The organism is Enterobacter wuhouensis, assembly GCF_035835995.1.
In the GTDB taxonomy this organism is placed as follows: Bacteria; Pseudomonadota; Gammaproteobacteria; order Enterobacterales; family Enterobacteriaceae; genus Enterobacter; species Enterobacter wuhouensis.
The window spans coordinates 2,633,356-2,688,731 of sequence record NZ_CP142124.1 but is presented as its reverse complement, the minus strand read 5'-3'; the positions used below and the strand labels follow the sequence as shown (position 1 = coordinate 2,688,731).

At 54.8% G+C, this 55,376-nt stretch carries 61 protein-coding genes, 1 pseudogene and 1 other annotated feature (2 of these 63 only partly in view); of the genes and pseudogenes, 28 read left to right on the top strand and 34 right to left on the bottom strand.

What is annotated here, in order from left to right; all coding sequences use genetic code 11:
• The 5 genes in view from oppB to VPX56_RS12945 are tightly spaced (at most 48 nt apart) and all read left to right on the top strand, a layout consistent with a single transcriptional unit that may run on beyond the window.
• Positions 1 to 62, top strand: the 3' portion of a protein-coding gene (gene oppB, locus VPX56_RS12965; protein ID WP_131632394.1) for an oligopeptide ABC transporter permease OppB. Its footprint begins 859 nt before the window's first position; 62 of the gene's 921 nt are visible here — the last part of the coding sequence; the start codon falls outside the window, past its left edge; its stop codon occupies positions 60 to 62.
• A 12-nt stretch (positions 63 to 74) separates the two neighbouring features.
• A complete protein-coding gene (oppC, locus tag VPX56_RS12960; protein ID WP_131632395.1) occupies positions 75 to 983 on the top strand; it encodes an oligopeptide ABC transporter permease OppC in 909 nt (302 codons plus the stop codon).
• Between the two features lie 11 nt (positions 984 to 994).
• Complete coding sequence (oppD, locus tag VPX56_RS12955) at positions 995 to 2,008, top strand: ABC transporter ATP-binding protein (RefSeq protein WP_131632396.1); 1,014 nt, start codon at positions 995 to 997, stop codon at positions 2,006 to 2,008.
• Positions 2,005 to 3,009, top strand: a complete 1,005-nt coding sequence (gene oppF, locus VPX56_RS12950) for a murein tripeptide/oligopeptide ABC transporter ATP-binding protein OppF (protein WP_131632397.1) — start codon at positions 2,005 to 2,007, stop codon at positions 3,007 to 3,009. Before oppD ends, oppF begins: the two co-directional genes overlap by 4 nt.
• A gap of 48 nt (positions 3,010 to 3,057) precedes the next feature.
• A complete protein-coding gene (locus tag VPX56_RS12945; RefSeq protein ID WP_326466782.1) occupies positions 3,058 to 3,894 on the top strand; it encodes an ion transporter in 837 nt (278 codons plus the stop codon).
• A 31-nt stretch (positions 3,895 to 3,925) separates the two neighbouring features.
• On the opposite strand, the gene VPX56_RS12940 is transcribed toward VPX56_RS12945, so the two are convergent.
• Both VPX56_RS12940 and cls read right to left on the bottom strand, forming a co-directional pair.
• The gene (locus VPX56_RS12940; RefSeq protein ID WP_003856748.1) at positions 3,926 to 4,255 is read right to left on the bottom strand and encodes an HI1450 family dsDNA-mimic protein; all 330 of its coding nucleotides are present in this window, start codon (positions 4,253 to 4,255) and stop codon (positions 3,926 to 3,928) included.
• Between the two features lie 33 nt (positions 4,256 to 4,288).
• Positions 4,289 to 5,749: a cardiolipin synthase gene (cls, locus tag VPX56_RS12935; protein ID WP_131632399.1), complete on the bottom strand. Its 1,461-nt coding sequence runs from the start codon at positions 5,747 to 5,749 to the stop codon at positions 4,289 to 4,291.
• Between the two features lie 144 nt (positions 5,750 to 5,893).
• Between cls and VPX56_RS12930 the strand changes: the two genes are divergently transcribed.
• From VPX56_RS12930 to leuE, 4 genes are all read left to right on the top strand, one after another.
• Complete coding sequence (locus VPX56_RS12930) at positions 5,894 to 6,067, top strand: YciY family protein (protein ID WP_017384232.1); 174 nt, start codon at positions 5,894 to 5,896, stop codon at positions 6,065 to 6,067.
• A gap of 118 nt (positions 6,068 to 6,185) precedes the next feature.
• Complete coding sequence (locus tag VPX56_RS23035; protein WP_407655043.1) at positions 6,186 to 6,314, top strand: KPN_01571 family protein; 129 nt, start codon at positions 6,186 to 6,188, stop codon at positions 6,312 to 6,314.
• Between the two features lie 20 nt (positions 6,315 to 6,334).
• On the top strand, positions 6,335 to 6,745 hold the full coding sequence (locus VPX56_RS12925; RefSeq protein ID WP_326466778.1) for an Exc2 family lipoprotein: 411 nt from the start codon (positions 6,335 to 6,337) through the stop codon (positions 6,743 to 6,745).
• A 68-nt stretch (positions 6,746 to 6,813) separates the two neighbouring features.
• Entirely contained in the window at positions 6,814 to 7,449 is a 636-nt protein-coding gene (gene leuE / locus VPX56_RS12920; protein ID WP_131632401.1) for a leucine efflux protein LeuE, read from the top strand.
• A 33-nt stretch (positions 7,450 to 7,482) separates the two neighbouring features.
• Here the strand turns inward: leuE and VPX56_RS12915 are convergent, their stop codons facing one another.
• Entirely contained in the window at positions 7,483 to 7,827 is a 345-nt protein-coding gene (locus tag VPX56_RS12915; RefSeq protein ID WP_242673375.1) for a serine acetyltransferase, read from the bottom strand.
• 361 nt (positions 7,828 to 8,188) lie between these two features.
• Here VPX56_RS12915 and VPX56_RS12910 point away from each other — a divergent pair, with 361 nt between their 5' ends.
• Positions 8,189 to 9,142: a helix-turn-helix domain-containing GNAT family N-acetyltransferase gene (locus tag VPX56_RS12910; protein WP_131632403.1), complete on the top strand. Its 954-nt coding sequence runs from the start codon at positions 8,189 to 8,191 to the stop codon at positions 9,140 to 9,142.
• A gap of 37 nt (positions 9,143 to 9,179) precedes the next feature.
• On the opposite strand, the gene VPX56_RS12905 is transcribed toward VPX56_RS12910, so the two are convergent.
• Positions 9,180 to 9,476 (bottom strand): YciI family protein, encoded by a 297-nt coding sequence (locus VPX56_RS12905; RefSeq protein ID WP_131632404.1) that lies wholly within the window; start codon positions 9,474 to 9,476, stop codon positions 9,180 to 9,182.
• Between the two features lie 221 nt (positions 9,477 to 9,697).
• Between VPX56_RS12905 and tonB the strand changes: the two genes are divergently transcribed.
• The gene (tonB, locus tag VPX56_RS12900; RefSeq protein WP_207389434.1) at positions 9,698 to 10,420 is read left to right on the top strand and encodes a TonB system transport protein TonB; all 723 of its coding nucleotides are present in this window, start codon (positions 9,698 to 9,700) and stop codon (positions 10,418 to 10,420) included.
• 36 nt (positions 10,421 to 10,456) lie between these two features.
• Here tonB and yciA read toward each other — a convergent pair whose 3' ends face one another.
• The 5 genes and pseudogenes from yciA to VPX56_RS12875 form a co-directional block, all read right to left on the bottom strand.
• Positions 10,457 to 10,852, bottom strand: a complete 396-nt coding sequence (yciA, locus tag VPX56_RS12895) for an acyl-CoA thioester hydrolase YciA (protein ID WP_326466769.1) — start codon at positions 10,850 to 10,852, stop codon at positions 10,457 to 10,459.
• A 97-nt stretch (positions 10,853 to 10,949) separates the two neighbouring features.
• The gene (locus tag VPX56_RS12890; RefSeq protein ID WP_326466767.1) at positions 10,950 to 13,136 is read right to left on the bottom strand and encodes a TonB-dependent siderophore receptor; all 2,187 of its coding nucleotides are present in this window, start codon (positions 13,134 to 13,136) and stop codon (positions 10,950 to 10,952) included.
• Between the two features lie 181 nt (positions 13,137 to 13,317).
• Complete coding sequence (locus tag VPX56_RS12885; protein ID WP_131632407.1) at positions 13,318 to 13,857, bottom strand: septation protein A; 540 nt, start codon at positions 13,855 to 13,857, stop codon at positions 13,318 to 13,320.
• A 13-nt stretch (positions 13,858 to 13,870) separates the two neighbouring features.
• A complete protein-coding gene (locus VPX56_RS12880) occupies positions 13,871 to 14,614 on the bottom strand; it encodes a YciC family protein (RefSeq protein ID WP_131632408.1) in 744 nt (247 codons plus the stop codon).
• 25 nt (positions 14,615 to 14,639) lie between these two features.
• Positions 14,640 to 14,729 (bottom strand): annotated as a pseudogene (locus tag VPX56_RS12875) (YkgJ family cysteine cluster protein); the annotation flags it as partial.
• Positions 14,730 to 14,911: 182 nt separating this feature from the next.
• On the opposite strand from VPX56_RS12875, the gene ompW reads away from it, so the two are divergent.
• Complete coding sequence (gene ompW, locus VPX56_RS12870) at positions 14,912 to 15,544, top strand: outer membrane protein OmpW (RefSeq protein WP_131632409.1); 633 nt, start codon at positions 14,912 to 14,914, stop codon at positions 15,542 to 15,544.
• Positions 15,545 to 15,582: 38 nt separating this feature from the next.
• On the opposite strand, the gene VPX56_RS12865 is transcribed toward ompW, so the two are convergent.
• The 9 genes from VPX56_RS12865 to trpL form a co-directional block, all read right to left on the bottom strand.
• Positions 15,583 to 15,813: a hypothetical protein gene (locus VPX56_RS12865; RefSeq protein ID WP_263609527.1), complete on the bottom strand. Its 231-nt coding sequence runs from the start codon at positions 15,811 to 15,813 to the stop codon at positions 15,583 to 15,585.
• Positions 15,814 to 16,340: 527 nt separating this feature from the next.
• Positions 16,341 to 16,574, bottom strand: a complete 234-nt coding sequence (gene yedF, locus VPX56_RS12860) for a sulfurtransferase-like selenium metabolism protein YedF (protein WP_003856774.1) — start codon at positions 16,572 to 16,574, stop codon at positions 16,341 to 16,343.
• Positions 16,571 to 17,782, bottom strand: coding sequence for a selenium metabolism membrane protein YedE/FdhT (gene yedE, locus VPX56_RS12855; protein WP_326466758.1), 1,212 nt, complete (start codon positions 17,780 to 17,782; stop codon positions 16,571 to 16,573). The genes yedF and yedE overlap by 4 nt, the downstream gene beginning before the upstream one ends.
• Positions 17,783 to 17,952: 170 nt before the next feature.
• A complete protein-coding gene (trpA, locus tag VPX56_RS12850; protein WP_326466756.1) occupies positions 17,953 to 18,762 on the bottom strand; it encodes a tryptophan synthase subunit alpha in 810 nt (269 codons plus the stop codon).
• Positions 18,762 to 19,955 carry a tryptophan synthase subunit beta gene (gene trpB, locus VPX56_RS12845; protein ID WP_326466754.1) on the bottom strand — a complete coding sequence of 398 codons (1,194 nt, stop codon included), beginning with the start codon at positions 19,953 to 19,955 and terminating at the stop codon, positions 18,762 to 18,764. The genes trpA and trpB overlap by 1 nt, the downstream gene beginning before the upstream one ends.
• Before the next feature lie 10 nt (positions 19,956 to 19,965).
• On the bottom strand, positions 19,966 to 21,324 hold the full coding sequence (trpCF, locus tag VPX56_RS12840) for a bifunctional indole-3-glycerol-phosphate synthase TrpC/phosphoribosylanthranilate isomerase TrpF (RefSeq protein WP_326466752.1): 1,359 nt from the start codon (positions 21,322 to 21,324) through the stop codon (positions 19,966 to 19,968).
• Positions 21,325 to 21,327: 3 nt separating this feature from the next.
• On the bottom strand, positions 21,328 to 22,923 hold the full coding sequence (gene trpD / locus VPX56_RS12835; RefSeq protein WP_131632415.1) for a bifunctional anthranilate synthase glutamate amidotransferase component TrpG/anthranilate phosphoribosyltransferase TrpD: 1,596 nt from the start codon (positions 22,921 to 22,923) through the stop codon (positions 21,328 to 21,330).
• Positions 22,923 to 24,485, bottom strand: a complete 1,563-nt coding sequence (locus VPX56_RS12830) for an anthranilate synthase component 1 (protein WP_326466748.1) — start codon at positions 24,483 to 24,485, stop codon at positions 22,923 to 22,925. Before VPX56_RS12830 ends, trpD begins: the two co-directional genes overlap by 1 nt.
• Before the next feature lie 23 nt (positions 24,486 to 24,508).
• Positions 24,509 to 24,603, bottom strand: a sequence feature (Trp leader region).
• Positions 24,580 to 24,624, bottom strand: a complete 45-nt coding sequence (trpL, locus tag VPX56_RS23030) for a trp operon leader peptide (RefSeq protein WP_106993556.1) — start codon at positions 24,622 to 24,624, stop codon at positions 24,580 to 24,582. (Overlaps the previous feature by 24 nt.)
• Positions 24,625 to 24,763: 139 nt before the next feature.
• On the opposite strand from trpL, the gene rnm reads away from it, so the two are divergent.
• The 3 genes from rnm to rluB all read left to right on the top strand — a co-directional run bounded on the left by rnm (position 24,764) and on the right by rluB (position 27,234).
• Positions 24,764 to 25,645 carry an RNase RNM gene (rnm, locus tag VPX56_RS12825; RefSeq protein ID WP_326466746.1) on the top strand — a complete coding sequence of 294 codons (882 nt, stop codon included), beginning with the start codon at positions 24,764 to 24,766 and terminating at the stop codon, positions 25,643 to 25,645.
• On the top strand, positions 25,642 to 26,262 hold the full coding sequence (locus VPX56_RS12820; RefSeq protein WP_131632418.1) for an L-threonylcarbamoyladenylate synthase: 621 nt from the start codon (positions 25,642 to 25,644) through the stop codon (positions 26,260 to 26,262). Before rnm ends, VPX56_RS12820 begins: the two co-directional genes overlap by 4 nt.
• A 96-nt stretch (positions 26,263 to 26,358) precedes the next feature.
• A complete protein-coding gene (rluB, locus tag VPX56_RS12815; RefSeq protein WP_014070506.1) occupies positions 26,359 to 27,234 on the top strand; it encodes a 23S rRNA pseudouridine(2605) synthase RluB in 876 nt (291 codons plus the stop codon).
• Between the two features lie 34 nt (positions 27,235 to 27,268).
• On the opposite strand, the gene cobO is transcribed toward rluB, so the two are convergent.
• Together cobO and VPX56_RS12805 are read right to left on the bottom strand one after the other, a co-directional pair.
• Positions 27,269 to 27,859, bottom strand: a complete 591-nt coding sequence (gene cobO, locus VPX56_RS12810; RefSeq protein ID WP_326466742.1) for a cob(I)yrinic acid a,c-diamide adenosyltransferase — start codon at positions 27,857 to 27,859, stop codon at positions 27,269 to 27,271.
• On the bottom strand, positions 27,856 to 28,617 hold the full coding sequence (locus VPX56_RS12805) for a YciK family oxidoreductase (RefSeq protein ID WP_326466740.1): 762 nt from the start codon (positions 28,615 to 28,617) through the stop codon (positions 27,856 to 27,858). The genes cobO and VPX56_RS12805 overlap by 4 nt, the downstream gene beginning before the upstream one ends.
• 252 nt (positions 28,618 to 28,869) lie before the next feature.
• Between VPX56_RS12805 and sohB the strand changes: the two genes are divergently transcribed.
• Positions 28,870 to 29,916 (top strand): protease SohB, encoded by a 1,047-nt coding sequence (gene sohB, locus VPX56_RS12800; protein WP_131632421.1) that lies wholly within the window; start codon positions 28,870 to 28,872, stop codon positions 29,914 to 29,916.
• A 34-nt stretch (positions 29,917 to 29,950) separates the two neighbouring features.
• Here sohB and VPX56_RS12795 read toward each other — a convergent pair whose 3' ends face one another.
• Complete coding sequence (locus VPX56_RS12795) at positions 29,951 to 30,202, bottom strand: YciN family protein (protein ID WP_131632422.1); 252 nt, start codon at positions 30,200 to 30,202, stop codon at positions 29,951 to 29,953.
• 399 nt (positions 30,203 to 30,601) lie between these two features.
• Here VPX56_RS12795 and topA point away from each other — a divergent pair, with 399 nt between their 5' ends.
• The 6 genes from topA to acnA all read left to right on the top strand — a co-directional run bounded on the left by topA (position 30,602) and on the right by acnA (position 38,088).
• The gene (topA, locus tag VPX56_RS12790) at positions 30,602 to 33,199 is read left to right on the top strand and encodes a type I DNA topoisomerase (protein ID WP_326466734.1); all 2,598 of its coding nucleotides are present in this window, start codon (positions 30,602 to 30,604) and stop codon (positions 33,197 to 33,199) included.
• Positions 33,200 to 33,386: 187 nt separating this feature from the next.
• Positions 33,387 to 34,361, top strand: coding sequence for an HTH-type transcriptional regulator CysB (cysB, locus tag VPX56_RS12785; protein WP_131632424.1), 975 nt, complete (start codon positions 33,387 to 33,389; stop codon positions 34,359 to 34,361).
• Positions 34,362 to 34,699: 338 nt separating this feature from the next.
• The gene (locus VPX56_RS12780) at positions 34,700 to 34,840 is read left to right on the top strand and encodes a YmiA family putative membrane protein (protein ID WP_216689425.1); all 141 of its coding nucleotides are present in this window, start codon (positions 34,700 to 34,702) and stop codon (positions 34,838 to 34,840) included.
• Between the two features lie 2 nt (positions 34,841 to 34,842).
• Positions 34,843 to 35,013 carry a hypothetical protein gene (locus VPX56_RS12775; RefSeq protein ID WP_165500670.1) on the top strand — a complete coding sequence of 57 codons (171 nt, stop codon included), beginning with the start codon at positions 34,843 to 34,845 and terminating at the stop codon, positions 35,011 to 35,013.
• Between the two features lie 138 nt (positions 35,014 to 35,151).
• Positions 35,152 to 35,250, top strand: a complete 99-nt coding sequence (ymiC, locus tag VPX56_RS12770; RefSeq protein WP_242673382.1) for a small membrane protein YmiC — start codon at positions 35,152 to 35,154, stop codon at positions 35,248 to 35,250.
• Between the two features lie 162 nt (positions 35,251 to 35,412).
• Positions 35,413 to 38,088, top strand: a complete 2,676-nt coding sequence (gene acnA, locus VPX56_RS12765; protein ID WP_131632425.1) for an aconitate hydratase AcnA — start codon at positions 35,413 to 35,415, stop codon at positions 38,086 to 38,088.
• A 37-nt stretch (positions 38,089 to 38,125) separates the two neighbouring features.
• Here acnA and ribA read toward each other — a convergent pair whose 3' ends face one another.
• On the bottom strand, positions 38,126 to 38,716 hold the full coding sequence (gene ribA / locus VPX56_RS12760) for a GTP cyclohydrolase II (RefSeq protein ID WP_003856813.1): 591 nt from the start codon (positions 38,714 to 38,716) through the stop codon (positions 38,126 to 38,128).
• Positions 38,717 to 38,910: 194 nt separating this feature from the next.
• Between ribA and pgpB the strand changes: the two genes are divergently transcribed.
• The 5 genes from pgpB to yciH all read left to right on the top strand — a co-directional run bounded on the left by pgpB (position 38,911) and on the right by yciH (position 42,559).
• Positions 38,911 to 39,678: a phosphatidylglycerophosphatase B gene (pgpB, locus tag VPX56_RS12755; protein WP_131632426.1), complete on the top strand. Its 768-nt coding sequence runs from the start codon at positions 38,911 to 38,913 to the stop codon at positions 39,676 to 39,678.
• Positions 39,679 to 39,826: 148 nt separating this feature from the next.
• The gene (locus VPX56_RS12750; protein WP_013096374.1) at positions 39,827 to 40,135 is read left to right on the top strand and encodes a LapA family protein; all 309 of its coding nucleotides are present in this window, start codon (positions 39,827 to 39,829) and stop codon (positions 40,133 to 40,135) included.
• Between the two features lie 6 nt (positions 40,136 to 40,141).
• Positions 40,142 to 41,311: a lipopolysaccharide assembly protein LapB gene (lapB, locus tag VPX56_RS12745; protein ID WP_263609537.1), complete on the top strand. Its 1,170-nt coding sequence runs from the start codon at positions 40,142 to 40,144 to the stop codon at positions 41,309 to 41,311.
• Positions 41,312 to 41,495: 184 nt separating this feature from the next.
• Positions 41,496 to 42,233, top strand: coding sequence for an orotidine-5'-phosphate decarboxylase (gene pyrF / locus VPX56_RS12740; protein WP_131632428.1), 738 nt, complete (start codon positions 41,496 to 41,498; stop codon positions 42,231 to 42,233).
• A complete protein-coding gene (gene yciH, locus VPX56_RS12735; protein WP_263609539.1) occupies positions 42,233 to 42,559 on the top strand; it encodes a stress response translation initiation inhibitor YciH in 327 nt (108 codons plus the stop codon). The genes pyrF and yciH overlap by 1 nt, the downstream gene beginning before the upstream one ends.
• Before the next feature lie 105 nt (positions 42,560 to 42,664).
• Here the strand turns inward: yciH and osmB are convergent, their stop codons facing one another.
• The 3 genes from osmB to VPX56_RS12720 all read right to left on the bottom strand — a co-directional run bounded on the left by osmB (position 42,665) and on the right by VPX56_RS12720 (position 44,129).
• Positions 42,665 to 42,883 carry an osmotically-inducible lipoprotein OsmB gene (gene osmB / locus VPX56_RS12730; RefSeq protein ID WP_008501216.1) on the bottom strand — a complete coding sequence of 73 codons (219 nt, stop codon included), beginning with the start codon at positions 42,881 to 42,883 and terminating at the stop codon, positions 42,665 to 42,667.
• 267 nt (positions 42,884 to 43,150) lie between these two features.
• Positions 43,151 to 43,903 (bottom strand): DNA-binding transcriptional regulator YciT, encoded by a 753-nt coding sequence (yciT, locus tag VPX56_RS12725; protein ID WP_326466723.1) that lies wholly within the window; start codon positions 43,901 to 43,903, stop codon positions 43,151 to 43,153.
• Positions 43,904 to 43,946: 43 nt separating this feature from the next.
• Positions 43,947 to 44,129, bottom strand: coding sequence for a YciZ family protein (locus VPX56_RS12720; RefSeq protein WP_131632431.1), 183 nt, complete (start codon positions 44,127 to 44,129; stop codon positions 43,947 to 43,949).
• A 193-nt stretch (positions 44,130 to 44,322) separates the two neighbouring features.
• Between VPX56_RS12720 and VPX56_RS12715 the strand changes: the two genes are divergently transcribed.
• Positions 44,323 to 45,189: a crotonase/enoyl-CoA hydratase family protein gene (locus VPX56_RS12715; protein ID WP_326466720.1), complete on the top strand. Its 867-nt coding sequence runs from the start codon at positions 44,323 to 44,325 to the stop codon at positions 45,187 to 45,189.
• Here the strand turns inward: VPX56_RS12715 and pdeR are convergent.
• The 9 genes from pdeR to sapA form a co-directional block, all read right to left on the bottom strand.
• Positions 45,186 to 47,177: a cyclic di-GMP phosphodiesterase gene (gene pdeR, locus VPX56_RS12710; RefSeq protein WP_131632433.1), complete on the bottom strand. Its 1,992-nt coding sequence runs from the start codon at positions 47,175 to 47,177 to the stop codon at positions 45,186 to 45,188. The two genes, VPX56_RS12715 and pdeR, sit on opposite strands and share 4 nt — an antisense overlap.
• A gap of 323 nt (positions 47,178 to 47,500) precedes the next feature.
• Positions 47,501 to 49,435 carry an exoribonuclease II gene (locus VPX56_RS12705; RefSeq protein ID WP_326466717.1) on the bottom strand — a complete coding sequence of 645 codons (1,935 nt, stop codon included), beginning with the start codon at positions 49,433 to 49,435 and terminating at the stop codon, positions 47,501 to 47,503.
• A gap of 88 nt (positions 49,436 to 49,523) precedes the next feature.
• Positions 49,524 to 50,510 carry a CMD domain-containing protein gene (locus tag VPX56_RS12700; protein WP_326466715.1) on the bottom strand — a complete coding sequence of 329 codons (987 nt, stop codon included), beginning with the start codon at positions 50,508 to 50,510 and terminating at the stop codon, positions 49,524 to 49,526.
• Positions 50,511 to 50,665: 155 nt separating this feature from the next.
• A complete protein-coding gene (gene fabI, locus VPX56_RS12695; RefSeq protein WP_131632436.1) occupies positions 50,666 to 51,454 on the bottom strand; it encodes an enoyl-ACP reductase FabI in 789 nt (262 codons plus the stop codon).
• 124 nt (positions 51,455 to 51,578) lie between these two features.
• The gene (gene sapF, locus VPX56_RS12690; protein ID WP_131632437.1) at positions 51,579 to 52,385 is read right to left on the bottom strand and encodes a putrescine export ABC transporter ATP-binding protein SapF; all 807 of its coding nucleotides are present in this window, start codon (positions 52,383 to 52,385) and stop codon (positions 51,579 to 51,581) included.
• A 1-nt stretch (position 52,386) separates the two neighbouring features.
• Entirely contained in the window at positions 52,387 to 53,379 is a 993-nt protein-coding gene (sapD, locus tag VPX56_RS12685; protein ID WP_131632438.1) for a putrescine export ABC transporter ATP-binding protein SapD, read from the bottom strand.
• Positions 53,379 to 54,269: a putrescine export ABC transporter permease SapC gene (sapC, locus tag VPX56_RS12680; RefSeq protein WP_263609542.1), complete on the bottom strand. Its 891-nt coding sequence runs from the start codon at positions 54,267 to 54,269 to the stop codon at positions 53,379 to 53,381. Before sapC ends, sapD begins: the two co-directional genes overlap by 1 nt.
• Positions 54,256 to 55,221 carry a putrescine export ABC transporter permease SapB gene (sapB, locus tag VPX56_RS12675; protein ID WP_131632440.1) on the bottom strand — a complete coding sequence of 322 codons (966 nt, stop codon included), beginning with the start codon at positions 55,219 to 55,221 and terminating at the stop codon, positions 54,256 to 54,258. Before sapB ends, sapC begins: the two co-directional genes overlap by 14 nt.
• Positions 55,218 to 55,376, bottom strand: partial view of an ABC transporter substrate-binding protein SapA gene (gene sapA / locus VPX56_RS12670; RefSeq protein ID WP_263609543.1) — the end only. It continues 1,482 nt past the right edge of the window; the window shows 159 of its 1,641 coding nt (coding positions 1,483-1,641); the start codon falls outside the window, past its right edge; it ends in the stop codon at positions 55,218 to 55,220. The genes sapB and sapA overlap by 4 nt, the downstream gene beginning before the upstream one ends.

Below are 55,376 nucleotides of genomic sequence, written 5' to 3'. Positions count from 1 at the left end.
TCCTCTTTAACGCCGTGGTTGATGTGCTGTATGCCGTTATCGACCCGAAAATCCGTTACTAACTGGAGCACGCCATGATGTTGAGTAAGAAAAACAGCGAGGCGCTGGAAAACTTCAGTGAAAAACTGGAAGTAGAAGGCCGTAGCCTCTGGCAGGACGCCCGTCGCCGCTTTATGCATAACCGTGCAGCGGTCGCCAGCCTGGTTGTGCTGGTGATCATCGCGCTGTTTGTGACTCTGGCCCCGATGCTGTCGCAGTTCACCTATTTCGATACCGACTGGGGCATGATGTCGAGCGCGCCCGACATGGAGTCCGGGCACTATTTCGGCACAGATTCATCAGGCCGTGACCTGCTGGTTCGCGTGGCGATTGGTGGCCGTATCTCCCTGATGGTCGGCATTGCCGCCGCGCTGGTGGCGGTGATCCTCGGCACCCTTTACGGTTCACTTTCTGGCTACCTGGGCGGTAAAGTCGACTCCGTGATGATGCGTATGCTGGAGATTTTAAACTCCTTCCCGTTCATGTTCTTTGTGATCCTGCTGGTGACCTTCTTTGGTCAGAACATCCTGCTGATCTTCGTCGCCATCGGGATGGTTTCCTGGCTGGATATGGCGCGTATCGTGCGCGGTCAAACCTTGAGCCTCAAACGCAAAGAGTTTATCGAAGCGGCGCAGGTTGGCGGCGTGTCGACCGGCAACATCGTTGTTCGCCATATTGTTCCAAACGTGCTGGGCGTGGTGGTGGTGTATGCCTCACTGCTGGTGCCAAGCATGATCCTGTTTGAATCTTTCCTGAGCTTCCTGGGTCTGGGTACGCAAGAGCCGCTGAGCAGCTGGGGCGCACTTCTGAGTGACGGCGCAAACTCGATGGAAGTCTCTCCGTGGCTGCTGCTGTATCCGGCGGGCTTCCTGGTGGTGACCCTGTTTTGTTTCAACTTTATCGGCGATGGCCTGCGTGATGCCCTCGATCCGAAAGACCGTTAAGGAGCGCCGTCATGACAATTATTGAAACGGCAACTGCGCCGCAGGTGCAACAGCAGGGCAACGTGCTGCTGGATGTGAAAGACCTTCGCGTCACCTTCAAAACGCCTGATGGCGATGTCACCGCCGTCAACGATCTCAACTTTAACCTGCGCGCAGGCGAAACGCTGGGGATCGTGGGGGAATCCGGTTCGGGTAAATCCCAGACGGCGTTCGCGCTGATGGGGCTGCTGGCATCAAACGGCGTGATTGGCGGTTCGGCGACATTTAACGGTCGCGAGATCCTCAATTTGCCCGAGCAGGAGCTGAACAAGCTGCGCGCCGAGCAAATTTCGATGATTTTCCAGGACCCAATGACGTCACTGAACCCGTACATGCGCGTGGGCGAGCAGCTGATGGAAGTGCTGATGCTGCATAAAGGCCTGGGGAAAGCCGAAGCCTTTGAAGAGTCCGTCAAAATGCTGGACGCGGTGAAAATGCCGGAAGCACGCAAGCGCATGCGCATGTATCCGCATGAGTTCTCAGGCGGTATGCGCCAGCGCGTGATGATCGCAATGGCGCTGCTGTGCCGGCCAAAGCTGCTGATCGCCGATGAGCCGACCACTGCTCTTGACGTCACCGTTCAGGCGCAGATCATGACCCTGCTCAACGAGCTTAAGCGCGAATTCAACACCGCCATTATCATGATCACCCATGACCTGGGCGTAGTTGCCGGTATCTGCGATAAGGTGCTGGTTATGTACGCCGGGCGCACCATGGAGTACGGCCAGGCACGCGACGTGTTCTATCAGCCAGCCCACCCGTATTCCATTGGCCTGCTGAACGCCGTTCCGCGACTGGATGCGGAAGGTGAATCTCTGCTGACGATCCCGGGCAATCCACCCAACCTGCTGCGTCTGCCGAAAGGCTGTCCGTTCCAGCCGCGCTGCCCGCACGCGATGGAAATCTGCAACAGCGCGCCGCCGCTGGAAGAGTTTGCACCAGGCCGTCTGCGCGCCTGCTTTAAGCCGCAGGAGGAGCTGGTATGAACGCATTAGACGAAAAAAGAAACGTGCTGCTTGAGATAGCCGATCTGAAAGTGCACTTTGATATTAAGGACGGCAAGCAGTGGTTCTGGCAGCCCGCCAAAACGCTGAAAGCGGTTGATGGCGTTACGCTGCGCCTGTACGAAGGGGAAACCCTGGGCGTGGTGGGCGAGTCCGGCTGCGGGAAGTCGACCTTTGCGCGCGCCATTATCGGCCTGGTTAAGGCCACCGACGGGAAGGTCGCCTGGCTGGGTAAAGACCTGCTGGGCATGAAGCCGGACGAGTGGCGCAACGTGCGCAGCGACATCCAGATGATTTTCCAGGACCCGCTGGCGTCGCTCAACCCGCGCATGACCATTGGGGAGATTATTGCCGAGCCGCTGCGCACCTATCATCCGAAGATGGCGCGTCAGGAAGTCCGTGACCGCGTGAAGGCAATGATGCTGAAAGTAGGGCTGTTGCCTAACCTCATTAACCGCTACCCGCATGAATTTTCCGGCGGTCAGTGCCAGCGTATCGGTATTGCGCGTGCGCTGATCCTCGAGCCGAAGCTGATCATCTGTGATGAACCGGTTTCGGCGCTGGACGTGTCAATTCAGGCGCAGGTGGTCAACCTGCTGCAAAAACTGCAGCGTGAGATGGGGCTGTCGCTGATCTTCATTGCGCACGATCTGGCGGTGGTGAAGCACATTTCCGACCGCGTGCTAGTGATGTATCTGGGCCATGCCGTGGAGCTGGGTACCTACGATGAGGTGTATCACAATCCGCTTCATCCTTACACCAAAGCCCTGATGTCCGCGGTGCCTATTCCAGACCCCGATCTGGAAAAAAATAAAACCATCCAGCTTCTGGAAGGGGAACTCCCGTCACCGATTAACCCGCCTTCCGGCTGCGTATTCCGCACGCGCTGCCCGATGGCCGGGCCGGAATGTGCGAAAACACGACCGGTTCTTGAGGGCAGTTTCCGACATGCGGTTTCCTGCCTGAAAGTAGACCCGTTATAATCGCAAGGGCTGACATGATGTCAGCCCTTATCTTTTGGCGAGGTTACCGTGTCGCGATTATTTACGTCGGTCCGTCAGCGGCTTTATCATCTTTTATTCGATCCTAAAACCGTTTCCGGACGCCGCTTTGAAGGGCTTTGCGGGCTGTTTGCGCTGCTCAGCGTCATTATCATTTTTATTGAATCCGGTGCCGGGACGCAGTATCACCTGACGTTTGATGAATGGCACGTTTTTGTCTGGCTGGAACTGATTGTTACCCTCGTCTTTACCCTTGAATATGTGTTGAGGACAATCACCTGGCCGAATCCGACAAAATACGTTTTCAGCTTCTGGGGATTTATTGATTTAGCCACTATCTTGCCGCTTTACGTGATGTGGCTCTGGCCGGAAATTAGCCTGAACTATGTCTTCGCCTGGCGCGCGATGCGGGCAATTCGCGTGTTGCGTATCCTCAAGCTGCTGCGATTTATGCCGTCGTTACGGGTGTTTTGGAGTGCGATAGTCAGCGCGCGCCACCAGCTGATCCTCTTCTATTCGTTTATCGCTATCGTGATGATTGTCTTTGGCTCGCTGATGTATTTAATCGAAGGGCCGAAATACGGTTTTTCCACGCTGAATGCGTCAGTTTACTGGGCTATCGTGACGGTCACGACCGTTGGCTACGGCGATATCACTCCGCATACGCCGCTTGGGCGCATCGTTGCTTCCGTGCTGATCCTGATAGGTTATTCTGTGATCGCAATCCCGACGGGGCTGATTACCACTCACATGAGCAGCGCGTTCCAGAGCCGCAAGCAGCAGCGCAGGTGTCCGAGCTGCGGCCAGGGTGAACATGAACACAGCGCACGATTTTGTAACCGCTGCGGAAGTGCGTTACCGGATTAAATAAAAAAGGCTGCCATCGCAGCCTTTTTTATCATTCGCGCCAGAGAATATGGCACAGCTTGTGGTCTTTCTCTCGACACAGCAGCACGCGCGCGAAGATGTCGTTAATTTCGCCGCCGTCTTCATCGGCCAGGCCAATCACCACTTCGGCAAAGAAATCAGGATTCAGGTCGAAATCAACGTGTTCAGCCCAGTCCTCCGCAGGGTCGAACAGCTCAGCACCGCCGCGTTCTTCAAACTGCAGATTAAAGAGGATCACGTCAGCGGGATCGAGGTTATCAACCGCCAGTTCGAGAAAAATGTCGTAGGCCTGCTCGAGCGTTTCGTCTTCGGTCAGGCGATTGTTCAGATCCATTTCCATGATGACTACCTAATTAACATCGTTGGGCACGTTTTACAGCAACGGGCTAAAGAAGTAAAACAGTCGTTCGGCAATTCGCTGCCAGAGCGGGCGTTTCACCCACAGCCGGGCATCAAGCAGGCGTGAACGGGAGATATAATCGTCCTGAACCGCGGCCAGATCGCCGCCAAAACCGGCATCGTCGATCACCAGCGTGATTTCAAAGTTCAGCCACAGGCTGCGCATATCAAGATTAACCGTGCCCACCAGGCTCAGCTCGCCGTCGACCAGTACGCTCTTGGTGTGCAGCAGCCCGCCTTCAAACTGGTAAATTTTCACGCCGGCAGCCAGCAGTTCCGTAAAGAACGCCCGGCTGGCCCAGCCGACCAGCAGGGAGTCATTTTTGCGCGGCATGATGATGCTGACGTCAACGCCGCGCTGTGCGGCGGTGCAAATGGCGTGCAGCAGATCGTCGCTCGGCACAAAGTAAGGCGTCGTCATGATCAAGTATTCACGCGCCGAGTAGGCCGCAGTGAGCAGCGCCTGATGGATCAAATCCTCCGGAAAGCCCGGCCCGGAGGCGATAGTGTGAATGGTATGACCGCTCGCTTCTTCAAACGGCATGATATTGCCGTCCGGCGGCGGCGGGAGAATACGTTTACCGGTTTCGATTTCCCAGTCGCAGGAGTAAACGATCCCCATAGACGTGGCGATGGGGCCTTCCATCCTCGCCATCAGGTCAACCCATTGCCCAACCCCCGAATCCTGCTTGAAGAAGCGCGGGTCGACCATGTTCATACTGCCGGTATAGGCAATGTAGTTATCGATCATGATCATTTTGCGGTGCTGACGAAGGTCCATTCGGCGCAGAAAGACGCGCAGCAGGTTGACCTTCAGCGCCTCGACCACCTCAATGCCGGCATTACGCATCATCCCCGCCCACGGGCTGCGGAAAAAGGCGACGCTGCCGGCGGAATCCAGCATCAGTCGGCAGTGGATGCCCCGGCGCGCGGCGGCCATCAGCGACTCGGCCACCTGATCGGCCATCCCGCCAGGCTGCCAGATATAGAACACCATCTCGATATTATGGCGAGCGAGCTGAATATCGCGGATAAGCGCCTGCATCACATCATCGGAGGAGGTTAACAGCTGGAGCTGATTGCCTTTTACCCCACCGATGCCCTGGCGGCGCTCGCACAGCTTGAACAGCGACGAGGCGACGCTGCTGTTCTCTTCGGCAAAAATATGTTTGCAGGCCTTAAGGTCGTTCAGCCATTTCGCGGTCGAAGGCCACATGGCGCGGGCGCGCTCGGCGCGGCGCTTGCCCAGATGAAGTTCACCGAACGAGAGATAGGCGATAATACCCACCAGCGGCAGAATATAGATAATCAGAAGCCAGGCCATGGCAGAGGGTACGGCTCTGCGCTTCATCAGGATGCGTAACGTCACACCCGCGATTAACAGCCAGTATCCCAGAATGACCAGCCAACTCACCACGGTGTAGAAGGTTGTCATAGACAGAAAAATCCTTTTGAAAGCGTATTGTTATGAGTGTACGCATCAGGATTCATCTGGTAAATAAAAACGCCAGATAAAAGCGCTGGCATGCCGCTGGGTTGGGTTTATAATGGCGCCTCTGTTAGAGAATGAGTTGTAGACATGAAGCGCAGTAGAACAGAAGTAGGGCGCTGGCGCATGTTGCGACAGGTGAGTCGTCGTAAGGCTCGTTGGCTGGAAGCACAATCCCGCCGCAATATGCGTATACACGCCATCAGAAAATGTGGACTGAACAGACACCGTAATGCGTTACTGTTCGCAGTCCAGGATATCTGAATAAAGCAGGGCACCGTCAAGGTGCCCATTGTTTATATAAAGGCTATCAATTTTTGCAGTCTATCCCCTCCTGATATCCGCGCTATACTGTGCCCCCCTAACGTCATGAAATTAAAAGATGAATCCGTATCTCTGGGTTTTTATTGTGCTTATGGCGCTGGATGCGCTCAGGGAAGATTTAGGGCTGTCATCATTCTCCTCGCTGGCAGAATATATTTTCGCCTGGGGAGCGCATTGGCTTAATTAAAAGGATAAAAGGAATAAGGAATGAAGGGAAAAATGGTAGCGGCACTTCTGGGCGTGGTGGTAATCAGCGGCTGTGCCAGCACCAAAACCTCGCCAGAGCGACACGCCTTCTATTTTGTGTCGCATAAATCCAGCTTTATCGGCGGAAACTACACCTCGAGCGTCTCGCAAAATTATCGACTTAACGTGCCTCAGTTCAAAGAGCTGTATGCTCAGGGCAAAAGCGATCGCGCAGCGGGACGCACGCCAGATGAAGCCCGGGAGTATGCGCAAAGCATCCGCGAACAGCTGAAGAAAGAGGCGAACACGGACCAGTCCTTCACCGGTAATGCGAGCGATAAATGGTCTTCAAAGATGGAGCCGAAGGACGCTGTTTTATTCGGCAATGAACTGGCCGCGACTTATCTTGATGGCTATAACGGCGTACAATAGGTCCACTGATTTGGGGGATACCGTTTTTGCAGCGGTATCCCCGTTGTTTTTAGCAAAAGGAGGGAGAAGTGTTTGCGGAGTTTGGTGTACTGAATTTCTGGACCTATGTTGTCGGCGCATTTTTTATCGTACTGGTACCGGGGCCAAACACCCTGTTCGTGCTCAAGACCGGGATTGGTCACGGCGTTAAGAAAGGCTACCTCGCCGCGACCGGCGTGTTTATCGGTGATGCGGTACTGATGTTCCTGGCCTGGGCGGGCGTTGCGGCGTTAATTCAGACCACGCCCGTCCTCTTCAATATTGTCCGCTATCTGGGGGCGTTCTACCTGCTGTGGCTGGGTGGGAAAATGCTCTGGTCGGTGATCACCCGACAGAATAATGCCCACGAGAGCGGCACGGAGCCGGCCAGTGCGATCATGAAGCGCTCGCTGGTGCTGAGCCTGACGAATCCAAAAGCGATTCTGTTCTACGTTTCGTTCTTTGTGCAGTTTATTGACGTGCGTGCGGAAAATACGGGGACCTCGTTCCTGATCCTCGCCATCACGCTTGAGCTGATTAGCTTTATGTATATGAGCTTCCTGATTTTTTCTGGTGCATTTGTTACCCGTTATCTGAAAACCAAAAAGAAATTGGCAAAGTTGGGGAACGGTCTGATAGGGCTGCTGTTTGTGGGATTCGCGGCGAGATTAGCGTCGCTGCATTAAGTGAAATTAAGGCTCCTGAGGGAGCCTTTTTAATTATTTACTGCGAATGAACATTTCTTTCGAGGAGTAAACAACCGAGTTATCAGGGATATCTTTATTGATGAACGTTAAGGCACCAATCGTGACGTTATGACCGACGCTGATATCACCAAGAATACAGGAGTTAGCGCCTATTTCGACATTGTCCCCGATAGTGGTAAAACCTACGTCTTCATCCCGGCGAGCGCCGATAGTGACCCCCTGGCGGATAACCGCATTTTTGCCAATTACGGTATGACCACGCATAACAATGCATGAAAAATGAACGATCTTCATGCCCGCACCAATCCGCGCCTTAGGATTGATATCTATCGAGTATTTGCGGTTAAGCGATGACATTCTGTTCTTTGCGAAGTGACTTAACCCATATTTATTGGTTTGATATAAGTAGGTCCATATCCGGTACCAGAAGTAAAAACGGCGGTCTTTGCACTTTATTGCGCGACGTATCGTTCTTGCCCAGGAGAAGGACTTACTCCCTTTTTGAACTTCTTCTTTGAGACATTCCGTTAAATTTAAATACATTAAGCTATAACCAAACTTTATTTTTTTCAGAAAAATCTGAGCGCTAATGTAATGTTTATCTGCAGTCTGGTCTACGGTTCATCGTAAAGAATACGCATCAGCCTGCCAAAATAATTTCTTTGACACTGTCCGGGTATTTAGTTGTATAGTACAACTAAATAAGGGAGAAAAAGAAATGCACAACAACACGCCCGTCGTTAACGATATCCGTACTGCCTCGCGCCTGATGGTCAGGGAGTTGGGGTTTATGTCCGCCACGCTCGCCTCAACGGACTACTCGCCCTCTGCCGTTCACACCCTCGTTGAAATAGCATTGCGAAAAGAGATGACCGCTGGACAGCTGGTGCAGCTGCTGGGGCTGGAAAAATCCAGCGTTAGCCGCCTGCTGGCGCGCCTGATTGCCGCCGGTGAACTTGAGGAGGGGATATCCCCGCACGATGCCAGAGCGAAATCTCTCCGGCTGACGGAAAAAGGGCGCGCGACGGTTGAACAGATCAATGCCTATGGCAGCAAAAGGGTGATCTCGGCGCTCAAGTCGCTCAGCGCCACGCAGCAACAGTCGATTGCTCAGGGCCTGTCACTTTATGCTCAGGCGCTGCTGTCGTGCCGGGAAAACGAGAGTGACGCACAACCCGACGCGCTCCAGATCGTTCAGGGCTATCTTCCCGGAATGATTGGCCGCATCGCGGAGATGCACGGGTGCTACTACGCGCGAGAGCACAGTTTTGGTCGCTTCTTCGAGGCCAAAGTGGCTGCGGGACTGGCGGAGTTTAGTGACCGTATCGACAAGCCCTGCAACCGGATCTGGCTGGCGGTTATGAACGGCAGGATTGTAGGGTCGGTAGCCATAGATGGTGAGGACCTTGAACAGGGAGAAGCCCATCTGCGCTGGTTTATTCTCGATGATGGGTGCAGGGGAAACGGTGCAGGTAAAAAACTGCTGACGGAAGCGATAACGTTTTGCGACGGTTACGGCTTCTCTGCGGTACATCTCTGGACGTTCAATAAGCTCACCGCGGCCCGCCGTCTGTACGAATCATTCGGCTTTACGCTGGTGAAAGAGTGGGAGGGCGATCAGTGGGGAAGCCTCATTACGGAGCAACAGTTTACGCGGGTCCGTAAGGGATAAGCATGTAAAAAAGGCCCCTTACGGAGCCTTATTTACATCAGAACACTTTCTTATACGGTCGTACGGTCACTTTGGCGTAGACGCCAGCGGCAACATAAGGATCTGCTTCCGCCCATGCGTTTGCGGCTTCAAGAGACTCAAATTCGGCAATCACCGTGGAGCCGGAAAAGCCCGCAGCGCCAGGATCGTTACTGTCGACCGCAGGCATAGGGCCAGCGGTCAGTAACCGGCCTTCATCCTGCAGCAGCTGCAGGCGGGCAAGATGGGCTGGACGCACTGAAAGGCGTTTTTCCAGGGAATCGGCGTTATCTTCAGAATAAATCACGTAAAGCACGGTGAAGCTCCTTAACCGTTAAAAGTGTCATTTACGTTATGTGAAAGCAGAAATGACTGCAATGTAAAGATAGAAACAATGTTAATACCCTGATCTGAATGCGCCTTTTTTGGCCTCTGTTGCGCTTAAATTGCCTCAGAACAAAGTGTCTTATTGAATATGATTGCTATTTGCATTTAAAATCAGGGTTCGGTTTTTTAACGTTGATGATTATGACTTCGATGACCCTTGATTTACCTCGCCGCTTTCCCTGGCCGACGCTGCTTTCTGTCGTTATTCACGGTGCTGTCGTGGCGGGTTTACTCTATACCTCGGTTCATCAGGTTATTGAAATGCCAGCGCCCGCGCAGCCAATTTCTGTGACCATGGTATCGCCAGCAGATCTTGAGCCACCCCAGGTTGCGCCGCCACCGCCTGAGCCGGTTGTAGAACCAGAGCCGGAGCCAGAACCCATTCCGGAGCCGCCGAAAGAAGCGCCCGTGGTGATCCATAAACCGGAACCTAAGCCAAAACCAAAGCCGAAGCCAAAACCGGTGAAGAAGGTGGAAGAGCGTCCTAAACGTGAAGAACGCCCGGTTGAGCCGCGAGCGACCCAGCCTGTTGAAAATGCGGCTCCGTCACGTCCATTAATGAACAATACCGCAACGGCTGCGAAGCCGACGGTCACCGCGCCGGCGGGGCCGCGCGCCCTGAGCCGCAATCAGCCGCAGTATCCTACCCGTGCGCTGGCGCTACGCATTGAAGGTCGTGTACGAGTGAAATTCGACGTTACGCCTGATGGCCGTGTGGAAAATGTTGAGGTCCTTTCCGCGCAGCCTTCAAACATGTTCGAGCGTGAAGTGAAAACCGCAATGCGCAAATGGCGCTATGAAGCGGGTAAACCCGGTAAAGGATTGATAGTCAATATTGTTTTCCGCGTGAACGGCGGGGCACAGATGGAATAAAAAAAGCCTCCGAAAGGAGGCTTTTTTTACGGGGCGTCAGGTTTTTGGAAACTGGCGAGGTTTACCCTCGTTATCGACCGCCACATAAATAAACAGCGCTTCTGTGGCCTTATAGCGCTGCCCGATGGGTTCAGAAGATACCTTTTTCACCCACACTTCAATGTTGATAGAAATAGACGTATTGCCGCGCTTCACGCAGCGTGCATAGCAGCAAACCACATCGCCCACCGCAACGGGACGCAAAAACGTCATGCCGTCCACACGAACGGTAACAACCCGACCATGCGCTATCTCTTTTGCCAGAATCGCGCCGCCCATATCCATCTGCGACATTAGCCAGCCGCCAAAAATATCGCCATTGGCATTGGTGTCCGCGGGCATTGCCAGTGTGCGTAAAACCAGTTCGCCCTGAGGGGCGTCATTTGTTGTCATTGTTTTAACTCGTAACTGAAGACTTCAGGCGGGATGCTACTATGATTTTTAACCGGAGAGAATAGGGGAAAGCGCCCGCGGTGCGGGCACTTGGGTATTAGAACGTCATGGTTACACCGGCATAATATGCACGGCCCGGTTCGTTGTAGGTTGATGCACCGTCATTCTCGCGGTAAATCTGCTTATCAAAGAGGTTGCTGATCCCGGCGTTCAGGCGAAGGTTTTTCGTCAGCTGATAGTTACTGCCGATCCCAACGATGGAATAGGCGCCGATCTCTTTATCGGACATGGCGCTTTTCTCATTGCGGATCTCAGCATTCTCCCGCGGCTTCTGGCGGCCGTACATTGTCCAGCTAACGTTCGCTGAAAGTTTGCTGTTAACCTCCCAGTCGAGCATCGTGTTGACGGTGTATTTGGGGATAATCGACAGCGGGTTACCGGTGTCTTTATTTTCAGACTGGATCATATACGTCGCATTAGTACGCCAGGTTAAGGTGTCGCGGATGACCGGTACGGTCAGATTACCTTCCAGCCCCTCAACCACGGCCTTCCCACCGTTCTCCCACTGAAGGATGTTTACGCCGCTGCTTGTCTGCCCCAGTACGTCCGTGCCTGAAACGATCTTGTTCTTGTAGTCGTTACGGAACCAGGTGATGCCGGCCTCGTAGCCTTCCAGCGCAAAAGCCAGCCCTATCTCTTTATTCACGCTGATTTCAGGATCCAAATCTGGATTGCCTAACAGGTAACAGCTTCCCTCGGCGACGTTAGTCGGGCAACCGTTGCCGCGGGTAGAAAGTAAATAGCCTTCGCTTGACTGGTAAAGGTTAGGCGCTTTAAACACCCGCGCGATGCCCGCTTTAACCTTGAACATTTCGCCGACGTCCTGAGAAACGTTCAGGCTTGGGCTCCAGTTGCTGCCGAATTCATTGTGATAATCAAAGCGAATCCCAGGGATCAGGTTAGTGCCCTGGCGCGCTTCAATATTGTCCTCAAGATAGATACCGGTGAGGTCAGCACTGTTTTTGCTATTGCGTTCAGACGCCGTGCCGGGAACGCCGTTAATCACTTCTCCCGAAACGTTCGTCGCCTGCATGGACGCCGGGTCATTAAGTTCATCGCGATTCCACTCTGCGCCCAGCGTAAGAGTCTGTTCGACTAGCCAGAACAGCGGAATGTTTAGCTCGCCCGTGGTACGGTATGACTCGAGCCGGCTTGTATCGTATTTGTCGCTGTTGATCATCCCCTCAACTTTGCCCGTCGAACCTTCCTCCAGGCGGGTGTTGTTGGTTTTTTCGTAATAGACACCGAATTTCGACTGCCCCCAGTCCCAAATCCCGTTGTGGGTTAGTCCATACGACTGCCGGTACATACGGTTGGTTTCGTGTCCATACAGGGACGACACGACGCCGTTTGGGCTGAGGTTGCCGTTGCTGTACTGCGTATCGCCTGCATAAATGTTGCCCTGGCGACTGTATGAATAATCAAAATCGATTATCTGCTGCGGCGTGAGTTTCCACGAGAGCAGAGCGTTGATATCTTTGTTGCGCACGCCTTCGCGCCCGGCGGCATAGGAACCATTTTGTGCCGTATTGATATCCTGAGCGTCCGCGTCGGTTTTGTTGATATTGCCGTACAGGCGCATGGTCAACGCATCGCCCGCGAGCGGGCCGCTGAGGTCAAAGTTTGCGCGTTTGGTCGCCCCCTCTTTATCATTTTCGGGCTGATTGGTGTAAAGGGAAAGCGAGCCGTGCCAGTCGTTGGTCGGGCGCTTGGTGATGATGTTGACGACGCCCCCTGCGGCACCGGAACCATAGCGGGCGGCTGCCGGCCCACGAAGAACCTCAACGCGCTCGACCATTTCTGGCGGTACCCAGTTAGTGTCTCCGCGCGTATCGCGCTCGCCGCGCCAGCTGTAGCGCACCGAGTTGCGTGAGGTGACCGGAACCCCATCAATCAGAATCAGGGTATTTTCCGGCCCCATACCGCGAATATCGATCTGACGATTGTTACCTCGACTGCCCGTCGCGCTGTTTCCGGTGAGGTTAACCCCGGGCATTTTACGAATAATTTCTGAAAGGTCGTTAACCGGGGGATCCTTCTCAATATCCTTTGCCGTGATGATGGAGACCCCCGGCTGCTGCTTCAGCGCCTCTTCGGCCGTCGCCTGAACGACCATGGTTTCCCCATCAGCGAGGTTTTCGTCTGCTGCGTGCGCGCCATGGCTTAATGCCGCAAGGATGGCCAACGTAAGAGAAGCGGGGGTAAATCTTATTATATTATTCATCAACTCGTTTCCATTTGTTAAAAATGCGAGAATGAATATTAATGATAGTGATTCTCATTACAATAAAGTGACGACAATCTCCACAAAATCTTCATGATTCAGACATTGTTGATGAAGGAAATGTTGATTGTGAAAGGAAAGAGGAGAAGGGCCAGATCGCGGCGCGATCTGGCCAAACGGATCAGTGCTTGTCGTCCTGAGGCATGTGTCTGTAGATATAGACGCCACTTAGCAGCGTGAAGATAAGCGTCAGGGCGGTCAGGCCGAAGACCTTAAAGTTGACCCAGATGTTCTGAGGCAACCAGAAGGCGATATAGATATTCGCCAGGCCACACAGGATGAAGAACACTGCCCAGGCGATATTCAGGCGCGACCACACTGCCTGTGGCAGCGTCAGCTCTTTACCCAGCATGCGCTGAATGAGGGGTTTTTTCATCACCCACTGGCTTATCAGCAAGGCACCCGCAAACAGCCCGTAAATCACGGTCACCTTCCACTTGATGAATTCATCATTGTGGAAGAACAGCGTCAGGCCACCAAACACAGCCACCATGATGAAGGTGATTAGCGCCATCTTTTCCACTTTGCGATACCGAACCCAGCTGTAAATCAGCACGACAGCCGTAGCGATAATCAGTGCCGTTGTCCCGGCATAAATGTCGTACAGCTTGTAAAACGCGAAAAAGACCACCAGCGGTAAAAAATCAAGAAACTGCTTCATTCTACGATCCCACTTACTGACGAATTAACATATACAGGCGGAACAAGTAGACCAGCAGAACTGCTGAAATCAGGTTGCTCAGCGTATTGGCAACGACCGCGCCGACGTTCGGCGTTAACACGGCAAAATTTGGTGCAAACAACAACAGGAGCGTTTTAGCAAGCAGCCAGCCGATAACGGCAGGCGCCACCAGACGCATGTTAGCCCACGCCAGTCGTATGCTGCTGCGCATCGCCGTGAATATCCCCATTTTATCCTGCACAACCATAATGGGGGCGAAGGAAAGGACAATCGCCAGCAGCACGCCCGGCACCACGACCAGCATAATCCCCATTTGCACCAGCAGGGTGGTTAAAAAGATGAGGATAAAGAGCTTGGGCAATACGGGAGCACTTGCGCCTATTGCACGTAATGCGCTTACGCGATGACCGGCAGACACCAGCTGGATCATCAGCAGAACGCCACCCGCCAGAACCGCATTACCGATCAGGCCAGAAAACGTCGATGCTGCAGAGGCGCGCAGCAGGATTTGCTGCTGGTCCGGCGTCATGTTTTGCACCAGCTCAAACAAGCCGACGCTACCTGCAAGGTGATCCCCCTGGCTCAGACTGGCAATCTGTTCTTCACTTGGAGAGAACGCGTGACCGAGCACCACGGTGATAAAGGCGCATAACAACGCGATCAGCAAAAAGGTAATGAACTGATTGCGGAAAAAATTCCCGGTGTCACGGTAGACAGACTTCGCCGTGATAGACATGCACTCTCCTTGAGTATTGCAGGTGTTAATTAGCCGGCAATTGTACACCGGATAAGAGTGCCGTGGCAGCATCAAGGCTTGTATGGAAAAGCATATCTTTGTAAAGCGGCGGTAATTTTAAGCCTGTCACAAAAATTTGATGTAGAGACAACCTGGCATCTTATGTTTGATTATCAAAAATTAACCCAGATCAATGAATGTTAAGTTACTGGTTCTAATGTGATCTGTGTTAGATCACTTATTACTTATTTGTGAGTATATTGCCTCCGCTATGAAAACCACAACGATGGAGCGGATATGAAAAAATTAGCGGTGGCAGCCCTTATCTTAAGCAGTATCTCTGGCGGCGCGTATGCGCATGAAGCAGGCGAATTCTTTATTCGTGCCGGTTCGGCAACGGTTCGCCCAACGGAAGGGTCTGATAACGTGCTGGGAATGGGCGGTTTTAACGTCAGCAACAACACCCAGCTGGGTTTAACCTTTACCTATATGGCCACGGATAACATCGGCGTCGAGCTTCTGGCCGCAACGCCATTTCGTCATCGCGTTGGTTTAGGACCGACCGGCGATATCGCCACGGTGCACCATCTGCCGCCAACGCTGATGGCGCAGTGGTACTTTGGTGATTCCAGCAGCAAGGTGCGTCCGTACATTGGCGCCGGGGTGAACTACACGACGTTCTTCGATGAGAAATTTAACGACACGGGCAAAGCGGCCGGGTTAAGCGATCTCAGCCTGAAAGATTCATGGGGGATGGCGGGGCAGGTTGGTCTGGATTATCTGATTAACCGCGACTGGTTGATAAACGCCTCGGTCTGGTACATGGATATCGACACGGACGTACGCTTTAAAGCGAACGGCGAGCAGCAGAGTATTAGCACGCGCCTGGATCCGTGGGTATTTATGTTCTCCGCGGGTTATCGCTTCTAAGCAATAAATCTACTGGCCGCACCGCGGCCAGTAGAGGTTCAGAAGCTGGGGTAAACGGGTCGCTCATCCAGCTTTGCGCAATGTCTGAGCATGGATTCGCCATCATACAGGTAGCTGAACGCGTCGCTTGAAACTGAATGGAACAAAATATCGCCGTTCGCAAAAGGAATGATTTCCGTATCACCGGACCGTTTATGGCCTGCGCCGGTTTCAAAATTACCCTGCCATTTTTCCTGAGTATGTCCATAAAGATGGAGAATAACTTCCACGACGCCCCTGTCAGGGCAGTTCAGTCGTAAAAGAGTGGATGAGAAATTCAGAGACGAAGCGTGAAGTGGCACAAAAAAGATAAAGCAAAATAATAATCTAAAAAACATCAACCCAATAAAGCCTTGCTCAAACCAGGAATGGGATTTTACTTAAGTAAAAAAATTTAGCTTTGCCGTGGATCAATAAGGCTTAGTTTTCAAGAGCATGTCAGCGTTGGCCAGAATGGCTGACGCATTATCAGACGATATATCCCTGTTAAGCCAATAATTACGGTATGGTGGTTGTTCAATACAACTGGCCGGAGGGGATATCCCCGACATTAAATTTGAGTGTCCGGTCTGTGCGGGGACACAGTTTCATTTCACCAGCTTTGCCCCGACGCAAGACCTTCCTCATGGTGCAGTATGCTCTGAATGCGGAACACGACTCACCGTACATTCATGCCTCCCGAAACTTAAACGACGACGGTGGCCAAAGCCAGTCAATTAATTAAAGGCCTCATAAGAGGCCTTTTTGATCCCCGACGTTACTTCTGAATCAAATAACGAATGGTGGGCCCATCCTGCTGAATATCCAGCACGGTGTAACCGTGATTTTTGGCATCCAGCGGAATATTATTTATTGACTGAGGGCAATCGCTTACCACTTCCAGAATTTCACCTTTCTTGAGCTGGGGGAGCGCTTCAAGCGTAGCGACAGCGGGATAAGGACAGGGTTCACCGACCATATCGAGGCGATAATCGGGTACTATCTCTTTCATGCAGCATTCTCCTGCGTTGCAGTTTTAACGGTGGCACGACGGAAGAAGCGTTTCTCCTGTGCAATAACCAGTAAAAAGGCGATAAGCAGCAGGGCATAAGTCACCACGAGCCCACCGAGTGGACCAAAGGTGTTCAGCAGATTAACCTTGTCCCAGTTCGTCGCCAGTACGGGGGACACGTCATCCCAGTAATAGGCCAGGATGGTGGAGCCAATCACGTTCCCGAGTCCCACCCACCAGTAATGTACCTGGCCTTCGACGGCGCGATACATCCAGCCGGTTTCGCACCCGCCGGCCAGCACGATACCAAAGCCAAACAGCAGCCCGCCGATGACCGCGTTAGGGCCAGCCCACATGATTTTCGGTTCCACGCCGAGCTGCACGTAGCTGAATATGCCGATCGCGCTCACGGCCATCCCGGCAATAATGGCTTTCGCCATCATGGTGCGCCCGGTGATCCACATATCGCGAAACGCTGAGGTAAAGCAAATTTGGGCACGTTCAATCAGCAGGCCAAAGCCCACGCCGAACAGCATTGCCAGCCCCAGTTTCGGCTGGTTTAGCGCCGTGCAAAGCGCCCAGGCAATCATGGCGAAAAAGACCAGCATGCCCAGCCGGAAGCGGCGGCGCGCCTGGGCCGGTTTTTGCGTCAGCGGCGAGGCGGCGCTGACCTTAACAACCTTAACGGGAATGCGGAACAGCGGCAGCAGGGTGAATTTAGCGCCAAAGTAGGATCCAACGGCGGTGGCGACGGCAAAGAACCATGCGTGGAGTGAAAACTGAGGAATGCCGGTAAAGAAGGCGGCGAGATTGCAGCCCATCGCCAGGCGTGCGCCAAATCCGGCAATGATGCCGCCGGTCACCGCCTGCAAAATGCGAATCCGGCTTTTAGGCATTCTCAACTTAACGTTGTTTGCCCACAGCGCCGCGGCAAAACAGCCGCCGAACATGCCGATAATCATCATTCCGTCGATGCGGGTCAGCGGCGTGCCGTCCAGATGAATCAGTTTGAAATATCCCCACTCCTCGGCGTGCACGCCCGCTAGCTGCAGCAGCTGACCGCCCCAGCGGGTAAATTCCCCGGTGACGGCCCAGAAGGTGCCGGTAATGCCGAAATAATAGGTAGATAGAATGCCCGCCGCGATGACCGCCGGAACGGGTGACCAGAACTTAACCAGGTAAGCCTGTTTGAAGTGTTGCCATGTCATGTGTAAGCCTCTGAACTCAGAAGGTATAACCAGAAAGAAACCGAATCATACGCTTACGATGGGTTTTGGAAAGTCATTCACGCCAAGAATATCGACGCGATCAATTTTGACGTAACCCTAAAGGGGAGGCGGGGGACCCGTCTGGCAGGCGCGCCAGACGGGTGAGGGCATCAGGCTTTGCGCGTTGCCGCTTTCATCTCGGTGACGAAGGTTTTCAGTTCAGCCAGCATCTGTTCTGGCTTATCGACGTTTTTCTCAATAATTTTGACGATAGCGGAACCGGAAATCGCTCCGGCGGCTTTCGCATCGATTGCCGCTGCGACCTGATCGGGGGAAGAGATACCGAAGCCCTGCAGCGGCGGTGCGGCGTGGTATTCCGCCAGCTTTTCAACCAGATGGTGCAGAGGAACCGCCGCCTTATTCTCCGCGCCGGTTACGCCCGCGCGGGAAAGCAGGTACGTATATCCGCGACCGTGAGAAGCAATCTGGCGCAGCAGTTCATCATCGGCGTTCGGCGGGCAGATGAAGATCGGTGCGACGTTATGGCGCATGGCCGCCTGACGAAACGGCGCTGACTCTTCAACCGGCACGTCCGCCACCAGCACGGAGTCGACGCCAACGCGCGCGCACTCGGCGTAAAACTCATCAATACCGCGGTTAAAGACCAGGTTGGCATACATCAGCAGGCCGATCGGAATGGTCGGATGCTTCTGGCGGATCGCCGCCAGCATTTCGAAGCACTGGGTTGGGGTCACGCCGGAGGCGAATGCGCGCAGCGTCGCATTCTGAATGGTCGGGCCGTCCGCCAGCGGATCGGAGAACGGGATGCCCAGCTCCAGCGCGTCGGCACCGGCTTCAATCAGGGTGTCGATAATTTTCAGCGACTGCTCCGGGCCCGGATCGCCCAGGGTGACAAAGGGAACGAATGCGCCTTCCTGGCGAGCCTTCAGCTGTGCAAATGCGTTATCGTAGCGTTCCATCAGATTTCCCCTCGTGCTTTCAGAATATCGTGAACGGTGAAGATATCTTTGTCACCGCGGCCGGAAAGGTTCACCACCAGCAGCTGCTCTTTTTCCGGGTTCTCTTTAATCATTTTCAGCGCGTGTGCCAGCGCGTGTGAAGACTCCAGCGCCGGGATAATCCCTTCGTTGCGGCACAGGGTTTTAAAGGCTTCAAGCGCTTCATCATCGGTAATGGAAACATACTCCGCACGACCGGTGCTGTTCAGGTACGCATGCTGTGGCCCCACTGACGGGAAATCCAGACCGGCAGAAATGGAGTAAGATTCCTCAATCTGGCCTTCATCAGTCTGCATCATCGGGGATTTCATGCCGAAGTAGATCCCCACGCGGCCATGCTTGAGCGGCGCGCCGTGTTCACCCGATTCAATGCCGTGACCGGCAGGCTCAACGCCAATCAGGCCTACGCTGGTGTCGTCGATGAAATCAGCGAACATGCCGATGGCGTTAGAACCACCGCCTACGCAGGCAATGACGGCATCCGGCAGGCGGCCTTCTTTTTCAAGGATCTGTGCTTTGGTCTCTTCACCGATCATGCGCTGGAATTCACGCACGATGGTCGGGAACGGGTGCGGGCCTGCGGCTGTACCGAGCATGTAGTGCGCGGTGTCGTAGCTGCCGGACCAGTCGCGCAGCGCTTCGTTACAGGCATCCTTCAGCGTCGCGGAGCCGCTGTGTACCGGGATCACTTCGGCCCCCATCAGGCGCATACGGAACACGTTCGGGGACTGACGCTCAACGTCTTTAGCACCCATATAGATACGGCATTTCAGGCCGAGGAGGGCGCTGGCAAGGGCAGAGGCCACGCCATGCTGGCCTGCGCCGGTTTCGGCGATGATTTCGGTTTTGCCCATACGCTTGGCGAGAAGCGCCTGGCCCAGCACCTGGTTAGTTTTATGCGCGCCCCCGTGAAGGAGATCTTCGCGCTTGAGGTACAGCGTGGTTTTGGTGCCTTCCGTCAGGTTGCGGCATTTGGTCAGCGCCGTAGGACGGCCTGCGTAGTTTTTCAGCAGGTCGGTAAATTCAGCCTGGAACGCCGGGTCTTTCTGCGCGCTCACAAACGCTTCTTCCAGCTGGCGCAGGGCGGGCATCAGGATTTGCGGGACGTACATCCCGCCGAACTCACCAAAATAGGGGTTTAGTAATGTCGTCATCTTCTCTTCCTTAATATGCACGCAGAGTTTTAAAGACCGAGGCCAGCTTGCTGGCATCTTTAATACCCGGTTGGGACTCTACGCCTGAATTGAAATCGAGGCCTGCGCAGCCTGCTTTAGCGGCTTCTACGCAGTTATCCGGGCTTAATCCGCCCGCCAGCAGGACGTTGTCCAGCTTTTCGCCGCTAAGCAGCGACCAGTCAAAACGCTGGCCGGTGCCGCCCTGGCCGTTATCGAGCAGGTATTTATCCACATGGTTCAGGTTACGCGCGGGCAGGGTCTCGCCGACGCTTTGCGCTTTCCAGATCTGAACCTGAGGCGCCAGCGCGGCGCGCAGAGCATCGATATAGGCCTGATCTTCATCGCCGTGGAGCTGCACCGCGCTCAGGGATAACGCCTCGGCTTTTGCCGCAACGTCTGCAATATCCGCGTTGCGGAAGACGCCGACGTAGCCGAGCGGGGCCGCCGCTATCACCTTATGCGCCTGTTCTTCGCTGACTGCGCGAGGGGACGAATCCACAAAGATCAGCCCGCCGTAAATCGCCCCGGCTTCATACGCGGCCTGCGCATCCTGTTCGCGGGTTAAGCCGCAGACTTTGTTCTCACCCAGCAGCAAGCGGCGCACCGCAGCGTTGAGATCGTCATGCTCCATCATCGCGGAGCCAATCAGGAAACCGTTGGCGAAGTGGCTGAGTTCGCGCACCTGGGCGTAGCTGTTAATCCCGGATTCGCTGATCACCGTGACGCCAGACCCCAGACGCGGCGCCAGCTGGCGCGTGCGGTTCAGGTCAATGGACAGGTCGCGCAGATCGCGGTTGTTAATGCCGACCACTTTGGCTTCCAGCGCAATCGCGCGCTCAAGCTCTTCTTCGTTGCTCACTTCGGTCAGCACGCCCATGTTCAGGCTGTGCGCCACGGCGGAAAGCTGGCGATACTGCTCGTCGTCGAGCACCGAGAGCATCAGCAGGCAGGCGTCGGCCTGGTAAAAGCGCGCCAGCCAGATCTGATACGGGTCGATAATAAAGTCTTTGCACAGGATCGGCTGCGGCGCGATGCCGCTGACGATCGGCAGAAAATCGAAGCTGCCCTGGAAATATTTCTCATCCGTCAGCACGGAGATGGCGGACGCATGGTGCTTATAAATTCCGGCAATACGCGCCGGGTCGAAATCGTCACGGATAACGCCTTTCGACGGGGAGGCCTTTTTGCACTCAAGAATAAACGCGGTGCGCGCGCCCTGCAGGGCGTCATAGAAGCGTCGTTGGCTTGGAACGACGTCATTCTGGAAGCTGGCAAGCGGCTGCTGCTGCTTGCGGGCTTCAACCCAAATGGCCTTATCGGCAACGATTTTCGCTAAAACGGTCTGCATTCTTTACCCTCTTGCCGCAAGTGCGGTAACGCGGTCGTAAGCTGCACCTGAGCGCAGTACGTCCAGAACTTTTTGGGCGTTGGCCTTGAGGTCTTCCTCGCCGTGCAAACGCATCAGCATGGCGACGTTGGCGGCCACGGCGGCCTCATGGGCGACCTCTCCCTTACCTTGTAATAAGCGCGTGAGAATGTCACGGTTTTCTTCCGGCGTGCCGCCTGCCAGGGCTTCCTGGTGATACGGCGCCAGGCCGAAGTCAGACGCGTCCAGCTGGTAGCTCAGGATTTCACCGTTGTTCAGTTCGGCCACCAGCGTCGGCGCATGAAGCGAGACTTCATCCATTCCGCCGCTGTGTACGACGGCGGCTCGCTTGTAGCCCAGCACCCGCAGCGTTTCCGCAATCGGCAGCACCAGTTCAGGGCTGTAGACGCCAATCAGCGCCAGCGGCGGATGCGCCGGGTTAATCAGGGGGCCAAGCACGTTAAACAGCGTGCGGGTCTTGAGCTGCTGGCGCACCGGCATCGCGTGGCGGAAACCGGTGTGATACTTCGGCGCAAACAGGAAGCAGACGCCCAGGTCATCCAGCGCCTCACGGGAGCGTTCTGCCTGCATGTCGAGGTTAATACCAAACGCGGCCAGCAGGTCAGACGAACCCGAACGGCTGGAGACGCTACGGTTACCGTGCTTTGCTACCTTCAGACCACACGCCGCCGCAACGAACGCGCTGGCTGTAGAGATATTGATGCTGTTGCTGCCGTCACCGCCGGTCCCGACGATATCGGCAAACTGATAGTCCGGGCGCGGGAACGGCGCGGCATTTTCCAGCAGGGCCGTAGCGGCACCGGCAATCTCCTGCGGGCTTTCACCGCGCACCTTCATGCTCACCAGCGCGGCGGCCAGCTGCTCTGGCTTCAGCTCGCCGCGAACGACCGCAGAGAAAAGCTGGTGGCTCTCCTGCTGGCTCAGGGTCTGCGCCTGATACAGTTTTTCCAGAATCGGCTGTAGGGTATTGGTCTGCTCCAGTTTCTGCAGCGCCCAGTCGAGCGTCTGCTCCAGCAGGCGCGCGCCGTTCGACGTCAGAATGGATTCCGGGTGGAACTGCAGGCCGCAGACGCGATCCGCATCGTGGCGAACCGCCATCACCATGCCTTCAAAGGAGGCGTTAATGGTCAGCCCGGCCGGAATGTTGCTGCCCACCAGCGAATGGTAACGCGCAACGGGAAGCGGATTGGGCAGACCGGCAAACATCGCCTGGCCGTCATGTTCAATGCTGGACGCTTTGCCGTGCAGGATCTCACCCGCCTGGCCGACGTAGCCGCCGTAGGCTTCAACAATCGCCTGATGGCCGAGGCAGATGCCGATGATAGGCAATTTGCCCCGCATACGGGTCAACAGTTCCGGCATACATCCCGCTTCGCTCGGCGCGCCCGGGCCAGGTGAGAGCATCAGCACCGGATTTTGCATGGTGCCCAGACGATCGATCAGCGTCTGGGCCGGTACGTGGTTGCGGTAGATAACGACGTTATGCCCATTCGCACGCAGCTGATCTGCCAGGTTGTAGGTAAATGAGTCAATATTATCGAGCAGCAGAATGTCAGCCATCAGAAAATCTCCTGTGCATGGTGTGCGGTCGCAATGGCGCGAAGGACCGCGCGAGCTTTACTGCGCGTTTCGTCAGCTTCAGACTGCGGAACAGAATCAAGAACAATCCCTGCACCTGCCTGTACGGTGGCGATGCCATCTTCAACGTAGGCAGAGCGGATCACGATGCAGGTATCCAGATCGCCGTGGGCGGTGAAATAACCCACCGCACCGCCGTAGCTGCCGCGACGACGGCCTTCTGCTTCGGCAATCAGCTGCATGGCGCGTACTTTTGGCGCGCCGCTCAGGGTGCCCATGTTCATACAGGCGCGGTAGGCGTGCAGCACGTCGAGGTCGTGGCGCAGCTCGCCGACCACGCGGGAGACCAGGTGCATCACGAACGAATAGCGGTCGACTTTGGTCAGGTCCGCCACGTAGCGGCTGCCGGGGGTGCAAATGCGGGCCAGATCGTTACGCGCCAGGTCGACCAGCATCAGGTGCTCGGACAGCTCTTTGTGGTCGGTACGCATCTCCAGCTCGATGCGGCTGTCGAGGTCGCGATCCAGTGAACCATCGGCACGACGCCCGCGCGGGCGTGTTCCGGCAATCGGGTAGATCTCAATCTGGCGGCTGGTGGCGTCGTATTTCAGGGAGCTTTCCGGCGACGCGCCAAACAGGGTGAAGTCGTTGTCCTGCATGAAGAACATGTACGGGCTCGGGTTGCTCTTTTTCAGCACGTCATACGCTGCCAGCGGCGACGGGCAGGGCAGCGAGAAGCGGCGGGAAGGCACCACCTGGAAAATTTCCCCGGCGCGAATCGCTTTTTGCATCTGGCGCACGACGGCACCGTACTGGTCGTCGGTCTGGCTGACGTCGCACTTCATCTCTTCAACGCGCTGCACCGGCAGCGCAGGCGGTTCTTCCGTCATCTGCTGCTGCAGCTGTGCGATACGTTGCAGAAGACGATTTTTCTCCGCGGCGGAGGGCGTGAACAGGCTGGCCTGGATGCGGGTATATTTTTTCTGATGGTCGATCACCAGCAGCGTTTCAGCCAGGTAGAAGCAGTAGTCCGGGCAGCGGTTGCCCTGTTCGGTTTCCGGTAATTCCTCGAAACCGGCGACCAGGTCGTAAGCAAACAGCCCGCCGAAGAACATGGCTTCGCGTTCATCTTCCGGCACGGTGACCAGGCCTTGCAGCAGGCGGAAGGCATCGAAAACGGACAGTGAGCAGAGGCGCGCGTCTTCGTCCAGCAGCTGGCTCACCGGCGGAAAATGCAGAATGCGCATGTCCGGGTGGCGCTCGTTTTCAATACCTGAGGGCAGGGCAGCGTCCAGCAGCGGCAGCAGCGATGCGCCGTTGTCGGATAATGCCTTGATGGTGACGGTATCGCCTAACGCGGTAATGCGCAGGGCGCTATCCACCAGCAGCAGGCTTTTCAGATCGTCCTTGCTGTCGATGTCGGCAGATTCCAGCAGCAGCGTGGCCGGACGAGCGCCGCATACCTGATGAAACAGCGCGGTTGGGTTGTGGCGATAGGCCGCCTCGCAGGTCAGCAGTTCGAGGTGTGGTTTGGCTGTTTGCATGGTGTTGTTCTCATATTTTGTTCAAAAAAAAGCCCGCTTGTGAGCGGGCTGGGTATCTGTTTGCATTTCGCAGACGCGTGACACTGCCCGATAGTCAGGAAGTGCGCCACCAACCGTGCAGAGTGAAATGTGCTGTCATTTTCAGATACCTTTCTCGTGTGAACTTGCGTACTAGTTAACTAGTTCGATGGCCTATTGTCAACCCTTGATTTCAGAATTTCGCGGCAAGTCGTTATCATAGGGTTTTTGGAAGTCTCCAACCTGTGACGGGAAGTGCTTTGAGCGATACCACCTACGCCATAATTTACGATTTACACAGCCACACTCAGGCTTCTGATGGTCTGCTTACGCCCGAAGCGTTGGTTCATCGCGCCGTTGAAATGCGAGTCGGCACGCTGGCAATAACCGATCACGATACGACTGACGCCATTCCGGCCGCGCGCGCAGAAATTGCCCGCAGCGGGCTGGCGCTGAATCTGGTGTCCGGTGTCGAAATTTCGACCCTCTGGGAAAACCATGAAATTCATATCGTTGGCCTGAACATTGATATAGAACATCCGGCAATGTGCGCGTTTTTGCAAGAACAAAAAACGCGCCGCAACCAGCGCGCGGAGATGATAGGCGAGCGTCTGGAAAAAGCGCACATTCCGGGTGCGCTGGAAGGCGCTAAAAAGCTGGCAAACGGCGGGGCGGTAACGCGCGGTCATTTTGCCCGTTTTCTGATTGAGGCCGGCAAAGCGACGACGATGGCGGACGTCTTTAAAAGGTATCTGGCGCGCGGGAAAACCGGATACGTTCCGCCACAGTGGTGTACAATAAAACAAGCTATTGATGTGATTCATCATTCTGGCGGTAAGGCGGTACTGGCCCATCCGGGACGGTATAATCTTTCTGCTAAATGGCTGAAAAGACTGCTGGCGCACTTTGCCGAATGCGGCGGTGAGGCGATGGAAGTCGCCCAGTGTCAGCAGGCGCCCAACGAGCGTGCACAGCTCGCAACCTACGCCCGTCAGTACGGCCTGCTTGGGTCACAGGGTTCTGATTTTCATCAGCCCTGCGCGTGGATTGAGCTGGGGCGCAAGCTCTGGCTACCGGCAGGCGTTGAGCCTGTCTGGCAGCTTTGGGAACAGCCGCAGCAAATTGAAGAGAGGGAAGTATGAGTCAGTTTTTCTATATTCATCCGGATAACCCGCAGGCCCGTCTGATTAATCAGGCCGTGGAAATCGTACGCAAGGGGGGCGTTATTGTCTACCCGACCGATTCAGGCTACGCGCTGGGCTGTAAAATTGAAGACAAAGGGGCGATGGAGCGTATCTGCCGCATCCGCCAGCTGCCGGACGGCCACAACTTTACCCTGATGTGCCGCGATCTTTCCGAGCTGTCGACCTATGCCTACGTCGATAACGTGGCGTTTCGTCTGATCAAAAACAACACGCCGGGCAACTACACCTTCATCCTGAAAGGGACGAAAGAGGTGCCGCGTCGTTTGCTGCAGGAAAAACGCAAAACCATCGGGATGCGCGTGCCGTCTAACCCGATTGCCCAGGCGCTGCTGGAGGCGCTTGGGGAACCCATGCTCTCGACCTCCCTGATGCTGCCGGGCAGTGAGTTTACCGAGTCCGACCCGGAAGAGATCAAGGATCGTCTTGAGAAGGTGGTTGAGTTGATTATTCACGGCGGTTACCTCGGCCAGCAGCCAACCACCGTGGTCGATTTAACGGAAGATGCACCGGAAGTGATTCGTGAAGGCGTGGGTGATGTTAAGCCTTTCTTGTAAGGGTGTAAGCAGATATACTACGCGGCCATCAAAGTCGGGCTCAATCCCGCTTTGACCTGATTCGACGCCTGTGAAGGCGACACCTGAGGAAGCTCAATGAGCGAGAAGTTACAGAAAGTGCTGGCGCGCGCCGGCCACGGTTCGCGCCGTGAAATCGAAGCCATTATTGAAGCAGGTCGCGTGAGTGTGGACGGTAAAGTCTCCACTTTGGGCGACCGCGTAGAAATCGTACCGGGGCTGAAGATCCGCATCGACGGTCATCTCATTTCGGTCAAAGAATCTGCTGAACAAATCTGTCGCGTGCTGGCTTACTACAAGCCGGAAGGCGAGCTGTGTACCCGCAACGACCCTGAAGGTCGCCCGACGGTGTTTGATCGTCTGCCTAAGCTGCGCGGTGCCCGCTGGATTGCCGTTGGGCGTCTGGACGTGAACACCTGCGGCCTGCTGCTGTTCACCACCGATGGTGAACTGGCAAACCGTCTCATGCACCCAAGCCGCGAAGTTGAGCGTGAATACGCCGTTCGCGTGTTTGGTCAGGTTGATGAAAACAAACTGCGCGACCTGTCCCGCGGCGTGCAGCTTGAAGACGGCCCGGCGGCGTTCAAGACGATCAAATTCACCGGTGGTGAAGGGATCAACCAGTGGTACAACGTGACCCTGACGGAAGGCCGTAACCGTGAGGTTCGTCGACTGTGGGAAGCGGTAGGCGTGCAGGTTAGCCGTCTGATCCGCGTGCGTTACGGCGATATCCTCCTGCCAAAAGGCCTGCCGCGTGGCGGTTATACCGAGCTGGACCTCACCCAGACTAACTACCTGCGCGAGCTGGTCGGCCTGACGCCGGAAACCACGTCTAAAGTCGCGGTCGAGAAGGATCGTCGTCGCATGAAGGCGAACCAGATCCGACGTGCGGTGAAGCGTCACAGCCAGGTGAGCAACAACCGCCGCTCTGGCAGCCGGAATAACAACGGTTAATCAAAAAGCCCGGTCAACACACCGGGCTTTTTCTTTAGTAATCAATACCGATTTGCGCTTTGATACCGGCGTCAAAGGCATGCTTCACCGGACGCAATTCGCTGACGGTATCCGCAAGCGCCAGAATATCCCGATGGCAGCCGCGCCCGGTGACGATTGCCGTCTGGTGCACGGGGCGATTCTTTAACGCTTCCAGCACCTCTTCAAGCGGCAGATAGTCGTAGGCCACCATGTAGGTGATTTCATCCAGCAGCACCATGTTCAGGCCGGGATCTGCCAGCATGCGCTTGGCATGTTCCCACACGGCCCGACAGGCGGCGGTATCGGTTTCGCGGTTCTGGGTATCCCACGTAAACCCGGTCGCCATCACCTGGAACTCAACCCCGTGAGGCTCCAGTAGGTTACGCTCTCCGTTAGGCCATTCGCCTTTGATAAACTGAATCACGCCCACCTTCTGGCCGTGGCCGACGGCTCGGGTAGCGGTGCCAAACGCGGCGGTGGTTTTGCCTTTACCGTTGCCGGTAAAGACGATGATAATTCCGCGTTCGTCCAGCGCCGCAGCGACGCGGGCATCCACTTGCTCTTTCAGCCGCTGCTGTCGCTGCTGATGACGTTCTTCACTCATTGCGAAATCCCCGGCTTGCGCCCCGGCTGGGCATCAAAGGTCATCCCGGTTTTACGGCGGCTGTCATCGCCCATCAGCCAGAGATAGAGCGGCATAATATCGGCGGGCGTTTTGAGCTTCTGCGGATCTTCCGTCGGGAAGGCGCTGGCGCGCATTTTGGTGCGCGTCCCGCCTGGGTTAATGCAGTTCACGCGCAGATGGCGGCTTTGATACTCCTCCGCCAGCACCTGCATCATTCCTTCGGTCGCAAATTTAGAGACGGCGTAAGCGCCCCAGTTTGCGCGCCCCTCGCGACCTACGCTGGAGGAGGTAAAGACCAGCGAGCCGGAGTCAGAGCGGAGTAATAAAGGAAGCAAAGCCTGGGTCAGGAAAAAGGTGCCGTTGATATTGACCTGCATCACCTCCTGCCAGATAGCCGGGTCTTGTTCATCCATCGGGCGTACTTCGCCCAGCAGACCGGCATTGTGCAGCACGCCGTCGAGACGGGGATAGTCATCTCCAATACGTTCGGCAAGCTCCTGGCAGGTCGCCGGGGTGCAGGTAAGCAAATCAAGCGTGTACCAGCGGGCGGAGAGGCCGCCTGCAGCGTCAATCTCACGGGCGACGCTTCGTAATTTATCGTCGTTACGGCCAATCAGGATGACGCTTGCGCCATATTCTGCGTACGTCAGGGCGGCTTCACGACCAATTCCGTCGCTGGCACCGGTGACAAGGATGATGCGGTTCTGCAGTAGATTTTTTTGTGGCTGATAATGCACGGTGACTCCTCTGGCGCACTGAGCGGCTATTGCGCCTTCTTTTATGACTTTTCGGCTTTATGCCCGAAATAGCATGAGAATTCAATCAGTCTACAGGAGGCATCGCTGCGTAATTAACAATTTGCAAATATTTAAACCCGTTTTGGGGGATTCCTGAAGCAGGCTCGCAGAGGTAATGTCACGAGCGAGACGCCCGAGCAGGGCTGTTGTACACTGGCGTGTAGGAATCGTGGTTAAATCAAGGTGGAGCGCGTGGAATTACTTTCTCAATATGGGTTGTTTTTGGCTAAAATCGCGACGGTTGTTATCGCCATCGCGGTGATTGCCGTTCTGATTGTTAACCTGACGCAGCGCAAGCGTCAGCGTGGTGAATTACGCATTACCCGCCTGAGCGAACAGTATAAAGAGATGCAGGAAGAGATGTCCCTGGCGCTGCTCGATAGCCATCAGCAGAAGCTATGGGTGAAAGCGCAGAAAAAACAGCATAAGCAGGAGGCTAAAGCGGCAAAAGCTAAAGCCAAAGCGAATGCGCCGCAGGACGAGGCAAAGCCACGCGTCTACGTGCTGGATTTTAAGGGCAGCATGGATGCACATGAAGTGTCTTCTCTGCGTGAAGAGGTCACGGCTGTACTTGCCGTCGCAAAACCGCAGGATCAGGTGGTTGTGCGTCTGGAAAGTCCAGGAGGCGTCGTTCACGGATACGGGCTGGCGGCTTCCCAGCTTCAGCGCCTGCGTGAAAAACAGATCCCGCTGACCGTGGCGGTGGATAAAGTGGCGGCGAGCGGCGGCTACATGATGGCCTGCGTAGCGGATAAAATTGTCGCAGCACCGTTCTCTATAATCGGTTCTATCGGCGTGGTTGCGCAAATTCCGAACTTTAACCGCTTTCTGAAAAACAAAGAGATTGATATTGAGCTGCACACCGCAGGTCAGTACAAACGTACCCTGACGCTGCTGGGTGAAAATACGGAAGAGGGGCGTCAGAAATTCCGCGAAGATCTGAACGAAACGCACCACCTCTTCAAAGACTTTGTCCACCGCATGCGCCCGACGCTCGATATTGAGCAGGTCGCAACCGGCGAACACTGGTACGGCACTCAGGCGCAGGATAAAGGGCTGGTGGATGAGGTTGGTACCAGCGACGATCTGCTGCTGAGCCTGATGGAAGGCCGTGAGTTAATCGGCGTACGCTTTACGCAGCGTAAGCGTATGCTCGACCGCTTCACGAATAGCGCGGCAGAGAGCGCGGATCGCCTGTTGCTACGCTGGCTGCAGCGGGGGCAGAAGCCGCTGCTGTAAACAAAAACGCGAGGCATCTGCCTCGCGTTTTGCATTAATCGACCAGGTGATACTTCTCTGAGAGGGTGTGCGCCAGGTATTTAAACATGTTAAATACGGCGGTGCTTTTTGGCGTAGGCAGCCCCTGTTCATCAAGGAAGTACTCCCCGCTGAATACCAGCACGCCGTTACGCTGTTCCACTCCCGTGGCTTCAATACCCGCAAGGGTGTCTTCATGGTTGCGAATCAATTTATTCGCTTCGACAAGCAGAGAGGCTCGGTCAATAGGTTGGGTTGTATTCTGCATAATCCACTCCTTAAACAGTGACAATAGTCTACGCCCGGGGGGCTTTGGGGGCAAATTTTCCCTGTAATGTGAGAGGGTAAGGCAACGGTGGTCGGCTGGCGGGATTTGCTTTTGCATGCTAATAAAGTTGCGTAACGAATTTTATCAGGTACAGTGTGCGCTTTCGTCATTCTGGCAACAGAATTGCTTGACATTCGACCGGGAATTCGTCACGAATTACAGTAAGTGTGAAAAAAATACCCGTTAAGTCAATGACCTGGGCATCATCTGTTTGAGGTCAGGCAAGACAAAGGGGTTGATATCCCCTGACGCAGTCGCAATATCAATGGCTCGTCGTCAGCGGAAGGGAAATCAACGTGCGGCGTATTCCTGGAAGAATTAAATTAGGTAAAGGTGAATATGGGTAAAGCTCTCGTCATCGTTGAGTCCCCGGCAAAAGCCAAAACGATCAATAAGTATCTGGGTAATGACTACGTGGTTAAGTCCAGCGTTGGTCATATCCGCGATTTGCCGACCAGTGGCTCAGCCAGCAAAAAGAGCGCAGACTCTACCTCCACCAAAGGGGCCAAAAAGCCTAAAAAGGATGAACGTAGCGCGCTTGTCAACCGCATGGGTGTTAACCCATGGCATAACTGGGACGCACAATATGAAGTGCTGCCCGGGAAAGAAAAAGTCGTTAACGAGCTGAAGCAGCTTGCTGAAAAAGCAGACCACATTTATCTCGCAACCGACCTTGACCGCGAAGGGGAAGCCATTGCATGGCACCTGCGGGAAGTGATCGGGGGTGACGACAAACGCTACAGCCGTGTAGTGTTTAACGAAATTACTAAGAATGCGATTCGTCAGGCGTTTGAGAAGCCGGGCGAACTGAACATTGACCGTGTTAACGCCCAGCAGGCACGCCGCTTTATGGACCGTGTTGTAGGCTACATGGTATCTCCACTGCTGTGGAAAAAGGTTGCACGCGGTCTGTCCGCAGGCCGTGTACAGTCTGTCGCTGTGCGTCTGGTCGTTGAGCGTGAGCGCGAAATTAAAGCCTTCGTGCCCGAAGAGTTCTGGGAAGTGGACGCCAATGTGACCACGCCGGGCGGTGACGCTCTGCCGCTGCAGGTAAGCCATCACAACGATAAGCCTTTCCGTCCTGAAAACCGCGACCAGACCATGGCCGCCGTAGCGCTGCTGGAAAAAGCACGCTATCAGGTATTGGAGCGCGAGGATAAACCGACCAGCAGCAAGCCGGGCGCACCGTTTATTACCTCTACGCTGCAGCAGGCTGCAAGCACGCGCCTGGGCTACGGCGTGAAGAAAACCATGATGATGGCCCAGCGCCTGTATGAAGCGGGTTACATCACCTACATGCGTACTGACTCAACTAACCTGAGCCAGGACGCGGTCAGCATGGTGCGCGGCTACATCAGTGATAACTTCGGTAAGAAATATCTGCCGGAAAGCGCAAACCAGTACGCCAGCAAAGAGAACTCGCAGGAAGCACACGAAGCGATTCGTCCTTCTGACGTCTCCGTTTTAGCGGAATCGTTGAAGGATATGGAAGCGGATGCGCAGAAGCTCTATCAGCTGATCTGGCGCCAGTTCGTGGCCTGTCAGATGACGCCTGCTAAGTACGACTCCACGACGCTGACCGTCGGCGCGGGTGATTTCCGCCTGAAAGCGCGCGGCCGTATTCTGCGCTTCGACGGCTGGACGAAAGTCATGCCTGCGCTGCGTAAAGGTGATGAAGACAGAACGCTGCCTGCGGTCAACAAGGGCGATGAGCTGTCGCTTGTCGATCTGGTTCCTGCCCAGCACTTTACCAAGCCGCCTGCACGATTCAGTGAAGCGTCACTGGTGAAAGAGCTGGAAAAACGGGGCATTGGCCGTCCGTCCACCTATGCGTCGATTATTTCGACCATTCAGGATCGAGGCTATGTCCGCGTTGAAAGCCGCCGTTTCTACGCTGAAAAAATGGGTGAAATTGTCACCGACCGTCTGGAAGCAAACTTCCGTGAGTTGATGAACTACGATTTCACCGCACAGATGGAGGACAGCCTGGACCAGGTTGCCAGCCATCAGGCGGAATGGAAAAAGGTTCTCGATAGCTTCTTCAGCGACTTTACCGACCAGCTGGAAAAAGCCGAAAAAGATCCTGAAGAGGGCGGCATGCTGCCAAACCAGATGGTACTGACCAGCATCGACTGCCCAACCTGCGGCCGTAAGATGGGGATCCGTACCGCAACGACGGGCGTCTTCCTCGGATGCTCCGGCTACGCGCTGTCGCCAAAAGAACGCTGCAAAACCACCATCAATCTGGTACCTGAGAACGAAGTGCTCAACGTGCTGGAAGGTGACGATGCAGAAACCAATGCCCTTCGCGCCAAGCGTCGCTGCCAGAAATGCGGCACGGCGATGGACAGCTACCTGATCGATCCTAAACGCAAGCTGCACGTCTGCGGTAATAACCCGACCTGCGACGGCTATGAGATCGAAGAGGGCGAGTTCCGCATTAAAGGCTATGACGGCCCGATCGTTGAATGTGAGAAGTGTGGTTCTGAAATGCACCTGAAAATGGGGCGCTTCGGTAAGTACATGGCTTGCACCAACGACGAGTGCAAAAATACGCGTAAAATCCTGCGTAACGGTGAAGTGGCTCCGCCGAAGGAAGATCCGGTTCCGCTGCCAGAGCTGCCGTGCGAGAAGTCTGACGCCTATTTCGTGCTGCGCGACGGTGCGGCAGGCGTATTCCTGGCGGCTAACACCTTCCCGAAATCGCGCGAAACGCGCGCGCCGCTGGTCGAGGAGCTGTATCGCTTCCGCGATCGTCTGCCGGAAAAACTGCGTTATCTGGCCGATGCGCCGCAGCAGGATCCTGAAGGCAATAAGACCGTGGTGCGTTTTAGCCGCAAGACGAAGCAGCAGTACGTTGCCGCTGAAAAAGAGGGTAAAGCGACCGGATGGTCAGCGTTCTTTGTTGACGGAAAATGGGTTGAAGGTAAAAAATAACCTTCGCTTACCGTAGCTTACCTGTGAAAGGGCCGGAATTCCGGCCCTTTTTTATTACGATGTTATTATTTTTTGTTCCGTACTATACAGTCAGGCTATAAGTGATATAGTGGTTATAGTTAACCCTTTTCTTATTATCAAATCGTCTTAAGCGATTGACCGCGTGCGCTAAATCGGATGGTCTGGCATGAAACTACAGCAGCTTCGTTATATCGTTGAGGTGGTAAACCACAACCTTAACGTCTCCTCTACCGCTGAGGGGCTTTATACCTCGCAGCCGGGCATCAGCAAGCAGGTTCGCATGCTGGAGGATGAGTTAGGCATTCAGATATTTGCCCGCAGCGGTAAGCACCTGACGCAGGTGACGCCCGCCGGGCAGGAAATCATCAGAATTGCACGGGAAGTCCTCTCTAAAGTTGATGCGATAAAATCCGTAGCGGGGGAACATACCTGGCCGGATAAAGGCTCGCTCTATATAGCGACTACGCATACTCAGGCGCGCTATGCGCTGCCAGGCGTGATTAAAGGCTTCATTGAACGCTATCCACGCGTTTCCTTACACATGCATCAGGGATCGCCAACGCAAATTGCAGAGGCGGTATCTAAGGGCAATGCGGATTTTGCTATCGCTACGGAAGCGCTCCACCTGTATGACGACCTGGTCATGCTGCCGTGCTACCACTGGAACCGTTCTATTGTGGTCACGCCCGATCATCCTTTAGCGGGTAAAGGCTCGGTGACCATCGAAGAGCTGGCCCAGTATCCGCTAGTGACCTACACATTTGGATTTACCGGGCGCTCAGAGCTTGATACGGCATTTAACCGCGCGGGGCTTACGCCGCGTATCGTCTTTACAGCAACCGATGCTGACGTCATTAAAACCTACGTCAGGCTCGGGCTTGGCGTCGGCGTTATTGCCAGCATGGCGGTAGATCCGATTTCTGACCCCGATTTGGTACGCCTGGATGCGGACGACATCTTCAGCCACAGCACCACGAAGATTGGCTTCCGTCGAAGCACCTTCCTGCGCAGCTATATGTATGATTTTATTCAGCGCTTTGCTCCTCATTTAACGCGTGACGTAGTCGATACGGCCGTTGCACTGCGTTCAAATGAAGACATTGAAGAGATGTTTAAGGATATTAAGCTCCCCGCCAAATAATCACTTCCGGTATCTTTCCCCTGTGGAAAGATACCGAAATAACCCCTCAAACCTAAATTAGAATTATCATCATCTGCACCCTGCTGACGTAAAATGTCATTACCCTTTTAATGTTTAAGGTTTTACTGTCGCGAATTTGCGACAAAAGTAGAAAGTAATTAACGCCTTCGCAAATATTTCTTTTCAATTATTTATTTCTGGTCAAAAGAATGAATATTTCCCAGGTACAGATGCGTAAATTCACTGGCTTTTCAGCTAAAGTTTCTTTAGGATTTATCTCAACAGATGATTAATTGTACCAATTGTTTGGTCATAAAATGATAAGTGATATCGATTGTATGAGGTTAGCAATGCCTTCAGGAAGTGAAGAACCGCAAAGGGATCCTGCTCTCAAACGCAAAGCCTGGTTAGCGGTCTTTCTCGTCTCTGCCCTGTTCTGGGTGGCGGTTGCTCTCCTGGCCTGGAAATATTGGGGTTAACTATGGCAGTCACGGCACGTTCAGAAATGACAAAACCAATGTGTCAGCCGCGTGACAACGGTCACAAAGCTCGCAAAGCACCTGCGACCAGTGTTCCTGCGTCATGGAAACTGACGCCTCAACAGCAAGCCTTTATTGATGTGTTCGCAGAAGACGAACCCAAAAAACAATAATTTAGTTAATTGCGTAACGATGCAAATAGTCTGAATAAAGACTCTGCGCTTTTGTACTCTTTAATAAATACACATCAGCAATATAGAACTGAGGGCAGACCTCGGAAACTTTAATAAATAAAGCCTGGTGTCCCTATGATGAATAACATGACAACTCTCAAATACTGGTCATGGATCGGCGTTTTCTCCGTGTCGATTCTGTTCTGGTGTCAGCTCATCTGGCTGGCTCTCCACTAAATCCAAAAACCTCGCTTCGGCGGGGTTTTTTGTTTTCATGGCGCGAGACCATTCCTAAATTTATCAATTTGGGTTGTTATCAAAACGTTACGACATCTATGTGTTATCTTTAAATACAGCCCTGATGATTGTCAGGACATCTCTGTAATTAAGGAGGAGCTTATGTCGTTAACCCTACGCGAAGCCAGTAAGGACACGTTGCAGGCAGAAAATAAAACCTGGCACTACTATAGCTTGCCGCTGGCATCCAAAACGCTTGGTGACATTTCGCGGTTACCCAAGTCGTTAAAAGTGTTGCTGGAAAATCTCCTGCGCTGGCAGGATGAGGATTCCGTCACTTCTGAAGATATTCACGCGCTGGCAGGATGGCTAAAGGATGCCCATGCTGACAGAGAGATAGCCTACCGTCCCGCCAGGGTTCTGATGCAGGACTTCACCGGTGTTCCTGCGGTGGTCGATTTAGCCGCAATGCGTGAAGCCGTTAAGCGCCTCGGTGGCGATACGGCCAAAGTGAATCCGCTCTCGCCCGTTGACCTTGTTATTGACCACTCGGTAACCGTCGATCGTTTCGGTGACGATGATGCCTTTGGCGAGAACGTTCGTCTGGAAATGGAACGTAACCACGAGCGCTATGTGTTCCTGAAGTGGGGGCAGCAGGCGTTTAGCCGCTTCAGCGTTGTGCCGCCCGGCACGGGCATTTGTCACCAGGTCAACCTTGAGTACCTTGGCAAAGCCGTCTGGAGTGAACTGCAGGATAAGGAGTGGGTAGCCTATCCTGACACGCTGGTGGGCACCGATTCGCATACCACCATGATTAACGGCCTGGGCGTGCTGGGCTGGGGCGTCGGGGGCATCGAAGCCGAAGCGGCCATGCTCGGCCAGCCTGTCTCTATGCTCATTCCGGACGTGGTGGGCTTCAAGCTTACCGGTAAACTCTCTGAGGGGATCACCGCCACCGACCTGGTGCTGACGGTAACGCAAATGCTGCGTAAGCACGGCGTGGTAGGCAAGTTTGTTGAATTCTACGGCGATGGCCTGGATTCTCTGCCGCTGGCGGACCGCGCCACTATCGCCAATATGGCGCCCGAGTACGGCGCGACCTGCGGCTTTTTCCCCATCGATAGCGTAACGCTGGAGTACATGCGCCTGAGCGGCCGCAGCGAAGAACAGGTGGCGCTGGTTGAGGCATACACCAAAGCGCAGGGGATGTGGCGAAACCCGGGCGATGAGCCGGTATTCACCAGCTCGCTTGAGTTAGATATGGGCTCCGTCGAGGCGAGCCTGGCCGGCCCGAAACGTCCGCAGGACCGCGTAGCGCTGAACAACGTGCCGAAAGCCTTTGCGGCCAGTAACGAGCTCGAGGTCAATTCCTCACAAAAAGATCGTCATCCGGTCGACTACGTCATGAACGGGCATCAGTATCAGCTGCCTGACGGGGCCGTGGTCATCGCGGCGATTACCTCCTGTACCAATACCTCTAACCCAAGCGTGCTCATGGCCGCCGGGCTGCTCGCTAAAAAAGCGGTGGAGCTGGGCCTTAAGCCTCAGCCGTGGGTGAAGGCTTCCCTGGCGCCGGGGTCGAAGGTCGTTTCCGACTATCTGGCGCAGGCCCGTCTCACGCCGTATCTTGATGAGTTAGGCTTTAACCTTGTGGGCTACGGCTGTACGACGTGCATCGGCAACTCCGGTCCGTTACCCGAGCCTATCGAAGTGGCGATCAAGCAGGGTGACCTGACCGTGGGCGCCGTGCTCTCCGGTAACCGAAACTTTGAAGGGCGTATTCACCCGCTGGTGAAAACCAACTGGCTGGCCTCGCCGCCGCTGGTTGTGGCTTATGCCCTGGCCGGAAATATGAACATTAACCTGGCGACCGATCCTATTGGTCACGACCGCAAGAATGAACCTGTCTACCTGAAAGATATCTGGCCGTCGTCGCGTGAAATTGCGCGCGCGGTGGAGAAGGTATCGACCGACATGTTCCGCAAAGAGTACGCCGAGGTGTTTGAAGGCACGCCGGAATGGAAGGAGATCAAGGTCGTTGGGTCTGATACCTACGACTGGCAGGCAGATTCTACCTATATCCGCCTGTCGCCGTTCTTCGATGAAATGCTGGCAGACCCTGCACCGCTTAAGGATATCCACGGCGCGCGGGTTCTGGCGATGCTGGGCGACTCCGTCACCACCGACCACATTTCACCGGCGGGGAGCATCAAGGCCGACAGCCCTGCAGGCCGCTATTTACAAGGGCGCGGCGTGGAGCGTCGGGACTTTAACTCCTACGGCTCACGCCGTGGCAACCATGAAGTGATGATGCGCGGGACGTTTGCCAACATCCGCATACGCAACGAAATGGTGCCAGGCGTAGAGGGCGGCATGACGCGCCATCTGCCGGGTACAGAAGTCGTTTCAATTTACGATGCCGCGGTGAAGTATCAGAAGGAAGGAACGCCGCTGGCGGTCATCGCCGGGAAAGAGTACGGTTCAGGCTCCAGCCGCGACTGGGCGGCCAAGGGACCGCGTCTGCTCGGCGTGCGGGTAGTGATTGCCGAGTCGTTTGAACGTATCCACCGTTCAAACCTGATCGGCATGGGTATTCTGCCGCTGGAGTTCCCGCAGGGCGTCACGCGTAAGACCCTCGGTTTAACCGGGGAGGAGCAGATCGATATCAGCGGTTTGCAAAGCCTTCAGCCGGGCAAAACGGTGCCGGTGAAGCTAACGCGTGCGGATGGGAAAACAGAGGTGCTGGAATGTCGGTGCCGCATCGATACCGCGACGGAGCTGACCTACTACCAGAACGACGGCATTTTGCATTATGTGATTCGTAAGATGCTGGATTGATAAGACAAGCCCGGCATTCGTGCCGGGCTTTTTGCGATCACTCGCTCAGCAGGTGGCCCATTTTAGCCGCTTTGGTATCGAGATAGTGCGCGTTCTTCGGGTTACGCCCGACGATCAGCGGCACGCGTTCAACGATATTGATGCCCGCCTCGGTCAGAATTTCGACTTTTTTAGGGTTGTTGGTTAACAGACGCACTTCGTCCACGCCCAGCAGCTTGAACATATCCGCACACAGGGTGAAATCGCGCTCGTCGGCGGCAAAGCCCAGCTGGTGGTTCGCTTCAACCGTATCGTAACCCTGATCCTGCAGCGCATACGCGCGAATTTTATTCAGCAGACCGATGTTGCGGCCTTCCTGACGATGATAAAGCAGAACGCCACGGCCTTCCTCTGCAATATGGGAAAGCGCGGCCTCCAGCTGAAAACCGCAGTCGCAGCGCAGGCTGAACAGGGCGTCACCGGTCAGACATTCCGAATGTACACGAGACAGCACCGGCGTCTGTCCTGAAATATCGCCAAACACCAGGGCGACGTGATCCTGCCCGGTTGCCAGTTCTTCAAAACCCACCATCAGGAAATCGCCCCATGGGGTAGGCAGTTTGGCTTCTGCCACACGTTTAAGCTGCATGTGATTCTCCAGAGTAGGCTGACACGTTTCGTGTCTTTGCCTGTTTTGCTTTCTGTATCTGTCCATTTTGCCACAAGCGCGGCACGTTCGCCTAATGGCCGCCATGCTATATGAACGTTAAACGCACGATCCGACATATCCACCAGATGAATAAATTTCAGTTATGATTGTGATGCTTAGAAAAAGGAGAAGACATGCTTTTAATCGCCAGACGAACGGCAGCGGGTGCGGCCATATTACTGATTATGCCTGTGATCGTATGGGCCTCCGGCTGGATGTGGCAGCCCGGGCATAACGCCCTGTGGCTTAAATCACTGTATTGGGTTACCGAGACGGTGACTCAGCCCTGGGGCATAATTACGCATGTCATACTGTGCGCCTGGTTTCTGTGGTGCCTGCGCTTCCGGCTACGTCCGGCCATCATGCTGTTTGCCATTCTTGGCGGGGCGATCCTGGTGGGGCAAGGGGTAAAATCCTGGGTGAAAGATCATGTACAGGAGCCGCGTCCTTTTGTCGTGTGGCTTGAAAAAACGCATCATATTCCGGTAGATGAGTTCTACACTTTAAAGCGTAAAGATCGTGGTGCGCTGGTGAAAGAGCAGCTTACGGAACAGCAAGATATTCCTAAATTTTTACGCAAGCACTGGCAAAAGGAAACCGGGTTCGCGTTTCCTTCCGGGCATACTATGTTTGCGGCAAGCTGGGCGTTACTCGGCGTTGGGCTGCTGTGGCCGCGGCGCAGAACGGTGACGATAGCCCTTTTGCTGGTGTGGGCAACGGCGGTAATGGGGAGTCGCTTATTGTTGGGTATGCACTGGCCGCGAGATTTGGTGGTGGCGACGCTGATATCCTGGCTGCTGGTGACGCTTGCGACCTGGCTCGCTGAGCGGCTATGCGGTCCGTTAACGCCGCCGCCAGTTGAGAAGAAAGAAATCGCCGAAAGGGAACAAACCGGGGCGTAAAGGTTGAAATTAACGCTTATGCCCATAAATCCATGACTGGCGCGCTATTATTTCCATTTCGCGTCCGTCGCTAAAATGGTAGTTTATAAGGCTGATTGCGGTGAGTTGAACACACTTTATTCGCTTGAACCACATAACGGGAAGTAATGTGAAATATTTACTCATTTTCTTACTGGTGTTGGCGATTTTTGTCATTTCAGTCACATTGGGCGCGCAAAATGATCAACAGGTAACCTTTAACTATCTGCTGGCGCAGGGCGAGTATCGCGTATCGAGCCTGCTGGCGGTGTTATTCGCAGCGGGTTTTGCCATTGGCTGGCTGGTTTGCGGCCTGTTCTGGCTCAAGGTCCGCGTTTCACTTGCGCGCGCTGAGCGCAAAATCAAGAGACTCGAACATCAAATTGCGCCTGCGTCCGACATTCCGGAGAGCTCTGGTGTGCCGGTAGTCAAGGAATAATCGAATATGCTGGAGTTGTTGTTTCTGCTTTTGCCTGTAGCCGCAGCCTATGGCTGGTATATGGGCCGCAGAAGTGCGCAACAAACAAAACAGGATGAAGCCAATCGCCTCTCCCGCGACTACGTTGCGGGGGTGAACTTCCTTCTGAGCAATCAACAGGACAAAGCGGTAGACCTGTTCCTCGACATGCTTAAAGAGGACACCGGTACCGTTGAAGCCCATCTCACCCTGGGTAACCTGTTCCGCTCTCGCGGCGAGGTTGACCGCGCCATTCGCATTCACCAGACCCTCATGGAAAGCGCATCGCTGACCTACGACCAGCGTCTTCTGGCGGTACAACAGCTGGGCCGTGATTACATGGCGGCAGGTTTATACGACCGCGCCGAAGATATGTTCGCGCAGCTGGTGGATGAGACGGATTTTCGCATCAGCGCGCTGCAGCAGCTGCTGCAAATTTATCAGGCTACCAGCGACTGGCAGAAAGCCATTGATACCGCCGAGCGCCTGGTTAAGCTCGGCAAAGACAAACAGCGCGTGGAGATAGCCCATTTCTACTGCGAGCTTGCCCTTCAGCAAATGGGGAACGACGACATGGAAAAAGCCATGGCGTTGCTCAAGAAGGGGGCCGCAGCAGATCGCAGCAGCGCGCGCATCTCCATTATGATGGGGCGCGTCTTTATGGCCAAAGGTGAGTTTGCTAAAGCCGTTGAAAGCCTGCTGCGGGTTATCGATCAGGATAAAGAGCTGGTCAGCGAAACCCTGGACATGCTGCAGACCTGCTATCAGCAGCTGGATAAGCAGGACGAGTGGGTTGCCTTCCTGCGCCGTTGTGTAGAAGAGAACACCGGTGCGACCGCCGAACTGATGCTCTCGGACGTGGTAGAGCAGCATGAAGGCAGCGACACAGCCCAAATCTACATCACGCGTCAGCTCCAGCGCCACCCCACCATGCGTGTATTCCACAAGCTGATGGATTATCACCTGAACGACGCGGAAGAAGGGCGAGCAAAAGAGAGCCTGATGGTGCTGCGCGACATGGTCGGCGAGCAGGTTCGCAGCAAGCCGCGCTACCGCTGTCAGAAGTGTGGCTTCACCGCCTATTCCCTTTACTGGCACTGTCCTTCCTGCCGTGCCTGGTCGACGATTAAGCCGATACGCGGCCTGGACGGGCAGTAGTTTTTAAAAAGCCCTAACTTTAGTTACAACATACTTACGGTTTTCTAAACCCGTCTGGCACCGTGCGGCCTGTAGCCTGGCAGGAAAGTAAATCGATTCTGTCAATTTGTAGCGCTGGCAGGTAGAATGCTGGCCGTTTATCTGTTCCGCGCCGCAGCGCGCCCATAGACGAAAAGGGCTGGTCATGACGTCTGTTACTTCCTCCACTTCCCGCGTAGTTACTGATTCTCCCGTTGTTGTTGCTCTTGATTACAACAAGCGTGATGCCGCACTGGCCTTTGTCGACGGTATCGATCCGCGCGACTGCCGCCTGAAAGTGGGCAAAGAAATGTTCACGCTCTTCGGGCCGCAAATTGTTCGTGACCTCCAGCAGCGTGGTTTTGACGTTTTCCTCGACCTGAAATTTCACGATATCCCAAACACCACTGCGCATGCCGTTGCGGCAGCGGCAGAGCTTGGGGTCTGGATGGTTAACGTTCACGCTTCAGGTGGGGCGAGAATGATGACGGCCGCGCGTGAAGCGCTTCTGCCGTTCGGTAAGGATGCGCCGTTACTGATTGCCGTGACCGTCCTGACCAGTATGGATGAAAGCGATTTGCGCGATCTCGGCGTGACGTTGTCACCTGCAGACCATGCTGAACGGCTGGCGCGTTTGACGCAAAACTGTGGCCTTGATGGCGTGGTTTGTTCGGCGCAGGAAGCCGTGCGCTTCAAAAATGAACTGGGTCAAGAGTTTAAGCTGGTTACGCCGGGTATCCGTCCCGCAGGGAGCGACGTGGGCGATCAGCGCCGTATTATGACGCCCGAGCAGGCGCAGGCGGCGGGCGTTGATTATATGGTTATCGGGCGACCGGTGACGCAGTCTGCAAACCCTGCCGGCACGCTGAAAGCAATTAATGCATCACTGAAAAAGGGGGCGTAATGTCTGATTCCAATAGCCGTCTGGTCTATTCCACTGACAGTGGACGCATTGACGAACCAAAAGAAAAGGTAGAACGTCCGAAGGGAGATGGCATCGTTCGTATTCAGCGTCAAACCAGCGGGCGAAAAGGAAAGGGCGTATGCCTGATTTCCGGCATTGACCTTGATGACGCTGAGCTGGTGAAGCTGGCTGCAGAGTTGAAGAAGAAGTGCGGCTGCGGCGGTGCTGTAAAAGACGGCATTATCGAAATACAGGGCGACAAACGCGACCTCATAAAATCTCTGCTCGAAGCCAGGGGGATGAAGGTAAAACTGGCGGGTGGTTAAAATAAATGAGCCACGGTGCATACCGTGGCTCTTATTCTTGACGTGCGTAAGTCAGGCCTGAAATTCGCTCAATATAATGTTATACCGGCGCAGGCTTTTGATTAATTATTTGCCGACCTGGTGACCGATAATACCACCAACGGCCGCGCCACCTAATGTACCCAGCGTGCTACCATCAGTTAATACCGCACCACCAAGAGCACCGGCACCCGCACCGATAGCGGTGTTACGGTCGCGTTTAGACCAGTTAGAGCATGCGCTCAGGGACATTGCTACAGTGATTGCCAGTACAGCGGCGGCTAATTTTTTGCTGGTTAAGGTCATAATACTTTCTCCTGAATTATCGATTCACGGAAAGGAATGCCCCTTAAGTATAGACAATATCAATACCTAAATATGCTTTTCCGTGAAAGCTAGTGGCGCAGGCGTTACGTAATCACGCAGGTGATAGTCACTTCCTGTTATATCGCTAACATTAATTTTACGACTTTAGGTCAGCTTATACAGGTAAAAACTCTTAAAGGCGGGATAGGAATTATCTCAGAGAGGGGGCGTGTGTACGCCCGAAATAATTCGGGCGCAGAAGAAGGCTCAAACGGGCTTTTTAATAATATCGACGTTCAGGCCATGATTTTCGAGTTTAATACGATGCTCATCGCTCAGGCGTTCATCCGTAATGACGCGGCTGAAGCGTGATACCGGGCCCATGGTATAGGGATGGACAGCACCAAACTTTGAACTGTCGGTGAGCACTATCGCCTCGCACTCTTTCTCCAGCACGGCGTTAACGACGTCTGTGCGCATCATATCCCTGCCGGTAAAACCGGTCTCAGGCTGCCAGCCGTCAATGCCGATAAACGCCTTGCTGAAATGTACCTGCTGTACGTACTGACGCGTCAGCGGGCCAACCATGCTTTCGCTTTTCTTCTGGTAGATTCCCCCGAGCAGGATCACTTCGCAGCGCGTCTCCTTCAGCAGATGCGCAATATAGCTGCTCACTGTGATGATGGTGACATCTTTCTGATCGGCAAGGGTGCGTGCCAGCAGCGCATTGCTGCTGCCGTTCTCGATAAAGACCGTCTCGCCGTTATTCACTAACGACGCCGCAAACTCTGCCAGTTCACGCTTGAGGGCATAGTTGTTCATCATGCGGGTTTCTACGTCCTCACTGTCCAGCGGGACGGCATAGCCATGCGCACGACGCAGGTAGCTCTGTTTTTCCAGAAGATTAAGATCCTGACGGATTGTGACCTCAGAAACGCCTGTCGTTTTGGCAAGATCGACCACGCTTACGCGACCCTGATCGATGACCATCTGCAAAATGAGTTGTTGTCGGGAATTCATAGCATCCATTTATTAAAGCAAAACGAGGTCGAAAAGGGTGGGGTTAGACTTCCCACGGCGCTTTTGGCTGTGTGTTTTCAGCGGCGGTTTCTGAACCATTCCGGGAAAGAAGTTCAGATTTCAGGATCTCCAGATTGCGAATAGCGGACTGGTAATCACCCGCAACCAGAATATCCAGCACCGTATCAATACGTTGTGCCACGGCCAGTGCATCAATGTTAGACATAATCTCACCTTAGGCGCGAAAAGTTAATATTTTCAATGATGCAGAAAATGGAATCAAAAGAGAAGGGAAAAAATACGATAACCAAATTACATAAATGAAAGTGATAATTTTAACCCCTCACATACAGCGTGTTGATTGGGTGGATTAGTCTAAAACTGCGCGCAAGGCGCTTTATTATATGAGGAATTAGGCTATGACAGTTATCAATCAGGCAACCTGCACACTGTTTACCGATGCTGAACGTTTCACCCAGTTGGCTGCTTATTATGAGGAGGAGCGACGTACCGTCTGGATGATGTTGCGGGCGCAGCCACGTCCCTGTTTCAACCATGCGCTCATTGAGGAGATCATGAACCTCTCCTGGCTGGTTCGCCAGTCCGGATTTGCCGCGGATTTCTGGGTAACCGGCTCGCTGGTGCCCGACATGTACAATGCGGGAGGCGATTTGCAGTTCTTCGTCGAATGCATTCAGAACGGTCGCCGGGAGGCGCTTCGGGCGTATGCCCGCGCCTGTGTCGATTGTGTCCACGCGGCGTCACGGGGGTTTGATACCGGTGCGATATCTTTAGCTATGGTCGAAGGAAGCGCGCTGGGCGGAGGGTTTGAAGCCGCGCTGGCGCACCATTTCGTGCTCGCTCAGCGCGATGCCCGCCTGGGCTTTCCTGAAATTGCCTTCAACCTGTTTCCCGGCATGGGGGGATATTCACTGGTCGCGCGCCGTTCAGGCATGAAGCTGGCCGAAGAGCTGATCTATAAAGGGGAGTCGCATACGGCGGAATGGTATGAGCAGCATGGGCTCGTGGACGTGCTGTTTGAGCCCGGACAAAGCTACGTTGCCATCCGGACCTTTATCGACACGCTGCAGCCAAAACTGAACGGCGTCAGGGCCATGCTTCGCGCCCGCACGCGCGTTCTGCAGCTGCCGCGCAGTGAACTGATGGATATAACGGAAGATTGGGTCGATGCGGCGTTCTGCCTCGAACCCAAAGATATCGCCTATATGGAGCGTCTGGTGATGCTGCAAAACCGCCACCAGGCGGGTTTACGCAAGGCCAGCTAACGCATTTTTCGTGACTGATAGCGCTTGAGCCATCGCTCGAATGCGGCAGCGGGCATAGGCTTAGCGAAAAGGAAACCCTGCCGTTCGTTGACGCCGTTCTTAGTCAGAAAGGCGTCTTCTTTTGCGCTCTCCACACCTTCGGCAATCACCTGCAGGTTAAGCGCCTGGGCCACGGCCACGATGGCGCGCACCAGTGACTGTGAAATTGATTGCTTATGAATATCCCTGACAAAAGACTGGTCGAGCTTAATGGCGTCGATGGGGAAACGGGCGAGCTGTGAAAGGGAAGAATAGCCGGTACCAAAATCATCGAGATGAATTTGTGCGCCAAGCCGGCTGAACTGCTGGATCACCGAAAGCGCCAGCTCCTCGTTTTCAATCAGGCAGCTTTCCGTCAGCTCAACGTCGATAGGGCAGTATTCAAAATCTAAATCCTTAAGCGCCTGTTTTAAATCGCTGAAGATAGTTTGGTCGGCCAGCTGACGTGCAGAGACGTTTACCGCAACGCGAAGGTTGATCCCCTTGTCGCGCCACTTTGCCACCTGCCGAACGACGTCGAGCATCACCCAGCGGCCGAGCGGAACAATTAACCCCGACTCTTCCGCGTAGGAAATAAATTCCAGCGGGGGAATAAGCCCACGCTCCGGCGACTGCCAGCGCACCAGCGCTTCCAGGCTGCGGATTTCACCGCGCCAGGTCATTTTCGGCTGGTAGTGGATCAGGAGCTGATCGTTATCGAGCGCTTTGCGCAGGTTGGTATCCAGCCAAAGGTATTCAAACACCCGCTGGTTCATTTCCGGTGAAAAAACGCAGAACTTGCCGCGACCGCTCTCTTTAGCCGTATACATGGCGGTATCGGCGTTACGAATGACGCTTTCCCGATCGGTGCCATGCTGCGGCGCCAGGGCAATCCCCAGCGAGCAGCCTGTGTAGATCTCAATCAGGCCTATTCTGAACGGCTGGCGTAAGCGCGTCAGGATGCGAGATGCCATCGCTTCCAGGGAACCTTGCGAGGTATCCGTCGCCATGACAATAAACTCATCGCCGCCGAGACGGGCGAGGGTCTGGCCTTCATCCAGGCAGCTCAGGATCGCGAGGGCAACCGCCTGTAAAAGCTGATCGCCAAACATGTGTCCGTAGGCATCATTAACTTTTTTGAAGTTATCCAGATCGAGATACACCACGCCAACCTGGGTTTCTCCCCGGGCGTCGATGGCGTCTGAAATCAACTCATGAATGGCATTCCTGTTTGGCAAACCGGTAATGGTATCGGTATTAGCCAATACGCGCAGGCGCTCCTGGGCACGACGCTCCTCGGTAATATCGGTGCCTGAACAGATAAGGAAAATTTCGTTTTTACCGCTGCCGCTGTGAACAAATTTGTTCCTGAACAGAAACAGCCTTTGACCCTTACGGGTTTTAATCCAGCGCTCAACCTCGTAGGAGCTACCGTTGCGAAAAAAGCCGGTGATATTGCGCTTAGAGGCGGCGGCTTCGCTGCGGCTCATAAACAGCTTGAACACGTTCTGGCCGATAACTTCCTGTTCTTTCAGGCCGGTATATTCTTCACTCAGCCGGTTGAAGCGTTGGATATTGCCGTGCTGATCGAGAATAACAATGACGGAGTTGGCTTCGGAAACAACCTGTTCAGCGAAAGAGAGTCCTTGCGCCAGATCGCGGGCTACGGAAGGGGTATCATTCCAGGCCGATGCCGTACCGGCCCACTCCTTTTTACTGATTTTACGACCCACCAGATGGACAGGAACGTCAACGCCGTACAGAGACAGCGTCATCGAAATACTGGAGGTAATCACGGTTAGCTCGCGGATAAGGTCGGCCTGCTCGTCATCCAGCGCAACGACCTGGATCACATCAGCACTTTCGCTGGCTGCCAGATGGAGAGCATTGCTGTCGGCTGTCAGTCGCCACCAGGGACTGTGCGTGCCCATGTAGCGAAACAGCAAATTCTGCTCCAGATCGTCCATCATTTTTCTCCCGCGGCTAGTCATTAGCGCAAAATCTATTCAGTTTAAGTCGTGTTTTCCGCAGTAAAAGAGCGGCAAAATCGAAGTGAACGTCTTGTTTTTTCCCGTTTTCTTATCTTAAAACGAGTCGGGTTAAAAAAAATACTCAACGTATAAAAATTCACGTAACCGAATATGACGGCACTCTTTTACTGTAGATAATTCTGGCGAATTTGGGCGAGGGAAGACTGAAAATTGTCAGAAAAAATGAAGATTTGTGGGCGAGGGATGAAAGGAAAAAATGTCGGCCTGACCTAAAAGGAAATGGCCGACATTTTAGCAGGTTATCAGGCGACAGGGCGCGCGATAATGCTGCGGGTTTCCATGCGAACTTCGGCGATGTTAACGTCGATCACGTCAGTGACTTTGTAAACCGTTTCACCTTTAATTTGCACCGTACCGTTTTCCTGACTGCAGACCAGCTCGTCGCGAACGGCATGCAGGAAAGGCGCGGGGATAAAGGCCACGGCGCCGTTATCGACCAGACGAACGCGCATGCCCCCACGGCTGATATCAATGATTTCAGCGGCGAAGCGGGTGTCGGTCCCGGCTTTGTCCTTCAGGAAGCGGGCATACAGCCAGTCGCCGACGTCGCGTTCCGCCATGCGGTTCAGGCGACGGCGCTCGGCCATTTGCAGCGTGGTGTCATCCTGCGGACGCGCAATGGATTCGCCCTTGACGATCGATTTCAGCAGGCGGTGGTTAACCATATCGCCATACTTACGGATCGGAGACGTCCAGGTGGCGTATGCGTCGAGGCCCAGGCCGAAATGTGGACCCGGCTCAGTGCTGATTTCCGCGAAGGACTGGAACCGGCGAATGCGGCTGTCGAGGAAACCGGACGGCTGGGCATCCAGCTCGCGGCGAAGCTTGCAGAAGCCCGGCAGCGTGAGGACTTCTTCCGGATCGACGTGAACGTCGTGGTTCTTCAGCAGGGCGGCCAGCGCTTCCGTGTTCGCGGGATCGAATCCGGTGTGGACGTTGTAAATGCCGAAGCCCAGCCTGTCGCGCAGTATGCGTGCCGCGCAGATGTTGGCAGAGATCATGGCTTCTTCAACGATGCGGTTCGCAATGCGTCGCGGTTCAGCCACGATATCCAGCACTTCCCCTTTTTCGCCTAATACAAAGCGATAGTCAGGGCGATCCTTGAACACCAGGGCATGGGTTTTACGCCATTCGCTACGGTTCAGGCAGATGCGATGCAGCAGGCGAATTTGCGCGGCAATGGCGTCGGTTTCAGGTTTCCAGCTGCCGGTATTTTCCAGCCAGTCAGATACGTTGTCGTAAGCCAGCTTAGCTTTGGATTCAATGGTCGCGGCGAAGAATTCAATATCGTCTTCGATCGTGCCGTCCGCCGCAATCGTCATCCGGCAGGCAAGGACCGGACGCACTTCATTCGGGCGCAGCGAGCAGAGATCGTCAGAGAGTTCGCGCGGCAGCATAGGGATGTTGAAGCCCGGCAGATAGTTGGTGAACGAGCGCACTTTGGCCATATCGTCCAGCTTGCTGCCTTCAACAATCCACGCGGTTGGATCGGCAATCGCGACGGTCAGGTGCAATTTGCCGTCGGGACCTTCTTCAGCAAACAGCGCGTCATCCATGTCTTCCGTACTGGCGCTGTCGATGGTGACGAACTCCAGAGCGGTCAGATCACGACGCGTCAGGCCTTCATCCTGCATTTCGGTCGCGACACCGTCCGGGGCTTCTTTTTCCAGATTATGGCGCGCCAGCGTAACCCACCACGGCACGAAATGATCGTCGCCAAAGGTGATGAACTGCGTCAGTTCAGCATAAAAACCGCGGTCGCCTTTCAGAGGATGACGGCGCATTTCTGCGACGGCCCAGTCACCCTCTTTAAAATCATGTTCAACACCACGCTCGGCGCGGCAAGGGATTGCATCCTTCAGTAGGGGATGATCCGGCACAATGGAAAGGCGATCGTCTTTTCTGTGCACTTTGCCCACGAAACGGCTCAGGAACGGTTCGACCAACTCTTCCGGCTCGGCGGATTCACGTTCCTTTTCGGTATGAATAACGGCCATCACGCGATCGCCGTGCATCACTTTCTTCATCTGCGGTGGTGGAATGAAGTAGCTTTTCTGCCCGTCAACTTCAAGGAAGCCAAAGCCCTTTTCCGTGGCTTTTACGACCCCTTCTGCACGCGGCGTCTGGGAATGCAGTTGCTGTTTAAGCTGCGCTAGCAGCGGGTTGTCCTGAAACATAATGTTCTATTTTCGTAGCCATTGAGCGGCTGACAGTTTTACGCGATTCTCACTGCTACAGCAAGCGCTCTTTGGGGAATGAGTCCGGTTATTCCTGTTTGCCAAGCGCGATGCCGAGGCGCTCAAGCCAGCCATAAATAGCGCTCCGCGAGAGCAGGTTAATCGCGCTGACGGCAGACAATCCTTCATCGGTTAACGGCGTGAACTGCGCTGCGCTGAAGCGGTCGGGAGAGCAGGTTAAAAGGTCTATCGCAGAAGACAGCACCGCAAGGGACGGCGTTTGGTCTTCACGGCAGTGAATGAGGATCTCTCCCGTAAGGTCAAGCAGCGTCGGCTCGTGACAGAGTACCGGCGTCAATGCCTCAAGCGCAGGCTCCGCTTGCCAGCGGGAAAGGGTTTCAAGCTGTTGCGCGCTGGCGTAACGCAGCTCCACGACGGGCAGAAGCGATACCCACGGTGTGATACAGGGAGGGCGCGCGTGCGGCTGAATATGATGTCCCGGCAGCCAGCGTACCGGATGGCCCAGCAGCGCCTGGAAAACAGCGACCACGCGTGCCTGAAAGCCGATGAATCCAATAATCTGATTGATAACCACGATGTCAAAGGTTGTCAGCCCGACCTCATCAAGCTGGCCGTGTGCTTTGTCGTCAATGATGTCGGGAGAACTGGCAAGCTGGCGCGCGTACTGCGTGATTTGCGCCAGACGGCGGTTGCTTTCGCGCGAGGAGTCCGGGCCGGGAAGCGGGGCGAGCAGGGCGGCGTAGTGGTTACAGAGCCTCTGCACGCCGCACGCCTGCGCGACCGTCAGCGCGGTACTCAGCCTGTCGTAGGCGCTTAGCGTATGCAAACGATTAACGGCAATATCAAGCGGAAACAGCATATGGCATAGGTTTCTGGCAGGGGTAAGCCAGCCAGAACAGGCGGCGACAATCTCGTCAGGCAGGGCTAAATCGAGCAAAAAACGATCGTCGACGTTAGCGGCTTCGGGCACCAGAGGCAGAACGTCCGTCTGCGAATGATTCGACTGGGTTTCATGATACCAGTGGCCTTTGCCGGAAAAACGGCGTTGTTCCATGGGCGTTCCTTGATCTCAAATGGCGATCAATATCCTGGCGTAAGGCGGATGAGGGGAAAAATATTGTTAGGTGATAACAAATAGCAGAACGGAATAACGAAGGGGATAACGGGGGAGGAATAACTCTCTTCCCTTGCGGGAAGAGAGCGTCAAGCTTACTTAATTTCCAGCTCGTTCATTGCAGCGATGTTGAAGCCGCCGTCAACGTGAACCACTTCGCCGGAGATACCTGCGGAAAGGTCAGAACACAGGAATGCTGCAGAGTTACCCACATCTTCGATGGTCACGGTACGGCGAATCGGGGTCACCGCTTCGCAGTGTGCCAGCATTTTACGGAAATCTTTAATACCGGAAGCCGCCAGTGTGCGGATTGGACCCGCAGAGATACCGTTAACACGCACGCCTTCTGGACCCATTGCGTTCGCCATGTAGCGCACGTTTGCTTCCAGGGAGGCTTTAGCCAGACCCATTACGTTATAGTTAGGGATTGCACGCTCAGCGCCCAGGTAGGACAGGGTCAGCAGGGCGGATCCCGGGTTCAGCATGGCGCGGCAAGATTTAGCCATCGCCACGAAGCTGTAAGAGCTGATGTCGTGAGCGATTTTGAAGCCTTCACGGGTAACCGCGTTCACGTAGTCACCGTCCAGCTGGTCGCCAGGCGCGAAGCCGATGGAGTGAACGAAACCGTCGAATTTCTCCCACGTTTTAGCCAGTTCAGCAAACATGCCATCGATGCTTTCGTCTTGTGCAACGTCACATTCCAGAACAATGCTGGAACCCAGCTGCGCGGCAAACTCTTCAACACGGCCTTTCAGCTTGTCGTTCTGGTAGGTGAACGCCAGCTCAGCGCCTTCGCGGTGCATAGCCTGTGCGATGCCGTATGCGATGGACAGTTTGCTGGCAACGCCGGTCACCAGAATGCGCTTACCGGAAAGAAAACCCATAGCTTTAATCCTTATATTCATTGTTGTGGCGATCGTCATCTTGTCTGGACAATCGTCGTTAAAACGCGGCGATAATATCACGTGTCGCGTGCTTAGTTAATCCGACCACTCTTTTGAGGCGTGGTTATCTGTCTTTTCGCCACGCGTCAGCCGTTAATGCTTCACCAAAATGCCCGGCAATCAGTCGCTTAGTCAGTTCATGAAGCGGGGAGGCCAACACGTCCGCCGTGCTTCCACGCTCGACCACTTCACCCTGGTGCATGACCATCACCTGGTCGCTGATGTGCTTCATCATGCCGAGGTGTTGGGTGACGTAGATATAAGAGATACCCTGTTTTTCCTGCAATTCCAGCATCAGATTAATTAACTGCGAACGCATCGACATATCCAGTGAGGCAAGCGCCTCGTCGGCGATAATGACCTTCGGGCGCAAAATCAAGGCGCGCGCCAGCCCCAGACGCTGTTTCTGGCCGGGCGCGAGCATGTGCGGGTAATAGCTTTCGTGGTCGGGCAGCAGCCCAACCATGCGCAGGGTTTCGAACACGCGCTTGCGGCGCGCTTCGGGCTCCAGATCGGTATTCAGGCGCAGCGGGAAATCCAGAATTTGCGATATGCGCTGTCGGGGATTGAGGGATGTAGACGGGTCCTGAAAAATCATGCGGATGCGCTGGCTACGGAAAGAGTAATCCCCGAACGCCAGCGGATGATCGTCTATCAGCACTTCCCCCGCTGAGGGTTCAATCATCCCGGCGAGCATTTTTGCCAGGGTAGATTTCCCTGACCCGTTTTCACCGATGATTGCCAGAGTCTGTTTTTCGCGCAGCGTAAAGCTCAGCGGCTTAACCGCCTCAACGGTCTGACGGTGAAACAGCCCGGTACGATAGCGAAAGGTCTTACTCAGGTTACGGACTTCCAGTAAGGTTTCGACCATTTCACTCTCTCTCCATGTTCAGCGGGAAATGACAGGCGTAAAGATGATTTTTGGCTCCCGACAGACGCGGCGTTTCAATGCATTTGCGTTGAGCATAGGGGCAACGAGGACCCAGGCGACAGCCAATCGGCAGCGATTCCAGCAGGGGGATCGCGCCCGGCAGCGTATTCAGACGACTCTTGTGCGGCATCGCGCTGCCAAAATCAGGGATCGCGCGGATCAGCGCCTGCGTGTACGGATGGTGAGGCGTGTTGACCAGCTCTTCGCTGACGGCGGTTTCAACAGTCTGCCCGCAGTACATCACGTCGATTTTATCCGCCCATTTGCTGAGCATTTGCAGGTCGTGGCTGATGAGCAAAATGGTGGTGTTGTTGTTCTGATTCAGGCGCGTCAGCAGGCGGAAGATCTGCGCCTGGGTAGTCGGCTCCATCGCGTTTGTAGGTTCATCCGCAATCAGCAGACGCGGCTGGTTGGCGAGGGCGATGGCAATCATCACCTTCTGGCATTCGCCGTCGGTGAGTTCATAAGGGAAACTGCGCATCGCATCCTTATGATCTTTAATCCCGACCCGGTGAAGCAATTCAATGGCGCGGCGTTTACGCCAGCCGAAGCGCTGCCACCAGCGGCCCTTATAGGTCCAGCCGGGAATGTTTTGCATCAGCTGTTTGCCCACGCGCTCGGACGGATCGAGGCAGGACTGGGGCTCCTGGAAGATCATTGAGACGTTGTGACCCACCAGCTTACGGCGCTCGCGCGGCGAGAGGCGCAGCAGGTCGATATCGTCAAAACGCATACGATCGGCGGTGACGCGCCAGTTGTCTTTCGCGACCCCGCAAATGGCTTTGGCGATAAGGCTTTTCCCCGAGCCTGACTCACCCACGAGGCCGCGAATTTCGCCTTCTGCAAGCGTAATGCTGATGCGATCGACGGCCTTAACCCAGCCTTCGCCGGTCTTAAATTCGATGGTGAGGTTGCGGATATCAAGAAGCGGCATTATTGCACCCCCGCGTTAATGGCACGGCGAATACCGTCACCCAGAAGGTTAATAAGCAGCACGCTCACCATAATGGCGGCGCCCGGCAGCATAACCGTCCAGGGGGCCACGTAGATAAGTTCCAGCGCATCGCCCAGCATGGCGCCCCATTCAGGCGAGGGCAGCTGCGCGCCCAGATCGAGGAAACCGAGCGCCGCAATGTCCAGAATCGCCATAGACAGGGCGCGGGTGATCTCGGTGACCAGCCCGGCGGCAATGTTTGGTAGTACGGCAAACCATAAAATGTTGAGCGTAGTGGCACCGTCCAGGCGGGCCGCGACAACGTACTCTTTTTCCAGCTCGTCATGCACCAGGCTGTAAACCGAACGCACCATGCGCGGCAGAATGGCCAGCCAGACGGCGAACATGGCATGGGAGAGATGCGGCCCGGCAAACGCCACCACGATAATCGCCAGCAGCAGAGACGGAATAGAGAGCAGGGTGTCGAGGATGTGATTGAGCACCGCCGAGCGCAGCCCGTGCGTTGAACCGGCAAAGATCCCCAGCGCCAGCCCACAAATCGTCGCCGCAAGGGTTACCACAAATGCCCCACCGACGGTGGGGGCCGCTCCGCTTAACAGTCGGCTTAATACGTCGCGCCCAAGATCGTCTGTTCCCAGGAAGAAGGAGACTTCACCGTAGCGTGACCACGAGGGCGGCAGCAGCTGATAGCCGAGGAACTGCTGATCGATACCGTAAGGCGCAAACCACGAGCCAAAGACGCACAGCAATACCAGCCCGCCACAGCCGTACAGGCCAATCATTGCCGTGGTGTCACCATAGAATTTACGCCACACGGTACGTAGCGCACCGGGCGTGCGCTTTTCACTGTAAACGTTATCGTAAGGCATACCATTCCTTATGCTTCAACGGGTTGGCCATGGCACCCAAAATATCGGAAATCACGTTAACAATAATGACCAGAGAGCCAATCACCATCACCCCTGCGGAGATAGCGGCGTAATCCTGCTGGCGAATAGCGTTAATCATCCAGCGCCCCAGGCCCGGCCAGCTAAAGACCATCTCGGTGATCATCGCGAGGGTCAGCATGGTCGAGAACTGCAGCCCCAGGCGGGGGATAACGGGCGGCAGCGCGTTGTGAAGGACATGTCGACGCAAAATGGTCAACCGGGACAGTCCGCGCGTGGCGGCCGCTTTGACATAGTTTTGATCGAAGACGTCAATCGTGCTGATGCGCATCAGACGAATCACCTCGGTAGTCGGCGCGACGGCCAGCGTCAGCACCGGCAGAACCATATGGCGCAGGGCGCTAACGATCATCTCGTGACGCCAGACGGAATCTGACAGCCAGGCATCAATGATGGCGAATCCGCTCACGGTTTTTACCGTATACAGCAGGTCAAAACGACCCGACACCGGCAGCCAGCCCAGGGTGAGAGAGAAGAAAAGCGTCAGCAGCAGCGCCAGCCAAAATACCGGGATGGAAAAGCCGAGCAGGGCGAGGGCGCTGATAAACTTATCCTGCCACTTGTTGCGATATATCCCTGCCAGCATCCCCACCGGGATCCCGACCATCAGGGCAAAGCTGAAGGCCAGAATGCACAGCTCCATGGTGGCCGGGAAAACGTCTTTCAGCTGTTCGGAAATCAGCTGTCCGTTAATGCTCGAAACGCCAAAGTCCCAGTGCAGCACGCCGTTGAACCAGAAGGCCCAGGCATCCCACAGTGAAGATCCCTGAAGCGGCGCGTGCGGGGTGAAATAGCTCAGGCTGAAGCCCACGATGGTCAGGAAAAAGAGCGTCACCAGCAGCAGCAGGAGACGACGTAAGGTGTAAATGATCATGGTTTTTTCACCTCTTGCTCTTTTTCACGGAACACGCCGGCAAAGGAGGCGTTACCAAACGGACTCAGCACCAGCCCTTTGATGTCGTAACGATAGGCCTGAAGGCGCAGGGACGACGCGAGCGGCAGCACGGGCAGTTCGCGGGCGAGAATATT

Coding starts and splice junctions, on each gene's coding strand:
- trpB (WP_326466754.1), bottom strand. CDS start 19,955: ATGACGACATTACTAAACCCCTATTTTGGTGAGTTCGGCGGGATGTAC.
- VPX56_RS12795 (WP_131632422.1), bottom strand. CDS start 30,202: ATGCAGAATACAACCCAACCTATTGACCGAGCCTCTCTGCTTGTCGAA.
- VPX56_RS12720 (WP_131632431.1), bottom strand. CDS start 44,129: ATGTCTAACATTGATGCACTGGCCGTGGCACAACGTATTGATACGGTG.
- VPX56_RS12780 (WP_216689425.1), top strand. CDS start 34,700: ATGAGGTTAGCAATGCCTTCAGGAAGTGAAGAACCGCAAAGGGATCCT.
- VPX56_RS12700 (WP_326466715.1), bottom strand. CDS start 50,510: ATGGAACAACGCCGTTTTTCCGGCAAAGGCCACTGGTATCATGAAACC.
- osmB (WP_008501216.1), bottom strand. CDS start 42,883: ATGACCTTAACCAGCAAAAAATTAGCCGCCGCTGTACTGGCAATCACT.
- trpD (WP_131632415.1), bottom strand. CDS start 22,923: ATGGCTGACATTCTGCTGCTCGATAATATTGACTCATTTACCTACAAC.
- pyrF (WP_131632428.1), top strand. CDS start 41,496: ATGACGTCTGTTACTTCCTCCACTTCCCGCGTAGTTACTGATTCTCCC.
- yedF (WP_003856774.1), bottom strand. CDS start 16,574: ATGAAAGAGATAGTACCCGATTATCGCCTCGATATGGTCGGTGAACCC.
- VPX56_RS12915 (WP_242673375.1), bottom strand. CDS start 7,827: ATGTCATCGCTTAACCGCAAATACTCGATAGATATCAATCCTAAGGCG.
- cysB (WP_131632424.1), top strand. CDS start 33,387: ATGAAACTACAGCAGCTTCGTTATATCGTTGAGGTGGTAAACCACAAC.
- oppD (WP_131632396.1), top strand. CDS start 995: ATGACAATTATTGAAACGGCAACTGCGCCGCAGGTGCAACAGCAGGGC.
- VPX56_RS12910 (WP_131632403.1), top strand. CDS start 8,189: ATGCACAACAACACGCCCGTCGTTAACGATATCCGTACTGCCTCGCGC.
- VPX56_RS23035 (WP_407655043.1), top strand. CDS start 6,186: ATGAATCCGTATCTCTGGGTTTTTATTGTGCTTATGGCGCTGGATGCG.
- sapD (WP_131632438.1), bottom strand. CDS start 53,379: ATGCCGCTTCTTGATATCCGCAACCTCACCATCGAATTTAAGACCGGC.
- VPX56_RS12890 (WP_326466767.1), bottom strand. CDS start 13,136: ATGAATAATATAATAAGATTTACCCCCGCTTCTCTTACGTTGGCCATC.
- VPX56_RS12880 (WP_131632408.1), bottom strand. CDS start 14,614: ATGTCTATCACGGCGAAGTCTGTCTACCGTGACACCGGGAATTTTTTC.
- VPX56_RS12925 (WP_326466778.1), top strand. CDS start 6,335: ATGAAGGGAAAAATGGTAGCGGCACTTCTGGGCGTGGTGGTAATCAGC.
- sapC (WP_263609542.1), bottom strand. CDS start 54,269: ATGCCTTACGATAACGTTTACAGTGAAAAGCGCACGCCCGGTGCGCTA.
- yciT (WP_326466723.1), bottom strand. CDS start 43,903: ATGAATTCCCGACAACAACTCATTTTGCAGATGGTCATCGATCAGGGT.
- trpA (WP_326466756.1), bottom strand. CDS start 18,762: ATGGAACGCTACGATAACGCATTTGCACAGCTGAAGGCTCGCCAGGAA.
- VPX56_RS12775 (WP_165500670.1), top strand. CDS start 34,843: ATGGCAGTCACGGCACGTTCAGAAATGACAAAACCAATGTGTCAGCCG.
- topA (WP_326466734.1), top strand. CDS start 30,602: ATGGGTAAAGCTCTCGTCATCGTTGAGTCCCCGGCAAAAGCCAAAACG.
- lapB (WP_263609537.1), top strand. CDS start 40,142: ATGCTGGAGTTGTTGTTTCTGCTTTTGCCTGTAGCCGCAGCCTATGGC.
- tonB (WP_207389434.1), top strand. CDS start 9,698: ATGACCCTTGATTTACCTCGCCGCTTTCCCTGGCCGACGCTGCTTTCT.
- sapF (WP_131632437.1), bottom strand. CDS start 52,385: ATGGTCGAAACCTTACTGGAAGTCCGTAACCTGAGTAAGACCTTTCGC.
- VPX56_RS12930 (WP_017384232.1), top strand. CDS start 5,894: ATGAAGCGCAGTAGAACAGAAGTAGGGCGCTGGCGCATGTTGCGACAG.
- yciH (WP_263609539.1), top strand. CDS start 42,233: ATGTCTGATTCCAATAGCCGTCTGGTCTATTCCACTGACAGTGGACGC.
- oppF (WP_131632397.1), top strand. CDS start 2,005: ATGAACGCATTAGACGAAAAAAGAAACGTGCTGCTTGAGATAGCCGAT.
- ompW (WP_131632409.1), top strand. CDS start 14,912: ATGAAAAAATTAGCGGTGGCAGCCCTTATCTTAAGCAGTATCTCTGGC.
- pgpB (WP_131632426.1), top strand. CDS start 38,911: ATGCTTTTAATCGCCAGACGAACGGCAGCGGGTGCGGCCATATTACTG.
- acnA (WP_131632425.1), top strand. CDS start 35,413: ATGTCGTTAACCCTACGCGAAGCCAGTAAGGACACGTTGCAGGCAGAA.
- VPX56_RS12940 (WP_003856748.1), bottom strand. CDS start 4,255: ATGGAAATGGATCTGAACAATCGCCTGACCGAAGACGAAACGCTCGAG.
- VPX56_RS12830 (WP_326466748.1), bottom strand. CDS start 24,485: ATGCAAACAGCCAAACCACACCTCGAACTGCTGACCTGCGAGGCGGCC.
- VPX56_RS12705 (WP_326466717.1), bottom strand. CDS start 49,435: ATGTTTCAGGACAACCCGCTGCTAGCGCAGCTTAAACAGCAACTGCAT.
- sapB (WP_131632440.1), bottom strand. CDS start 55,221: ATGATCATTTACACCTTACGTCGTCTCCTGCTGCTGCTGGTGACGCTC.
- ribA (WP_003856813.1), bottom strand. CDS start 38,716: ATGCAGCTTAAACGTGTGGCAGAAGCCAAACTGCCTACCCCATGGGGC.
- oppC (WP_131632395.1), top strand. CDS start 75: ATGATGTTGAGTAAGAAAAACAGCGAGGCGCTGGAAAACTTCAGTGAA.
- VPX56_RS12820 (WP_131632418.1), top strand. CDS start 25,642: ATGAGTCAGTTTTTCTATATTCATCCGGATAACCCGCAGGCCCGTCTG.
- cobO (WP_326466742.1), bottom strand. CDS start 27,859: ATGAGTGAAGAACGTCATCAGCAGCGACAGCAGCGGCTGAAAGAGCAA.
- pdeR (WP_131632433.1), bottom strand. CDS start 47,177: ATGATGGACGATCTGGAGCAGAATTTGCTGTTTCGCTACATGGGCACG.
- cls (WP_131632399.1), bottom strand. CDS start 5,749: ATGACAACCTTCTACACCGTGGTGAGTTGGCTGGTCATTCTGGGATAC.
- yciA (WP_326466769.1), bottom strand. CDS start 10,852: ATGACAACAAATGACGCCCCTCAGGGCGAACTGGTTTTACGCACACTG.
- fabI (WP_131632436.1), bottom strand. CDS start 51,454: ATGGGTTTTCTTTCCGGTAAGCGCATTCTGGTGACCGGCGTTGCCAGC.
- trpCF (WP_326466752.1), bottom strand. CDS start 21,324: ATGCAGACCGTTTTAGCGAAAATCGTTGCCGATAAGGCCATTTGGGTT.
- VPX56_RS12885 (WP_131632407.1), bottom strand. CDS start 13,857: ATGAAGCAGTTTCTTGATTTTTTACCGCTGGTGGTCTTTTTCGCGTTT.
- rluB (WP_014070506.1), top strand. CDS start 26,359: ATGAGCGAGAAGTTACAGAAAGTGCTGGCGCGCGCCGGCCACGGTTCG.
- ymiC (WP_242673382.1), top strand. CDS start 35,152: ATGAATAACATGACAACTCTCAAATACTGGTCATGGATCGGCGTTTTC.
- VPX56_RS12715 (WP_326466720.1), top strand. CDS start 44,323: ATGACAGTTATCAATCAGGCAACCTGCACACTGTTTACCGATGCTGAA.
- yedE (WP_326466758.1), bottom strand. CDS start 17,782: ATGACATGGCAACACTTCAAACAGGCTTACCTGGTTAAGTTCTGGTCA.